Raw genomic sequence first — 57,671 nt, 5'->3', positions numbered from 1 at the left:
TTTTATACATTCACACAATCCACTTCCTATTTACATGTCAAACCCATTACAAATTCATGCTGAATGTAATATAATTGCTAAGTTAGGGATTTTCTTTTTTAGTATTTAGTGCTAATATCAGAAAAGAGCCTTTTGACTTATTTTTACCTAAAATGTGGGATTTTGTTTTTTTCACAATAATGTAGGACATGATACCTACAAAGAGCTATTATTTCATTAAGCGAGGGAAAGACATGGAAAGATTAAAAGAGATATGGTCTCAACCACTCACACAATGGGTTGCAAAGACGGTTTATTACCTTGCAATTTTATTTGCATTACTTTGGTTGTATGGATTCCATGATACAAACACAAGTACATTTATTTACAATGAATTCTAGGGTGGGAACGTTATGAAGTTATTAGAACAAATTGAAAAGTGGGCTGTAGAAACGCCTGATCAAACCGCTTTTGTTTGGCGAGATGCGAAAATTACGTACAAACAATTAAAGGAAGATTCTGATGCGTTAGCACATTGGATTTCTTCTGAGTATCCAGATGATCGTTCACCAATTATGGTTTATGGCCATATGCAGCCTGAAATGATTATTAACTTTTTAGGATGTGTGAAAGCTGGGCATGCTTACATTCCTGTAGATTTATCTATTCCAGCTGATCGTGTACAACGTATTGCTGAAAGTTCTGGTGCGAAATTACTGTTATCAGGGGCTGAAGTAACGGTAACGGACTTACCAGTTCGCATTACAAGTGAAGATAACTTAAAAGATATTTTCTTTACTCATAAAGGGAATACTCCAAATCCTGAACATGCGGTAAAAGACGATGAGAACTTCTACATTATTTATACATCAGGAAGCACAGGTAATCCGAAAGGGGTTCAGATTACTTATAATTGCCTTGTTAGCTTTACAAAATGGGCTGTAGAAGATTTCAACTTACAAACAGGGCAAGTATTCTTAAACCAAGCACCTTTCTCATTCGATTTATCTGTGATGGATATTTACCCATCGTTAGTAACGGGTGGCACACTATGGGCAATCGATAAAGACATGATTGCACGTCCAAAAGACTTGTTTGCTTCTTTAGAGCAATCGGATATACAAGTATGGACTTCGACACCATCTTTCGCAGAAATGTGTTTAATGGAAGCCTCTTTCTCTGAAAGTATGCTACCAAACATGAAAACATTCTTATTCTGCGGTGAAGTGTTACCAAATGAAGTAGCTAGAAAATTAATTGAGCGTTTCCCGAAAGCAGCAATTATGAATACGTACGGTCCAACAGAAGCTACTGTCGCTGTAACAGGTATTCATGTTACAGAAGAAGTGCTTGATCAATACAAATCACTTCCAGTCGGCTACTGTAAATCAGACTGTCGCCTTCTTATTATGAAAGAAGATGGCACGATTGCACCCGATGGTGAAAAAGGTGAAATCGTAATTGTCGGTCCAAGCGTAAGCGTTGGCTATTTAGGAAGCCCTGAATTAACAGAAAAAGTATTTACCATGATTGATGGTGAGCGCGCCTATAAAACAGGCGATGCTGGCTATGTAGAAAATGGTCTTCTATTCTATAATGGTCGTCTTGATTTCCAAATTAAGCTTCATGGTTATCGAATGGAATTAGAAGAAATCGAACATCATCTTCGCGCGTGTTCTTACGTAGAAGGTGCAGTTGTTGTTCCAATTAAAAAAGGTGAAAAATATGATTACTTATTAGCGGTTGTTGTTCCTGGAGAGCATTCGTTTGAAAAAGAATTCAAATTAACATCTGCAATAAAAAAAGAACTCAATGAGCGATTACCAAACTACATGATTCCACGTAAATTCATGTATCAATCTTCTATTCCAATGACACCAAATGGAAAGGTAGATCGCAAAAAATTATTGAGTGAGGTTACAGCATGACCGCATATGGATCATTTTATTTTTTCGCTATAGTGGGCATTTTATTAATACCTACTATCATAGCTGGATTAAAAGGTAAAATGTTGCGTAAATATAATGCCGTTCTAACATTAGTAATGCTCGTTATTATCTTCTCTGATAAACCGAAGCAAGCAATGATGTTAGCAGCATTTATTATTTGGCAATACGCCCTTATTAAAGGCTATTTATTATTAAGAAAACAAAATAATAGTACATTTAGGTTTTATATGGCTGTTATTTTGTCGATTTTACCGCTTGTTTTAGCAAAAATTGCACCGTTTGTACCTGAGCTAAAGTTTGTTGTATTTCTAGGAATGTCCTATGTAACATTTAGAGCAGTACAAATGGTATTTGAAGTTCGTGATAACTTAATTAAAGAACTTTCCTTCTTTAATTTCTGGGAATTCGTTTTATTCTTCCCAGCTATCTCAACGGGACCTATCGATCGTTACCGCAGATTCCAAAAAGATATTCAAAAACCACCTAGTGCAGAAGAATATCAAAATTTACTATATACAGGGCTAAACCGTATTTTCCAAGGGTTCTTGTATAAATTTATTATTGCTTACTTAATAAAGCAATATTTTATGGATCCGGCATTTGCTCAGCAAGATACAATCCTATCAAATATGATTTACATGTATAGCTATAGCTTATATTTATTCTTTGACTTTGCTGGTTATAGCTCATTTGTAATTGGTGTAAGTTATATGATGGGAATTAAAACTCCAGAAAACTTTAATAAACCATTCATTAGTCGTAACATTAAAGACTTCTGGAACCGCTGGCATATGAGTTTATCATTCTGGTTCCGTGACTTTATTTACATGCGTTTCGTCTTTTTCGCAACGAAGAAAAAGCTAATTAAAAACCGTTACACAATTTCGTATATCGGTGCATTTTTAAACTTTTTCATCATGGGAATATGGCATATTACTGGTGAGCATGTGTATCAATACATTATTTATGGTCTTTATCACGCTGCCTTGTTTATCTTGTTCGATATTTTCGAACGAAAAAACAAGAAGCATAAGTTTTGGCCAAACAATAAATTTACGCACGTCCTTGCGATTGTAATTACGTTCCACGTTGTATGTTTCGGTTTCCTAATTTTCTCTGGACACCTTAACAGATACTTTTAATGCACCCTTCTTATACTATTAAGAAGTTGCACATATAATATATTTCGGATATAAAGGAGTTTTTAAAAATGGCAGAATTCAAAGAGCAAGTATTAGATATTTTAGAAGAAGTATGTGAAAACGATATTGTGAAAGAAAACTTAGATGTTCAATTATTTGAAGAAGGTATTCTTGATTCTTTCGCTGTAGTATCTTTATTAGTAGAATTCCAAGAGCGTTTAGAGATTGAAGTTTCTATTTCTGATTTTGACCGCGATGAGTGGGCTACACCAAATATGGTTATTAAAAAGTTAGAAGAAATCCGATGAACAAAGTAAAATTTGGTCCGATGCTTTTAGCATTGGCCCTTTTTGCTGTATTCTTACTTATTCCTACGCGCTTCCTACTCCCACTTTTAAGTGATGAGAAAGTAGAACAAGCTGCGACTTCTTTAAAAGAAGAAAAGATTCAAAGTATGATTTTACAGCAAAAAATGTTAGCAAACCCGAAATATCTTCCGATGTACGGTTCATCGGAATTCGCACGTATGGATGCTTTCCATCCATCGAATTATTTCAAAGTAAAGCCTGAAGGATTCACACCATTCCTACTTGGACGCGGCGGAACACAAGACCTTGTACATGTATTAAACTTCGCATCTACAATGGATCAATTGAAAGATAAGAAAATGATATTCGTTCTTTCTCCGCAATGGTTTGTACCACAAGGTATTGATGAGACACACTTTGCACCTAACTTTTCAAAACAACAAGGTTACCACTTCATTTTCAACGATGATTTAAAACCTGAAATGAAAAAGCAAATTGCAAAACGCTTATTAAACTTTGAGATTGTTAAAAAAGAAACTTTATTAAAAATTTCGCTTGAAGGTATCGCCTACGATGATACAAAGTATAAAGTAAAAGCACTTGCTGCTAAACCTTTCGCTTATATTTATCGTAACATTCTAGATCGTAAAGATTTATTTACAGTTATGTTTAATATTAAGCCGCATAAAGAAACGCTTGATCCATCATTGAAACAAATGAACTGGGAAGAAGCTCGTAAGCATGCTGATCAAACAGGTGCAGTAGAATCAGGATCTAACGAATATGGTATCGAAGATGATTACTTCAATAGCAAAATTAAGAAGAAATTAAAGCAACGTGAAGGTTACTTAAAAAATGATGCTTATGACCAATCACCAGAATATGAAGATTTACAAATTGTACTTGATTTATTAAAACAATCTGGCGCAAAACCTCTCTTCATTTCTGTTCCTGTAAAAGGTCCTTGGTATGATTACGCTGGCTTCCCGAAAGAAAAACGCGAATTATACTACAATAAAGTTCATGAGCAAATTGAGAAAGCTGGTTATCCAATTGCTGATTTCTCAAATCATGAATATGATAAGTACTTCTTAAAAGATCATATGCACTTAGGTTGGAAAGGCTGGGTTTACATCGACGAAGCTATCCAACAATTTTATAAAGCAAACTAACGAAAAGACCGCTTGAATTATTCAAGTGGTCTTTTTCTATATACATCTTGTAATTGTTCAATTACGTTCTCTGCTTCTTTCATGACACGTTTCACTACGTGCTGAGCTGATTCCGTTCGTGCTAATGATGATGCTTGTCCCGCCCAAAGCGACATATACTCTTCCTTATTTTGCTTCGCTGCTTCTTGACGTATTTTTGAAGTTAATACGTTTTGCACTGGATACATCGGTAAATTCTCTTCTCTTCCTTCATGTTTCTCTATAAATTCATTACGAATACCCCGTGCATATTTCCCGGAAAACGCACGGGTTACCGTTGTACTCGTATCTGTACTATGTAAAATCGCCTCTTTATACACGTCATGCGTAATACTTTCTTCACTCGTTAAAAAGGCTGATCCCATTTGAACAGCTTCTGCCCCTAACGCAAATGCCGCAACAAGCCCTTGCCCATTCATTACACCACCTGCTGCAACAATCGGGATATGAGGTACTTCCGCTACTAATTGCGGGATTAATGCAAATGTACCAATCATCGCATCTTGTTCTTTCCCAATAAACGTTCCTCTATGCCCTCCTGCCTCGCTACCTTGCCCGACGATAATATCTACCCCTAACTTAGCAAGTACTTTCGCTTCCGCTACATGGGTAGCTGTTCCAATAACTTTTATCCCTTCCTTTTTCAAATCATCTATTTCTTCTTTTTCTAACGTTTGAAATGCAAAACTAACGACTGGTACCTTTTCCTCTAATAATACTTGTAATTGTTCTTTATAGCTTTTTGGAAGTTTTAAAGTCTTTTCTTCCTCTATACCTAATTCTCTATTCACTCCACTAAGTAATACTTTCGCCTCGTTTACCTTCTCTTCTTCTATCTGTATCTCTTTCGTTAAAAGTAAATTAACACCGAAAGGCTTATTTGTTAGTTCCCTTATTTTATAAATCGCTTCACGGATTTGTTCTGGGCTCATATACCCTGCTCCAAGCGTACCTAATCCTCCGCTATTACTCACAGCTGCAACAAGTTCTGGCGTTGTAATCGCTCCTGCCATACCTGCTTGAATGATCGGATACTTAATTTGTAATATATCTATTACTCGACTTGTAAACATCATTTTCCCTCCTACTTTCCTTATACCTTCTTTAGATGACATGCTTTCCCCTTCTTTTACAAGGATTGAACCATCGCTACGCGAATATATTGAAAGAGAAGGAGGGAATACAATGATTTTTCCAAATGCATTAAAACAAGGTGATACAGTAATGATTATTGCACCGTCTGGCCCACCAACACTTGAGAATGTATTAAAAGGCGTGAAAGTATTAAAAGAGATGGGATTATCCGTAATAATTGGAAAGAGTGTTTATGAAAAATATGGATATTTAGCTGGAAGTGATCAAGTTCGTCTTGATGATGTACATGAAGCATTTACAAATACTGAGGTCAAAGCAGTCTTTTGCGTGAGAGGTGGTTACGGCAGCGCTCGTCTCCTCCCTCACATTCAATATGAAATCATTCAACAGAATCCAAAAATTTTTTGGGGATATAGTGATATTACAGCTTTACATACTGCTTTTTCACGTTATGCAAAGCTTGTAACCTTTCATGGTCCAATGATTGAAGAATTAGGAAAAGGTATAGATTCTCTCTCTTTATCTTCTTTCAATCAACTATTCCATCCGTATTCATCTATCTTATATGCATCAGAATGTATCGTACCTACCTCTCCATGTGCAGTTACGGGCACATTAGTTGGAGGGAATTTAACTGTGTTAACAAGTATAATCGGCTCGCCCTATGAGATAAATACAGCAAACAAACTTTTATTGCTTGAAGATATTGGTGAAGAACCGTACCGCATCGACCGAATGTTAAATCAACTACTTTTATCTGGACAGTTTAATGAATGCAATGGCGTTATTTTTACAAGTTGTCACGACTGCACCCCTTCTAAACCGTCCCAATCATTGCAAACAATATTATATGAATATTTCACGCCATATAATATACCTGTGTTATTCGGTTTACCGATTGGGCATATAAGTCCAAATATCGGTATTCCCCTCGGAGCTACAGCAACAATAAATACAAATAACAAAACTGTTTCTATTTCTTCTGGTATAGCCACTCCATGTTCAAATTAAAAAGGAAAAGCTACTAAGCTTTTCCTTTTACTTATAATAATTAAAGATTCGTCCTGATGCTATATCTGCTATTTCTTCTGGAATAAATGTTTTACTCATATCTGTTCCAACATTTAATACAGCTGTCGCATCTTTCTCGATGCTACCAAATAGTTCTTTTCCACGTATCGTAATAAGGGGCGTCCCTTCCGGCAACACATCTTTTACAAATTCCATTTGTGTAAAGAACGGAACGATCCATCTACCCTCTCCTTGGAAATGACGCAAACGAAGTGTTCCTTCTGTTGCCCCGTCCTCGGCTTCTAGTGAACCAGCAACATAAAACTCCGTTGATAAGAGCAATTCATAAAATTCCTTTTGTTTTTGTTTATCATCTCCTGCTAAAACGAGTACTTCTTCTATTTTCTTTACTGGAATTTGCTCCATATGATGACACCCCTATTTTCAAAATGATTATACTTAGATTATACGAAATATTCTTATTTTTTTCTACATAATTCTGCAATTATTTTATCGAAATAGTTTTTAATATTTCTTTCGTCGTCACAATAGCAGCAAATTCATCATGCAAGTTTACAAGCGTCATATTGTGAATATCCTCTGCACTATACTCTTTGCCATCTGGACCGATGCGGTTAAAAGTAGCTGTTGCGTCACTCACTACATATGTTTGAAATCCTAAATTTCCTGCCATCCTTGTTGTCGTCTCCACACAATGATTTGTCTTTAATCCTACAATCACTACAGTATTACATTTCTTCTCTCCTAATTGTTCCTCTAAATTTGTCCAAATGAACGCGCTATTAACAGATTTCTGAATAATCACCTCATCTGGCAGTGGTTTCACTTCTTCTTTAAAGTTCACCGTTTCCGCATATTGATAAAACATCGACTGAACATTTTCTTTATTTACATGTTGAATATGAAAAACTGGTAGTTTCCTTTTTCTCCATTCTTCTAACAAAATTTTCATATTTTCTTCCGCAAAAAGGTTATTCCTTGTGCCCCAGTACGGTAAGTTAAATGCTTCCTGTACATCAATGATTATAAGTGCTGCGTGATTAAGCATATTATCCTCCTAGTTAATTGGGCTGTAATTGAAACAGAAAACCAAGTTGCTGTGACGCAGTAATAAAACAAATATAGGCACAAAGCTCTACAATTTCTTTTTCAGTCCAATATTGTTTTAATACATGAAACATATTATCATCTATCGCCTTTTGGTCATGAACAAATGCATGTGCAAAAGTAACGGCTATGCTAATTTCTTCTATTTTTTGCACGTCATCTGGTCTTCCCTTTGCCATACAGTACGGACATTCATTCCCAAACGCTAATGTTCTTCTTACTTGCTCCTTTAACTCTTCGGAAAGGGTCCCTGTACTATACAGTGTATTCTCTAACGTACTCCACGAATTTAATATATCCGGATTATGCCCTAATAATTTTTGAAACTTTGTATCTCCTATATTTGATAAAGTAATTCTCTCCATTATTTCCCCTCCTATTCCCTTCTTTTTTATTGTAAAATAAATAAAGTTCACTTTACATTTCATATGAATCTTAATTTATAATTTTTCTTTACAAAAATTATCATTTTACTGGAGGTATATTTACAAATGCAATTAGACCGTGTTGATCGAAAAATTTTAAATGAATTATATAATGATAGTCGCCTTTCGATGCGCGAATTAGCAAAACGAGTAAACTTATCGGCTCCGTCTACTACAGAACGTGTTCGTAAACTTGAAAGTGAAGGAATTATTCAAAAATACACAATCGATATCGATTATAAAAAAGCAGGACTTGTTTTAGATTGTATTTTAGAAATCACTTTAAAAAATGGTGATACAACACGTATGCAACAGTTTATCCAGTCTTATCCATCTGCAAGTTTTTGTTACCGCGTAACAGGAAGCTTATGCTACATTGTAAAAATCTCTGTTCCTTCACTCGTTGAACTTGAAGAATTTATCAATGATGTTTCTTCATATGCAACGACAGTTTCTCATATCGTATTATCAGAAGTAGCTCTTACTCCGGACATTGAACATATCTTCCCAGAATATTAATTTATTTTTATTCACAAAAAGATGAAAAACCTCTTACAAAAAGAATAAAAATAATATATCATGTATTAAAATACATAAAGTTCGAGAAAGGGGCATTACATTGAAAATCTGGTTTTATGAAAAAACGGCACAATTAGATGACTTGCTTGGTATTTGGGACAATGTTCCGACCATCCCTCGAATTGGTGAAAAAGTTGAACTTCTAAAAACAGTTCGGATCGTTACAGATATTAAATACGTGAAAAACGGCAATAACTTCCGTGTAGAAATTATTACAAATTAAAAAGCAGCTCTCCTTTTCATACTGGAGAGCTACTTTTTCACGGCCTATAATCCGCCTTTTTTATAATAATCTTATCTTCTTCTACAGCTATTGTTACATACTCATTTTCTTCTAACTTGAGCTGGTTTACAGCCTCATCTGGCAGTTCCACCGCCATCAATCTATTCGTTAGTATAACTTGGCTATACATTTCATTTTCACGTGATGAATTCATCACTTTTTCTTCATTTATTAAGCGAATCGGTGGCACACCTACTTCTTTTACAGTACACCATTGTTTCCAAGTAAAAGGAATTAACCATAATAAACCGATAATCGCAAGACCAATGCCGATCCATAAATTACTTTGTGCTTGTAATTCAGTAATCGAGATTGCGTCACTTCCATCTCCACCTACAAATTGCATACTAGTTGCAATCAAATTATTTAGAGCATGCACAGCAATATTCGTCCATATATTTTTTGTCTTTATGTATAGAAGGCACATAATAACACCGAACATGAAAGCACCGATAACATCAAAATGTCCTAGTCCAAAAATAAGAGAGGATATAATAACCGCTCGTTTAATCCCCCATTTGTAAGCCATTCGCTGTAAGAAAAACCCTCTAAAAATAACCTCTTCCATTATTGGGGCTAATACACATGCTGAAATGAAAGTAAATATCGTCATGTATATGTTACTCGTATTAATTACATTGCCATCTTCTAACATGGTAACTAAGAAATTAGGTAAAGTATGTGCTAAAATATAAAATTGAATTTGGGATATACCGACTGAAAAAATCATTCCAACTATCGTTGCTAATACAATTAACCCCCAATGTAAACGTCCGGGCTTATCAAAAAAACTTTTAAAAACAACATTATTTTTACTTGTTTTCCAATATAGCCACAATAGTGGAAATACGAAAAATATTGATATTTGTGACAGGAACTCTATCGTATTGTCAGAAGCACCTGATAATCTTAATGGAATCATGGTCAGAAACATCCCTATAATCATCCATCCGAAAAAACTACGTAGCCTTATACGTGAAAATGCATATTGCATATTGAACACCTCCAGAGATGATATAAAGTGAAAATTTATTCAGTGTTTTATGGGTAACCCTTCTCCCACAAATGGCTGAATAACTAAATTATAATATGAATATAGTTGAAAATCTTCCTATTTTTCTCAGATATTTTCAAACAACATATCTCTTAAAATGATTTCATTGATATAATGTATCGCTATAATTGACATGGTATTTTTAAGTTCAGTCACTACAATTCAAGTAGTATAGGATTTAGCTGATCTATTTATCGGTGTTATAGCAGTCTTCAACTTAGTGACCGTTATATCCTTAAATAAATATGTATTCGCTGCATTTTATAAAGCAAAAAGAAGCTGAAAAAAACCCAATATTTTACGCTGACAACATGTTAGGAACGTGAAACGATTGAAGAAAGAACTGGTTAATAAAAATCCCCGTTAACACGGGGATTTTTTCTATTATAATACGTCACGTTTTTGGAATAATACACTTGATGCTACAAGTAATACAGCAAAGTATGCAACTACAAGTAATAATGAAGTTGTAAACGTAAATTCTGTAAATGGTGGTTCCATTTCACCGCTTACTAATTTATTGCTGTCGTAAACACTTAAATTTAAATGGAAAAACACCACAAATTTAGCTACACCTTTTGCAAACATCATTAGTACCATATTAATTGCTCCTTGTAAGAAAAATAGGAACATCGTAATAATTAATGGTAATACAGAATTTCTAAATACGTTTGCTATGAAAAATGCAAGTGTTGCAAAGAAAAATGGTGATAACAGCTGATATAAAATTGTTTTTGAAACAATTCCTAACGTTAATTCGGTTTTACTACCGTCCATTACAATTACGCCAATAATCATGGCAATTAACGTACTAGCAAATACGATAAATAACATCGTTAATAACACCGTAATATATTTAGAAAATAAAACTGTAATTCGTTTTCTTGGACGAATTAATAATTGTTTAATCGTTCCTTTTTGGAATTCATCTGTAATTGTACGGGAGGCTGTTGTAATTCCAAAAATCGTTGCGAATACCATAATTAAGCCCATATCTAAACTTACAAACTCTAAGTAAGATCCACTTAAACTACCAGCGTCACCCCATTTTACCATTACTACTGCTCCTAAAATCTCCAATAAAGCAATTACACCGATTAATATATACATACCTTTTTTCGCATGTAACTTCAAAAATTCGTTTTGAATTAATTTAAACATTACGCTTTCACTCCCCCAGTAATCGCTAAGAACTCATCCTCTAACGTTTTATTTTGAACGGTGACCCCGTACACAAGCACATCATCATGCACAAGTTTTTTTACAAGTTGTGGGATTTCCTCTTTCATTACAGATACTACAATTACATTTCCTTGCGCCTTACCTTTAATGATTTCATTCGCTTTCTGAACTTCATCTACTTCAAACGCTACAACTACTGTCTCATCATGTTTCGCTTGTTCATGTAAGTTGTACTCTTGTACAAACTCACCTTGTTTAATAATAACAACGCGATCACACATTAATTCAATTTCGCTTAATAAGTGACTTGATACGATCACTGCAATATTTTCTTCTTTCGCTAATCGCTGCAAATAATCACGAATTTGACGAATACCAGCTGGATCTAATCCATTTGTCGGTTCATCTAAAATTAAGATTTTCGGCTGATGAAGTAATGCCTGTGCGATTCCTAAACGTTGTTTCATACCAAGTGAATATGTTTTCACCTTTTTATGAATGGCATGCTCTAATTCAACAAGCTTTACAATTTCAGCGATGCGCTCTTTACTAATTGGGGTAATTGCCATGTTTGCAAAATGCTTTAAGTTTTGCATACCAGTCATATAATCATATAGTTCCGGATTTTCTACAATTGCTCCAATTTGCTCTAATGCTTTTTCACGTTCTGTACGAATACTATGACCACAAATTGTAATATCGCCCTCTGTCATTGATATAAGACCTGTCATCATACGAATCGTCGTCGTCTTACCACTACCGTTTGGTCCAAGGAACCCGTATACTTCTCCTTCTTGAACCTCAAATGATAAGCCCCGAATAATTTCTGTCTTACCAATCTTTTTTCGAACATTTTCTAATTTCACTACTACGTTTCCCAATGCTGATTCCTCCTTTAGACTTCTAGTTTTTTATCGATTATGCGACCTGTAACTACTAGTAATATAATTGTTAATAAACAATTAAAACATAGATTTAAAACTGTGATCTCTGTACCAGAATAGAATGATGTATTTAAAAAACCATCTTGATCTATAAATCCAATATTATTTATAGCAAATACGTACTTTTCTATTTGCTGAAAAATATACGTTATTCCCCCATTAAATGCGATAAAAACGACGAATAAAACTACGCAAACAATCTTGTTCATCGATGATTTCACATTGAATAGTTTTACAATTACTATAATTAAATAAATAGAAACTAGCATATTAATAAAATCTAGTCCCCATAAGAAAATAGATAACATATGATGTAATATTCCATAATCATATAAACTGTGGATTGCTTGCTGAACACCTAAATCTGTTTTTCCATTGTAAATATTTAAAGAAAAATAGTATAGAAAAATGATTCCTATTCCTAGCAAAATCATAAAGAGCAGTACACAAAATAAAACATTTGCACATATATACTTTTGTGCTGAAATAGAAGTATAACGTAGCATAGAGTTTTTTAGCATTTTTCGAAAAGACGATATACCTGTTAGAAGAATTGCAAATCCATTTATACTTAGTACGATAAAAAATATAATAATGATTATATCTTGCCTACCTGAAATTCTAACTCCTGAAACTCCTTTCATATTAAATAAAAGAATTAATGAAACTGTAATAAATCCGAAGTAAATAATGGCTATCTTTCTCTTATTACAATTATACAGATAACGAAAAAGCTGACTCATTTCCCATAGGCCTCCTTAAACAGCTCATGTACTGCTTTGCCCTTTTGAAATCGTAGTTCTTCCACATTTTCATGCAATATTATTTCTCCATCTTTCAAAAAGATTACTTCATCAAATATATTTTCGATTTCTCTTATTAAATGAGTCGATATAAGCAGCGTACAATCTTCACGATAAAATTTAAGGATTAGCTCAAGTACGTGTTCTCTAGAAACAAGATCAATCCCGCCAAGTGGTTCATCTAATACATATAACTTCGCTTTTCGAGAAAACGTTAAAATAATTTGCAGCTTTTCAACCATACCTTTTGATAATGCTGTAATTTTTTCTTCTAATGGTATTTTAAATTCCGCAATCGTATCTACTGCTTTTTGAATATCAAAGTCTTTATAAAAATCTCTATAAAAGAATAATGCATCTTTTACAGTCATCCAATCATCAAAGACTGGCTTATCAGACATAAATGAAACGATTTCTTTCGTCTCTAACCCTATTTTTTTACCGTTAATTGATATGCTACCTTCTGAAGGATGTTGCAAGCCTGCGATCATTTTCAATAACGTCGTTTTTCCGCTCCCATTATCTCCAACAAGCCCAACGATTTTTCCTTCTGTAATCTCTATGTTTAATTCCCGGATTACTGCTTTCAATCCGTATCGCTTCCATAGATTTTCTATTTTTAATAGCTCTGTCATTCGTTCTCCTCCCTTTTCTTATTTAATGAAGAACGAAGAATTGAAAGAATTTCTTCTTCTGAAAAACCTAAATTGTCCATTCCATCTATAAAAGAATGAAGTAATTCTTTCGCCATATCTTTTCGCAACTCCATAATTTTCTCCCCTTCATTCGTTACATATCGCCCCATTCCTCTACGTGTTACAACAACTCCATCCCGTTCTAGCTCTTGAAATGTACGTTGAATCGTATTTGGATTTACTTGCAATTCACTCGCTAATTCACGTACGGAGGGAATTTTATCACCAGACAATAAATGTCCTGTTACAATTTCCTTTTTTATGTATTCCATTACTTGAATGTAAATTGGTGTGTTTGGAGAAAATTCGATTTTCATTTCTCCCCTCCTGTCTTAGTGTGTTAGTTAAATAGTACACTAAGACAAATTATATGTAAATACTTAAAACAAAAATGTAATAAAAAGGCAGTGTAACTTTTCGTTACACTGCCTTCCTGTAATAAAATACAAGTAAATCTATTCTAATTATAGTCTCAATCGTTTGAACTCACATATAACCTTATGCGAAATTTATTTTACTTTTACTTGAGTTAGCACAGATTTAAACGTATTAATAACTGTATCTACTTCTTCATAACTAATTGTAAGGGATGGTTCAATACGAATTGTTTTTGAGTTAATTAATGTTCCCGCAACAAGAATACCTTGATCAAACATCGCCTTTGACACTTCATAACCAATCTCATCTTTATGGAATTCAATCCCAATCATTAAACCTTGACCACGAATTTCAAAGATTTTATCTTCTTGCCCTTCTGCTGCTTGTTTCAATCCATTTAAGAAATACTCCCCAACTTCCATAGCTCGTTCCGGTAATTTCTCTTCCAATAATACATGGATTGTTGCAATTGCAGCAGCACATGCAAGAGGATTTCCTCCAAATGTTGTTGTATGCATAAATGGATTTTCAAACCAACTTTTGAATACTGTTTCTTTCGCAACAATAGCGCCCGCTGGCATTACACCTCCACCAAACGCCTTCGCAAGACAAATAATATCCGGTACTACATCATATAATTCTGCAGCAAACATTTTTCCTGTACGGCCCATTCCAGTTTGTACTTCATCAAAAATAAGGAGTGATCCAAACTCATCACAAAGCTCTCGTACTTGTTTCAAATAATTTTCTGGAGGTAAAATAATACCGCCCTCTCCTTGAATTGGTTCTAAAATAACTGCTGCAACATCTTCTCCTACTAATGCACATGTCTCAAATGTTTTTCTCATCATCTCAATATCGCCAAATGGAACGTGGCGAAAACCCGGAATCAATGGTAAGAATGGCTTACGGAACATTCCTTTTGCCGTTCCGGATAAGGAACCAAGACTCTTACCATGGAAGGCACGAGTTGTAGCAATGAAAGTTGTTCGTTCACTATACATTTTTGCTAGTTTTAATGCTGCCTCAACGCTTTCTGTTCCACTATTTGTAAAGAAGGAGTATTTCAAATCACCAGGTGTAATATCCGCTAAAATCTTTGCAAGAATCGCTCGAAGTGGATCAAGTAAATCCTGACTGTGCAATGCTTGACGCTTTAATTGATCTGTCACAGCTTTTACTACTTTCGGATTACGGTGACCAACATTGTAAATTCCGAATCCACCTAAACAGTCAATGTATTTCTTACCATTAATATCCATAAAACAAGATCCTTCATCTGACCATTCTACTGCTGCAAATTGTCCATCTTTTGTTACTGTTTTTCTATAAGCAAGAAAACCAGGGTTTACATGCTCTCTAAATCCATCTACTGTTTCTTTTTGAATCCAGTTCGCCTCTTCTTCAGTAACCTTTTCTTTTTCAATTAACTGTAGTACTTTCGTAATATACTCATTTACATTTGAATCTTTCTCATTCAATTTATTTTTCACGTTCGTTTCCATCTAATTCACCTCTACATTTTTTTTATTTGCAAACCACCCAATAGGTTCTACTTCTAGATTTATATTAATCTGCTTAGTTTCTTGAAATTCTTCTAAACCAAACGTTCCTAGGCTACGTCCAATACCACTTTGCTTATATCCGCCCCAAGGCGCCTCATTGTATGTTGGATGATAACTATTAATCCACGTAATTCCTGCACGAAGTTTACGAATCACACGCATTGCTTTTGCACCATCAACTGTAAATACCCCTCCAGCCAAGCCATAGTCTGTACCGTTTGCCAACTCAATTGCTTCCTGTTCGTCTTTAAACTTTTGAATTACTACAACAGGACCGAATATTTCTTCCTGGACAATGCGCATATCAGGTTTTACATTGACAAAGACTGTTGGTTCAATAAAGAAACCATCACCTTTTCCATCCTCCATTATTCGTCTACCTCCGCAAGCAACATTTGCACCTTCGTCTTTCCCAATTTCAATATAACGTAATACTTTTTCCATATGTTCTTGACTTACAAGTGGCCCCATTTCGGATTCTGGATTATCACCAGGCCCAACGTTAATTTGCTGTGCTCGCTCTACAAAACTATTAATAAATTTATCATAAATATTTTCTTCTACAAGGATTCTTGATCCTGCTGAACATACTTGTCCGCTACCTGCATAAATACCAAATAGGGCATAATCAATAGCGGTCTCAAAATCTGCATCTGCAAAAATAATATTTGGAGATTTCCCTCCAAGTTCTAACGAAATCTTTTTCATATTATCTGCCGCTGTTCTCATAATGTGCTTACCTGTTTTTGTTCCACCTGTAAAGGAAATCATATCCACTTTATTACTCGCTGCAATTTCATTTCCTACTATTGGACCGGCCCCCATTACCATATTGGCAACACCTTTTGGTAGCCCTACTTTTTCAAGGATTTCGAATAGCTTTGTTGCAGTGATTGGTGTCACTTCAGAAGGTTTAAACACAATTGTATTTCCAGCTGCTAAAGCAGGCGCAATTTTCCATACACTCATCAATAGCGGATAATTCCATGGAACAATTAATCCACAAACACCAACTGGCTCTCTTACAACCATCGCTTGCATCGGATCGGCTACATGATATGTTTGACCATCTGGCTTTGTAATCAATCCGGCATAATAGCGAAAACAAGCCGCTGCATCTCCAATATCTCCTTCTGCCTCACGGTACGTTTTTCCATTATCCATTGTTTCAAGGTATACTAATTCTTCCATATTTTTATCAATTTCATCTGCTATTTTAAATAAATATGATGCCCTTTCAGCAGTGGATGTTTCTGACCAAATTCCACTATCGAAAGCCGATTTTGCCACTTCTATCGCGTATTTTGCATCCTCAATCGTTCCCTCAGGTGCATATGCTATACCCTTGCCGTTCGCAGGGTTAATAATCGTTCTTTTCTCTTGATTACTAGACTCTATCCATTCACCGTTTATATGCATTTTTAAATCTAGCACTATATTGAAACCCCCTTTATCGATCGTTTATATATTTATAAGCAAATTTCGTGCCAATATTTAAAATTCAAAGGAATCATACATAAAGTGAAACTTTAATCAGTGGGGGTTTTGTTCATCCCCCACTGATTATCAGCCCTCACCAATCGGGCGTTTACGGACAGCCCGACTCCCACCTAACTTCTTTGCTCCACCTGAATTTTGAGGTGGGAGTTTTACTGCCCACAAATAGCGGGATAAACTGACTATTTTCTTAAAAACAACAAACAATTTATGCATTTTCGCATACACTATTCCATTTTGCATAAAGTGAAACTTTAATCAGTGGGGGTTTTGTTCATCCCCCACTGATTATCAGCCCTCACCAATCGGGCGTTTACGGGCAGCCCGACTCCCACCTAACTTCTTTGCTCCACCTGAATTTTGAGGTGGGAGTTTTACTGCCCACAAATAGCGGAATAAAACGGAACGTTAATCATTTCCTCTACCGTCTTCACGACTTGGGACTTGAACCCTAGGGAATATGTACATGCTGGGCGCACACAAAAAAGAGAAGTCTATGTGACCTTCTCCTTTTTTAGGAATAAGAGATGATATCAGCCGCTATCCCTTTTTCACTAACAATTTTTTGATATTTACGACTCACTGAAGATTGGCTGATTCCAAGAGCTTTTGCAGCCTTAGTCGTTGTTTTATACTGCTTCATTGCAAGTAAAATCAATTGTTCTTCTACAGAATGTAATGCTTCTTGTAATGGTAATACTCTTGTAATAACTGGTTTTGATTTTTTAAAGTCATAACCAGGTGTTAAAAACTTACTAACAAACTCCGCTTCAATTACTGGATCGTCTGCTGATACTACTAAACGTTCAATCATATTTTGTAATTCACGTACATTTCCTGGCCATGAGTAAAACTCTAGTAAGCTAAGCGCATCTGGAGTTAAATGATAATTTTTATTATATTTTTCATTTAACTGTTGCAAAAAATGAAAGGCAAGTACCGGAACATCTTCCATTCGCTCTCGTAGAGGAGGAACTCGCAACGGAATTACATTTAGGCGATAAAACAAATCTTCACGGAACGTTCCAGATTCCACCATCTTTTCAAGACTCTTATTTGTAGCAGCAATAATTTGTACATTTATTTTCGTAGGTATTGTACTTCCAATAGGAATTACTTCTTGTTCCTGCAGGACTCTAAGCAATTTCACTTGCAAATGTAAAGGCATTTCTCCAATTTCATCTAAAAATAAAATACCTTGATCAGCTCGCTTAAAATATCCTTCTTTTCCATTTTTATCGGCTCCTGTAAAAGCACCTTTCGTATAACCAAATAGTTCACTTTCTAACAAAGTTTCTGGAATTGCACCACAATTTAATTTTAAAAACGGCTTTGAAGATCGGTTTCCAAGTTGATGAATTGCCTGAGCAATTACTTCTTTTCCGACGCCAGATTCTCCAGAAATAAGAACATTGGAAGAAAAATCTGCTATTTTTTTAGCTTGGTTAATAATTTGCTCCATTTTCGGACTACAGTAAATAAGCTTCTTAAGAAAACGATCTTTATTTTTAAAGTCATCTAACTCCTTCTTATATTGCTTTGATATCTTCTTTATTTCATGTAATTCCGTCTTCAATCTCGTTGCTTCGGTAATATCCCTTGAGGCAATAATAATACGATGAAGCTCTCCGTTTTCATTAAATACAGGGTTTCCAACTGCTAATATTTTTCTTCCGCTTTTTGTTTCTTGCACAACTGATACCTTTTTTTGTTTTTCCAACACTAATCGCGTAACAGATGGACTAAATAATCCTTTCTTTTCTAAGTCTAAAAGATTTTTTCCTAAAAGGTCTTTCAAATTACTCCCCCAAAAATCATTGATAACAGTTTCACTATAACGAATTAATTCCCCTTTATGATTAACAACTAATATTTCATCATAAATACTAGACAAGATTGCATGTAAATCTTTATTTAAATCCTTTATATATTCAATTTCCATCGCCATGTCCTCGACCATCGGCAAATCTTGCACAATAATAACCATTCCTTCAATATTTTGATCAAAGTTTGGAATCGGACTATAGTCAACTAATACACCCATCTCATTTGTGATTTGTAATTGATTCAAGATCGTTTTTCCCGTTGTAAATACGTTATTAATGTGCTCTTCATTAAAAATCAGTTCTGCTGGTACATTCATAATTTTTTCAGGAGTCGATTTAATCATCTTCAAACCAGACTCATTGCAATTTACAATTTTCTTTTCACGATCTACTACAAAAATCCCCATTGGAATAGACGTTAAAATAATTTTCAATATATCAACACTCTGATTTTCTTGTTTAAATAGTTCTGCAAAAACATCCTCTCTTCTTATATATCCTGTTAGCTCATCCATTTCATTTTTTACTATCGCAATCGGCGCTCCAATAATTTGAAAAAGAGCTGTTAAAGAAATATCTTTACTAAGATGACATATTGTATCTAGTGAAACAGCATTTGAAAGTAATAGCTTAGAAGTTAATTCCTTACTATTTGATAGCAGATCCTTCACATGAACGTATGCAAATAAGTTCTCTCCTCTTTTTAAAAATAGAAAAGATTCTTTTATATTTTTAACATCTATATTCCATTCCTTGTCAGATTGATCGATAGGTAGAGAAACTATGGGTCTAATTTTTGTATGAGCAATGGAAAACATTCTGCTATTCCTCCTTTGAACTATATAATTTGTATTGTATCATTAAATACAGATTTTTTTAATTAATCTGAAAATAAAACATTTCTTTCTTTATTTAATAAAAAAAGGAAGATGAGTGCCTCCATCTTCCTCATAGTTCTATCATTAATCACTACCACTAACGAAAAGATCTTCTTGAATATAAGCTAATACCATACCTGGAATTACTTTATCTCCCGCTTCTACTTCTAAAGATTGAACTTCTCCACTACATCCCCTCTTAATTACTTCCAGTTTACCATTCATATCTTTAATAGAGAATAATGGCTCCCATTCATAAATTCGAGAATCCTTATTAATAGACACTTTTTCAATTATTCCATAACACGGACTCGTAATAATATCATAATACACAATCAATCATCCCTTTCTTTTATTCTATTAATATTGTTCTTCTAACCTTTGTGACTGAAGAATCATATAGAAAAAGCTTTGAAGCTCTTCTATATCTTCTACCTCAATTCCTAGCCTTGGTGCCCAATATTGTTCCTCTCCAATATCTTCTTGACTTAATAAAACCATTCTCCCATTTTGAATTGAGGTAACCATTGCTTTTCCAAGAAACTGTTGCGAATACGTAACAGCTATATCGTAACGATGACTATTCGACACAATACAGTAATAACCGATTTGTTGTCTCTCCACTTCTTCTAATAAAATATCCAGTTTCATTTTAGCCCTCCCTTTAGGTTAAAAATGCAACCAACCTCTTAGGCGCGATGCTTCTACAATCTTGCGAACCCCTTCAATATAAGCAGCAATTTTCATATTTACTCCAAAGCGTTTAGAAGTATCAAGTACGTTAGAAAAACTAGATGTAATTTTCTCCTTTAAACATTGATCAACATATTGCTCCGTCCAGTAATATCCTTGGTTATTTTGACACCATTCAAAATATGAAACAATCACGCCACCAGAGTTTGCTAAAATATCTGGAACAACCAAAATTCCCTTTTCTTCTAACATGGTTATCGCCTCTTTTGTTGTTGGTCCATTTGCAGCCTCAATGATAATCTTACATCCAAGCTTTCCTGCATTATGTTTTGTAATGACTCCTCCAATTGCCGCCGGAATGAGTACATCACATTCTTTTTCTAACAACTCCTGATTAGAAATTGTTTTACTAAAGAGATTCGATACTACACCGAAAGAATCTCTGTTTTCTAGTAAATAAGGAACATCTAGACCGTCTGGATTATAAATTCCTCCTATAGCATCTGATACCCCGACTACTTTCACACCAATATCATATAAATATTTCGCCAAATAACCTCCAACATTCCCAAACCCTTGAATAATAACTCGCATATTTTGTAGCGGAATTTGTTTTAACTCACTTACTAACTGAAGTGTATACAATACACCTTTAGAAGTTGCTGTTTCCCGCCCTTGTGATCCTCCTAGCATTAATGGCTTCCCGGTTATAAAGCCTGGAGAGTCAAACTCCCTGATATGGTCATATTCATCTAGCATCCAAGCCATAATTTGCACATTTGTATACATATCAGGTGCTGGAATATCTTTCGTCGGTCCCACAATTTGACTTACTGCTCTTACATACCCACGACTCAGTAACTCTAGTTCTCTAAAACTCAACTCCTGTGGATTACAAATAATCCCGCCCTTTGCGCCTCCATATGGCAGTCCTGTCACTCCACATTTCAAGCTCATCCAGCCAGCAAGTGCTTTTACTTCTTCTGCCGTAACATCTGGATGAAATCTAATACCACCTTTTGTTGGCCCTGCTGCGTCGTTATGCTGAGCACGATATCCTTGAAATACCTTTGTTGTTCCATCATCCATGCGAACAGGAATGCTTACTTCTAAAAAACGCATCGGTTTTTTCAGAAATTCGAATACTTCGTCTGGATAACTTAAAAAATGAAGCGCCTCTTTTAATATAGCTTGAAATTCCTCTAAAGGATTTTCAACTTCAACTGTATTTGTATGTTTTTCTGATTGAATCGGCACGATAACACCCCTCTTTATATTTTTACTAATTGTACAAAGCAATAATCGTGCCAAGTGAAAATACTATGTTAATCTTATCTTGTTATCCTCCTACTTATGAATCTATGAATGACTTATGCAATACTGCATGATTACCAAATATAAAACACAAAAGACATCGAAATTTATCCGATGTCTTTTGTGTTTTACACTTCCTGTACTTCTTCAAAATGCATTTGCGGAGGAGCTGAACGGAACATATTTGTAATATATAGAAGGTAACCAATTCCAATAGTAGCCCAGCAAAGCCCCAGAATAAGTGAATGAATATTGAGGTTAAACCATAGTACTGCTACAGTACCAGCACCTAAAATAGGCATAACTAAGAAATTTAAACAGTCTTTTATCGTTTTATATCTTTTTTTCTTAATTACATAGTAGGAAATTACAGATAAATTAACAAATGTAAATGCAATAAGCGCTCCAAAATTAATAAGAGATGTTGCCGTTTCTAAATCAATGAATATAGCGGAGAGCGAAATAATTCCTACAATAACAATGTTATATACTGGAGTTCTCCAGCGGGGATGAATGTATCCGAATATTTTCTTCGGAATTACATTATCTCGCCCCATAACGTACAATAATCTGGATACACTTGTATGAGAAGCTAAACCAGACGCAAGTGTCCCCATAAGCGTTCCTACTAAAAAGAAAGCTTGAAATAGTTTTCCTCCAACATATAGCGCAATTTCTGGAGACGCTGATTCTTTATCTTTAAATACAGATGTATCTGGAAAGAAAGATTGTGTAAAATACGTAGTTGTAATGAATAAAACTCCACCAATTAAAGCAGTAAGAAAAATAGCTCGAGGAATTGTCTTCTTCGCGTTTGGTGTCTCTTCAGAAAATGTAGTTACTGCATCAAAACCTAAAAATGAAAAACAAAGAATTGTCGCACCTGCAACTAACGGTGATATTTGTATATCCGATTGAAAAAACGGCTGAATGGAAAAAACTTCTCCTGTTCCCTCTCCCGCTAATAAACCTTTTATAACTAGAAAAACAAACAAGGCCATTACTAGCACTTGAAATATTACTAAAAAAGTATTGAAGTTAGCAGTAACATTCACGCTAATAATATTTATAAGTGTAATCAGTAGAATAAAACCGATGACCCATATCCAACTAGGAACACTTGGAAAAAATGCTGACAAATAAATTCTCGTTAATAGTGCGTTCACCATCGGTAGAAACAAATAATCCAATAACGCGGACCATCCAACAAGAAATCCAAGCCTTGCACTAATTGTCTTCTGTGTATACGTATAAGCTGATCCTGCGGTAGGAAAAACCTTTACCATTTTGCCGTAGCTTGCAGCGGTAAACAACATCCCTGCTAATGCAATCAAATAAGCTCCTGGAACATGCCCACCCGTTTTTTCCGAAACAATTCCAAACGTATCAAATCCAACCATCGGTGTCATGTACCCGACCCCTAGCATAACAATTGACCACAGCCCTAATGAGCGTTTTAAACCAACTACTTTTCCCACCTATCATTCCCCCTACTTTTCCTATCTAATTTCCATTTAAAAATCGACGGCAAAAAGGAAACGCTTTCAAATAACTGTATATACCACACAATCTATTACAATTTCCTTTTGTTTTTAAATATCCATGCAATTTTCGAGCCAATATTTCTGTAGTCAAAAAAAGCACTCCGAAAAAGAACATATAGGTGGAATTAGGCCTCATTTCTTATCATTTTTTATTCATTTTGACATAAGTTATTCAATCTCTCATACTGCTAAATATAAAAAAAACAGAACTTTAATCCGTTTTTTATTTTCACTTCCTCATAAATTATACTTTTACGGGATAAAAATATTTCCATGAAATATTAACATTATGTAAACTATTCATAGCAAAAAAGCTGTCTTTTCTATAAAGACAGCTTTTTCTATAATACTATATTAAAAATTGAATACGAAGTCATCGTCTGCTAACTTTTCAACATTCGTTGCTTTTACGTAACCATTTCCTTTTACAGAGAAGAAATCATGGTTTTTTGTATCTGTACGTAAACCATTTAAAACGATTGGGTTAATTTCTTCTTCCTCAAACTTCGGCTCAAGTCCTAAGTTCATAAGTCCTTTATTCGCATTGTAACGAACGAAACGATTTACATCCTCTACAAGACCGATAGAAGTATAAATTTCTTCTGTATATGCCAATTCAATTTCATACAGTTCCATTAATAACTCTTGCGTTTCCGTTTGTACTTCTTGTTGCTCTTCTGCAGAAAGTTCTGTGAAGATTTGTTGTGCTAAAATACCAACGAATACGCCGTGAATTGACTCGTCACGAATTATTAAGTTAATAATTTCACCACTTGCCGTCAATTTGCCTTGACCTGCTAAGTAAAGTGGATAGAAGAACCCACTATAGAATAAGTAACTTTCTAAGAACACACTTGCTACCATTGCCATGTATAACTCTTTTTTCGTTACTTCAGGCTTTAATAAACGACGATAGTAACTAGTAACAATACCAGCTTTTTTCTCAAGTAATGGATGGTTATCTACCCATTCAAAAATATCATCAATTTCTTCTTCAGTAGCTAACGTTGTAAAAATATGACTGTAACTCTTCGCATGTACTTCTTCCATAGCGCCCATGAAAGCTAATACACTTTTCGCTTGTAAATTTTCAAGATGAACAAGTACAAGAGGCATCCCTTCGCCGCCTTGTTTCGTATCTAAAAGTGTTAAACCACCTAATACACGCTTATAAGCAATTTGCTCTTCTTTTGATAATTGTGCCCAAGTATTTTTGTCAGAAGACACTGCGATTTCTTCTTCTGTCCAAAACTGAGCGATGTTTTGCTTCCAAAACATTAAACTAAAATCATCTTCTTTTTTGTTCCAGTTTACCGCACGCATTAAATCGCCCCTTCTCTAAATAAACATAAAAAATTGATAACTAAGCATGAGCAGGGTTCAGAAAAACCCTGCTCATAATGTCTCACTTTTTATATTAAACGGTACAAGCCACGCACTCTTCCACGCTTAATTTACGTGTTCTCGTATAATAAAGACTCTTCAAGCCTTTTTTATGTGCATAAATGTAGTAACGTGCTAACTCACGTGTTGAAATATCACTATTAACATAAAGAATGGTACTAATTCCTTGGTCAATATGTTCTTGAACTTCTGCGATTAAATCAATTAATTTAAACTGATTCATATCGTAAGAAGATTTGTAGTACCAGAACGTATCTTTTGATAAATACGGCATTGGATAATATGTTGTCGCATTCGCATACGTTCTTGATTCAATTTGACTTACGATTGGCATTACGCTTGAAGTTGCATTTTGAACGTAACTGATCGATTGTGTCGGAGCGATTGCAAGACGATATGAGTTGTATAAACCATTCTTCTGTACTTGCTCTTTTAAACTTGTCCAATCTTCTTTTGTTGGAATATGAATTCCTTCAAATAATTGCTGAACTGTTTCAGTTACTGGGCTGTAATCTGTCGTTTCATACTTTTCAAAGTATGTGCCGTTTGCATAATCAGACTTATCGAAGTCTTTAAATGTTTCGCCTTTTTCTTTAGCAATCTCCATACTTTTTTCAATCGAGTAGTAATTTAACATCATAAAGAATGTACGAGCGAATTCTTTCGCTTCAGCACTTTCATAAGCGATTTTATTTTTTGCTAAATATCCGTGTAAGTTCATTGCTCCAAGTCCAACTGAATGAAGCTCATCATTTGCTTTTTTCACAGTTGGGGCATTCGGAATGATCGTCATATCAGAAACAGCTGTTAAAGCTTCCATTCCCGCATGAACTGCTTCACGAATTTCTTTATTTTCCATTACGTTTACGATATTTAACGATCCTAAGTTACAGTTAATATCACGACGGATAATGTCTTCTGTACCGTAATCATTTATTTCAGAAGTTTCTTGAAGCTGGAAGATTTCTGTCTCGAATGTTCAACCGAGTTCGCTACTCCTCAGTCCGTTGCTCATGCAACTGCTGTATGTCACCATACAGGACAGACTATATCATCACCTACAGCATTACCTGGTTAGGTGCTCCGCTTTTCGAGCGCCAATCGCTTGCGCTCTACTCCCAAATGGGATAGTCGTTAGGCTTTTACTTATCTTAATCTTTCAGAAAGTCTCTTATTACTTTATGTTGTTCAATAACTCTGCTATACAAAATAATAAGATACATTCTGAACTTTTATATTTTCATTCTAAGATAAGATTTAGCACGGTAGGTTACCTCAAACTTGAGGCTTTCCCCGTTTAACGGAGTTTTCGACTAGCATTTCTACTAGAAGGTGCTACATATTTAACACAAGTTCGACATCTTCACAGTTCCAATATCCTTCAGTGGATGTTGGTTATTTGCATTTGATTTAAACATTAAGTATGGGTAACCAGACTCAAGCTGAATCATAGCAATTTTAATAAGCATATCACGCGCACTAATATCTAGTGGCTTCTTCTTCACTTTCGGATTGCTCATTAATTCATCGTACATTTCGTCGATATCTATATCATCTAAATGTTTTCCGTACTCTTTAAATACTGTATAAGGCGCGAAAACATGGAAAGGTTCGTTTTTCTCAGCAAGCTCAAAGAACTTACTTGGAACGATAATTCCGATTGATAGAGACTGAATACGGCTCTTCTCATCGGCATTTATTTTTTTTGTATCAAGGAATTCAATAATATCCCAATGGAAAATGTTTAAGTATACAGCGCCGGCACCTTTTCGTTGGCCAAGCTGATTCGCATATGAAAACGAATCTTCAAGTAATTTCATAACAGGTACTACACCACTTGCGGCGTTATCAATACCTTTAATTTGCTCACCACGTGCGCGTAGCTTAGATAAGTTTAAAGCTACTCCACCACCGATTTTCGATAATTGCATTGCAGTATTAATGTTAAAGCCGATTGAATTTAAGCTATCATCCATCTCTAACAAGAAACAAGACACCATTTCTCCTCTTCTGCTTCTTCCCGCATTTAAAAAGGTTGGTGTCGCTGGTTGGTAGTTTTGTTTTACAATCATGCTTGCGAAGTGTTTTGCCTTCGCAACATCACCGCGTCCTAAGTATAATGAAACAATTGCTACACGATCTTCATAGCTTTCTAAGTATTGTTTTTGATCATTCGTTTTTAACGCATAATCTTTATAGAACTTAGATGCTGCCATATAAGATTGGAACTCGAAGTTTTCACCATAAGCGATGTTATAAACTCCTTCTACTTCCTCCAAGCTATACTCGTCCAGAACGTTGTAATAGTAATCATGTTCTTTCATATACTCCATTCGCTCTGCCACGCTATTAAAATGAACGGTATTCTCTCTAGCTTCTTCCATAAAGACTTCTAATGCCTCTTTATCTTTATGAAGCTGATAAAAACCGTCCTGCATTTGCGTGATTTCATTATTCAGTTCAATGTGTCGCAATCTCCCGCACCCTTTCTTTAAAATATTCTACATCATTATTTGTTCCAGATAACTCAAATTTTGATACAATAGGCACTTCATATTTAGTAGAAATTTTGTCAGCACTTGCACCAAACATGTCTCCCCAATTACGATTGCCACTTGCAGATACACCTTTTAATTTTTCATTATTGCGTTCTAAAAAGTCTAAAACACGTTCCGGTACATTGCCAAAACCTGTTGTATACGTAATAAGAATAAAGTCTTCATCTAATACTAGAGCTTCTTCAATTTGAACGGCCGGCATATTTAATTTGTGGATGAAACGCTTCACGTTTCCTGTCATAGAATCATATGCAACTAACATTTCCGACCCTCCCTCTCCAATCTATATTCTCTGTATGTCGTTTCTTGATTTCTCTATATATTGTATTACGTTTCAAAATAAGACACAAGATATATGTATAAATTCTTTCTTTTTTTAACTTTTACTTTTCGACATGACCGTCGATTTTTTTCAATACAAAGACTATGAAACAACATTCTAAAACTCATGTCAATAAAGTGCTTTTCAAAAAAGTTGTCAACGAATTTAACCTTATTTTTTAAAAAGTTAACAATATTTTTTGTCATAAAACAGTAAATGCTGGAGTAATATATTTCTCCAGCATCACGCAAAAAAGAACAGACCTTAAACGATAATCTGTTCCAAAAAACGATTACATTTATCAATTTTACTTTATTAAATATTATACATACTCTTTCATTCCTCGTTACATACTAAAAGATAACTATTATAGAAAAAGATTATTATTATTATTATTATGGAACTTCAATTTATTTATGAAAAAAATTATTCAGGGTGCTCAATACGCAAAATATCTTTTACAAATATATGATGTGGATTCTCATCTTTATCGAGCATTGTACATACAGGAGCTTCTTCATCAAAGTATACGATCATTCCTTCTACGTACTGATATGTATGTTGAACTTGTACAGTTACTTTAATTTCTACTGCTTGCTCATATGCTCTTTTTATTTTCCGAAGCATTTTTGCTGAACATTTTCGTTTCTCTGGATACATAACCATTCCCATAAACCTATTCCCAGCTCTATCTTTCCACATATAATCCCAATGTGGCAATATGCCTTGTTTAAAATCTCCCATAATTCTCCTCTCCTTTATCTTCTATTTATGAACGTGGTGTTTCTGAATATGTATAAATTACCTGTCCACCGTGCTGTGCGTTCCCGATAATATGTTTAAAATCTTCTCGATTTACAACAACTTCCCTGAACGTATAAAATACATCGTTCGTCGCAACATACTCCTTTATTTCACCATTTTTCAGCTGATCCAAAATTGCATTTGCTAATTGTTTATCCATGTATTTCACCTCTCTGCAATAGTTTATTTTATCGCATCTTCTATAGGTCGACAACGGTAAAATTATCCCGTTACTATTATGTAATTCACTTTTATTATTTTTATAGCTATATCACTTTATTATATTCGCACTAAATATCATATACTAACATAGCTACTTCTCTATATCAAACTTTTTGACGCTCTGTATAACAAAGTTCCAAGCCACTGTTTGTTATTTTATTTTGTGCTACAATATATACATAGAACTAGGAGGGATACTATGATTCGGAAAGCAAAAAAGACAGATGCGGCAGGAGTAGCACCTTTACTGTATGACGCTCTGCACGAAATTGCTGAAAAAATCACAGGTAGCACAATTGAAGCAAAAGTAATACTAGGACTTGAAACATGGTTCGCAAAAGAAAATAATCGATTGAGCTATGAAAACTGTTTAGTGGCTGAACAAGATGGAAAAGTAGTTGGAGTTATTGTCGTTTATTACGGTAGTGATGCTGAACAACTTGATGCACCAATCGTACACCACTTAAGAGAACTACATGAAGACGAATCCATTACGTTAGAAAAAGAAGCTGAACTTGATGAGTATTATATTGACACGTTGTCAGTTTCAAATATGTACAGTGGACGTGGCATTGGCTCTAAATTAATCGATGCAGCTGAACTTCATGCAACTGAAAAAGGGTATGAAAAAATCGCCTTACTTGTTAATTTAGAAAACAAACGCGCTTTTTCACTATATGAAAAACTTGGTTACAAAGAAGATAAAACTGTTATGCTCGTTGGTGAACCGTATGCACATCTAATAAAACCATTACGGTCATTGGTTTCTATATCTTAAAAGGACAATTCTTTTTTACTTGTTATGTAGAGAAAGAGGCTGCCAAAGACAGCCTCTTTTAAGTTAATTTTGTATTTAATACATTTCCATCCATCGCCTCATGAAATGTATACGTTGTACATCCCCATGGCTTCCTATGGAAAATAGGCGAACCAGACCACCCTATTGCCCTCAGTTCAGTCCCAATCATCGCATTAAAATAACTATGACCTACAAGGGCAATACGTCCATGTACGAGCGCATAGCGGTGCAACATATTAGCAGCTTGCCTTGCTCTTTCTCGTACTTCCTTATAAGACTCAACATCTTTACTATAACCAACTATCCATCGTGTACGTCCAATAAACATCCATACATTAGGTTTACACTTCAACCATTTTGGAGCATAAAAACTCGTTGGAACTTCAGCTTCCCTAAAAAGAGGATTTTGCACAAAAGATAAAGAATCCGTTAATTCGGCTGTTGATTGCGCAGCACGCCTCTGATCACTCGTTACGACCAATTTCGCTGATTTAATCGTCTCAATTGTTTCAATTGGTATCGGAGTTTCTTTTACTGTAGTCCCTAAATCATATTGCTTCATCCATTCACGAAATGAAATAATTGTCATTGGCTCTATAGTACTGTCCAAACGACCATGACGAATAAAAGAAATTCGCATTCTTTCCACTCCCCATTCATCACTTACGAACTATATTACGTACTATTTCTTATTGCCATCATACCATGCATAAAAAGAAAGTTATATATCCCCACCACTAGTATGTGTTATCGAAGTATGCACACCATCCAGTCCATCAAAATATGTAGTTGTTTCATGATGACGCACTTTCTTCAACTGTATATAAGAAAATAAAAATAATAAAATCGCTATAAAACTCCCCACAATTTCAAACATCATTTTATCGCCCCTAATTTCTCCCACTTTAGTAGGTCATTGTATCTTTTATTATACTCTTATATAAAGATGTATGCATTTTCATCATTCCTCTTCTAAACAATATTTTTTACATATTTCCTTACAAAAAGTGAATATTTTTCGAATTTTTACTTTGGAAACATTTACAAAGTAGTAAATATAGTTCAAAATAAGAGGAAATAAAAAAGCCCAAATTATTCTTTTTTTGGGAAAACTGGAACAAGGAGAGTTGCTTATGCAGATCGCAGAAACTGGAGATATCATTGAATTTAAAGGTGGAATGCAAGGCCGTGTTCAAAAGGTAAATCAAAACTCCGTTATTGTTGATATAACAATTATGGAGAATTTTAGAGAACTAGATATGGAACCCCTTACAGTTGTAAGCCATAAAAACTATACTGTCATTAATCAACATGCATAATATAATAGAAAGAAAGGATCTGTATGTCATACAGATCCTTTCTTTCTATATTAACGATTATCGATCTTTTCTGGATACAAATCGTGGTTCATCATGCGGTAGTCTGCCATTTTCTCATACTTAGTTCCTGGACGGCCGTAGTTACAGTAAGGATCGATTGAAATACCACCACGTGGTGTAAATTTCCCCCATACCTCAATATAGCGTGGATCCATTAATTTAATTAAATCATTCATAATAACGTTCATGCAATCTTCGTGGAAGTCACCATGATTTCGGAAGCTAAATAAATATAGCTTTAAAGATTTACTCTCTACCATTCTTTGTTCTGGAATGTAGCTAATATAAATTGTTGCAAAATCTGGTTGTCCTGTTTTCGGACATAAACTTGTAAATTCAGGACAATTGAATTTTACAAAGTAATCCCGATTTGGATGGTTATTATCAAATACCTCTAAAATTTCCGGGCTATATTCAAATAAATATTTTGTATTTTGATTTCCTAATAATGTTACATCTTTTAAATCTTCATCTAATCTTCCTGCCATTTTAAACACCCCTTCTCATTATACCCCTCGTTTATTTCCCCATACTAACGCATGAAGCTGAGGCAGTACTTTCGCATCATTCATTTCTTTGCAATTCACAGCTTTTTCAATAAGCCACTCATATTTTTCTAATAGTTTTTTTATAAGCACCGCATCATCCACTGTTTTCGTATCATCATTCCCTACTTGTAAGAAAAATGGTACATTCGGATAACGCTCGTACATCTTAACTGCATATTCAAAATCTTGATCATCGAATACTACTACTTTTAAACTAAAATCTTTCCCTGCTAGTTTATGAATAACAGAATCTAACATCTGAAAATCTGTTTTCATAGTTGAACTTGGTGGTTTTGGAGAAATCGTTACCTCATCAATTTGAAGCAACCAATCTTGCCATTTACTCCCTTGCGTTTCTACCGCTGTTCGCATTCCATTCTCCTTTAATATAGAAAGAAGAAATTGCATATTTTTCAGTAAAACAGGATTTCCACCTGAAATCGTAACATGAGAAAAATTTTCTCCACCAATTTCTACAAGCTCATTCCAAATGTCTTCCGATGTCATTTGTTTAATTTGATCTTTGGCCGATCCATCCCATGTAAAAGCAGAATCACACCAAGCACAGCTATAATCACAGCCCGCTGTACGGATAAACATTGTCTTTTGTCCTACAACCATCCCTTCTCCTTGAATGGTCGGACCAAATATTTCTAAGACGGGGATTTTACTCATCGAGCATCCACTCCCGTCTTACTTCCGCATAACTAGTCGGCGTCTCAAAAAGACGAACAAATTCAACACGAGCTCCCTTGTATTCGTTCGCACGATTATCTTTCGTTAATGCTTCTGCCATCTTTTCATAAATCCAAACGACCATATTTTCAGCAGTCGTATTCATTTCTGGCAATGTTTCGTTTAAATAACGATGATCTAAATAAATTTCTATTTCATTTTTCCAAATCTCTTTTATATCTCCAAAGTCAATTGCAAGGCCTATTTCATTTACATATCCGCTAATTCCAAATACGACTTTATATGTGTGACCATGTAAATTTTTACATTTCCCTTCATAGCAGTGTAAATGGTGCGCTGCGTCAAATGTAAATTCCTTGCTGACCATTACTCTTTTATTATGATATTTGAGTTGTTCACGCTGAATATCCTTGTCCATTTTTTGCAAATTTTCTACGATGCGAAATCCAAAAAAGTTGTCCATTAGTTGCTCGCTCCTTCGCGTTCTTGTAGATACGTATCTAATCCTGCTTTACGAAGTTGACATGCTGGACATTCACCGCAACCATCACCAATGATTCCGTTATAACATGTTAATGTTTTTTCTCTAACAAACTCAAATGCTCCAAGTTCATCAGATAATTTCCATGTCTCTGCTTTATCAATCCACATAAGTGGTGTATGAATAACAAACGGATAATCCATAGATAAATTTAATGTAACGTTTAATGATTTCACAAACACGTCACGACAATCTGGATAACCACTGAAATCAGTTTCACATACACCCGTTACAATATGACGTGCTCCAACTTGTTTTGCTAATACAGCCGCAAATGATAGAAATAGTAAATTTCGTCCATCTACAAATGTTGATGGCAATTCACCTTCTTCATGTGTAATCTCCATATCCGTTCTCGTTAACGCATTTGGAGCAAGTTGATTTAATAAACTCATATCTAGTACCGTATGTTTAATTCCTAACTCTTTCGCGATTTCCGCTGCACAATCAATTTCTAACTTATGACGTTGATTGTAATTAAACGTTACAGCTTCCACTTCTGCAAACTGTTGTATTGCCCAAAATAAACATGTTGTACTATCTTGTCCACCACTAAAAACAACAAATGCTTTTTCTTTTTTCATTTCACTCATTCTCCTTCTCTACTACGAATAAGAAGAAAGAACGTTCTTGAACTGTCACAATAAAAAAACAAAACAATACCTAAGGATATTGTTGTTTCCATAGTTTTTTATAGAGGGAGTTCGCGAACCTCTCCCATGCAACGCACGGAATTTCTTCTTTCATTGACAAAGATTATTGTAACATATTGTATACTACCAGAAAAAATTTCTGATTTTTTCCGCTATTTCATATTTCATTTCTTTCATTTTATAGTATGATTAATTTAATGTAAGAAGAGAGGAGGCATCCCACTGAAACTCTTTATTATTTATCTCTTTTTAAATATATTATCCATCCTTGTTACAATGCTTGTATATCATTTGTTTTGGAATCAAAAAGGGAAACGCTCTCCTAAATTAAATTCAGCTATATTTATTGTATTATGTTGCCTCGCTACCATACTATGTATCACTTTCTCAGCAAAAACAAATTATGGATTTCAATTTGATATGCGTCATATCGTATTAATTATCGGTACATTAACAGGAGGTCCTATTGCCGGTGCTTCCATCTTAGCTGTATTAAACATATACCGCTTTTTATTAGGAGGAATAGGTGTTTTCCCATCCTTTATCGCTTCGGTTCTACTATTCATTGTTCTACTATTAACATACAAACTGTTTAACCGAAGTTCTAATCGTATAAAAATAGCACTTGCTATCTTTTACAGTCTCATATTCGGATTTGGCTGGATACCATTTTTCCTTTCAGAGGTTACAAATACGGCAGATTATATACCACATATTATCGTATACGAACTATGTACGATGCTTGGTACAATCCTTATTTTATATTTGCTACACATATTACAAACGCAAGTTCGTCTCCAAAATGAACTGATGAATGCTGAAAAATTTCATTTAATCGGTGAAATGGCAGCTTCTATCTCTCATGAAATTCGCAACCCTTTAACTTCAACGAAAGGATTTTTGCAACTTTTACAGTCAGATACATGTTCTGAGAAGGAACGAAAATTATATATCGACATAGCCATTAATGGTATCGAACAAGCAAATCATGTTCTTACGGACTACTTAACTTTTGCAAAACCGAGTATTGAAAAAGAACAACAATTACAAGTAGAGGACGAATTACTTCATGCGTTATCTTTAATTACACCCCTCGCCAATTTAACAAATGTTCGCATACATTACATAAAACAAAGTACATCTTTCTTTATAGCTGGTGAAAAGCAAAAGCTGAACCAATGCTTATTAAATATTTTAAAAAACTGTATTGAGGCTATGCCTAACGGTGGTGACCTTATTCTTACATTAGTTCCAGACCATAAACATATACAATTATATATAAAAGATACAGGTATTGGTATGGATCAAGAACAAGTAAAACGCCTCGGGTCACCTTTCTACTCGACGAAAGAAAAAGGGACCGGACTCGGGATGATGGTCGTCTTCAGTGTTATTCAAGCAATGAATGGAAAGGTTGATATTATTAGTGAAAAAGGAACAGGTACAACATTTTTATTAACTTTCCCAATCATACAAAAAACGTGATGAAGTTCATCACGTTTTTTCTGTTCCTTCAACTAATTCTGCAAAAGCTTTCACCTTTCCATGTGGCTTTTGATTTTCTTTCCGAGCTTTCCAAGCGCGCTCTTCTTCTCTCTTTTTCTTTGACATACTTTTCAACTCCTTTTTCTCTTCCTCATGTAGTATTCCAAAATAAGAAATAAAACTATGCATGAGTAAAAAAGGAAAAGAAGCGGTTCGCCGCTTCTTTTCCTTTTTCTCGTTATTTGATAGCAGCCCGATTGTTGCGGACTAATAATCAGTGATATGACTCCTGATCAAAGTTTCACTTTACCGCTGTAAAATTGCATGTTTCGCTTCTTTTAGCTGTGTAAGATGTCTTTGTTCGTGTAAATCCAGAAATTGAACCCATTGATATAAATTCAAATCATTAAAAATAGGATGTTTTAATCCATTTTCAAATAATTCTTTTTCATCTATCACACTATGAAGTACATGTAATAATTCTTGTCGTGAATGTTCTAGTAATTGAATTCCTTGCAGTTTTTTCATTAATGTTTCTGTTGGTTTCATTTGTTGAGGAGCTTCCCGTTTATGTGTGCGATCAAGCGTAAGTTGGAGGTCTTTAAATGGAGCAAGTTTTCTTTCTTTTTTTTGCAAAGCATATACAAGGGCAGATGTGACAGACTGTTCAACTAAATGTAAATGATGCAAAATTTGAATAATACTCCATTTATCACGGCGTGGCTTTACATTCACCTCCGTATCATTTAACATTTCAATTTCAGATAACAGCGTGCTTCGTGTAGACTGTAATGAGTGGACTAAAGTTTCTAAACTAACATCCATATTAGATTGAAGCATAGTGCTTTCCCCCTTTTGTTGGTGAAAAGGGGTGCTCCCCATTAGAAACACCCCTAAAATAATTCTGAATTTTCTTTCATTATCTCATCATTTTTCCATTATGTCGATGTTAAACATGTGAAAAAAGTGCATGTTTTTTACAATTTTGTGTCGTCAACAGCACGTAACCACTCTTCAATTTCTGTAATTACACTTTTTACACACCCTTCAGCAAATGGTGATGTTAAATTTGCAACTTCTACTAATTCTAAGAATGATTTACTTCCACCTTGTTGACAAAGATTCACATAATCTTCCCAAGCCTCTTGTCTAGTATCTCTTGCACGTTTCCAAAATTGCAGTGCACAAATTTGAGCTAACGTGTAGTCAATATAATAGAACGGTGAGCTATAAATATGGCCTTGACGTTGCCAGAAACCACCACTCTCTAAATAATCATTATCTTCATAATCACGATGTGGTAAATACTTCTTCTCTATGTTACGCCATGCTGACTTACGTTCTGCTGGCGATGCTTCTGGATTTTCATATACATAATGTTGATATTCATCTACAGATACACCGTACGGTAAAAATAGAAGTGCTGAACTTAAGTGTGAGAAATAATATTTATCCGCATCTTCTTCAAAGAATAACTTCATCCATGGCCATGTAAAGAATTCCATACTCATTGAATGGATTTCACACGCTTCATATGTTGGCCAATTATATTCTGGAATTTCATACTTACGACTTTCATATACTTGGAAAGCATGACCAGCTTCATGTGTTAATACATCAATGTCACCAGACGTTCCATTAAAGTTTGAGAAGATGAATGGCGCTTTATAATTCTCGATATATGTACAATATCCACCACCAGCTTTTCCTTTTTTCGCAACTAAATCTAATAAATCATTATCTAGCATGAAATTAAAAAATTCATCTGTTTCAGCTGATAATTCTTTATACATCGTTTTCCCGTGATTAATAATCCAATCGGCATCGCCTTTTGGTGTTGGATTACCCGTAGCAAACTCAAAGTTTTCATCATAATAAGCGAGCTTTTCTACACCAATGCGTGCTTTTTGTCTATTTCTTAACTCGGTTGCAACCGGAACGATATAATCTAATACTTGCTGACGATAGTTCGCTACCATTTCAGCATTATAATCTGTACGATACATTCTTGCATATCCTAATTCAACAAAGTTTTTAAAACCAAGTGTTTTTGCGATTTTCGTTCTCACTTTAACAAGCTCATCATAAATACGATCTAACTCTTCCTCATTCTCAGCTAAAAATCCGTAGTATGCTTCACTTGCTGCTTTACGTTCGCTTCTTTCTTTTCCTTGCATAAACGGAATAAGTTGCGATAATGTTCTTTCTTCTCCTGCAAAGTCAATTTTTGCAGATGCTAATAACTGTGTATATTGTGAAGACAATTTATTCTCTAATTGTAAATCTTTCACTACTTCATCTGAATATGTTTTTAAATCACATTCAGCTAGAGCAAATAATTGCTTTCCGTAATACGCTTCTAATTCTTCACGGAATGGAGAATGAATTAACGCTTTATAATACTTTGTTCCATAACCTTGTACAATTGGTGAATATTCATCAAAGAAATCTTGCTCTTCTTTATAAAAAGTATCTGTTGTATCAACAGAATGACGAATGTAACAAAGATTCCCCATTGTACCAAAATCATTGCGAATTTCATTAATTGAATTGATTACTTGTTTTTGTTCATCAATTGTTTTTGCATGATCAAATTTTTCTAAAGCAACAGTAAATTTTTCTTTTAATTCTTCAATATTTGGCCGTTTATATTCATAGTCTTTAAATGACATGAACGAGCCTCCTCTCCATTACATGTATCTTTACTATAATTCAATGCCTACTTACAAATCTCCTCTTATTCTTCAACAAAATGCGGCAGATGCTGTCATAATTACACGCAAACAAAAAAGCCTTGGATTTCTTTATCCAAAGCTCCTTTGGAACATATCATCATTTTTCATACTTCCCAATTTTTTTCAATAGATCAAGTAATTCATTCTTCTCGTCCTTTGTTAACATTTCAAAAGACTGATGTATAACTTGCTCGTGCCCTGGAAAAATAGAAGCAATAAAGGCCTCTCCAGACTCCGTTAATTGCGCATAAATAACACGCCTGTCATTTGGGCATGGAATTCGTTTGACAAGCCCTTTTTTCTCTAGCTTATCTACAACGTATGTAATGCTGCCACTAGCTATTAAAATACGCTCACCGATTTGCTGAAGTGGTTGGCCTCCTTTATGATATAGTAATTCTAATACAGCAAACTCAGTTGGATTTAATCCGTTACTTTGTATGGATTTATTTGTAGTATCCATAACAGAACGATGTACACGGGATAATGCAATAAATACTTTTAAAGATTGAGAAATGTCTTCTCGCTCATTATTTGATGTCATACCATTTCAACCCTTCACTTAAATTCTCCGCAACAAAAAGAAAAGCAACGTAGCACTTCATTACGACTTCCGAATGAATATTCACTCATCCCTTTTCCTTTCCCTAATGTAATGCAAATGATTCTTGAATAAAAACATGACAATTTTAACATAGTTTATATATAATGATAATAAAAAAAGAAGGAGTACCAAATTTGAAAGTCAAATTACAAAGCATAGTTTTTTACATACTGCTTGTTATACTGCCAACGATAGGGATTGGTGCCACATTTTTTTCGTATCACACTTATCAAATGAAACAGGCAAACAAACTATCTGCTCACACTGTTCTCTTTTTATATAGAGACTATTTAGACCATCACCTTGGTGAAGCTATATCTGCCTTAGAAATGCTCGCAAAAGTCGTAGGGACCGAAACTGGAAACATCAATGGGATTAAACAGATTGTATATGATACCGATGGAAATGATGATCGTTTTTCCGGTCTATATTACGCTACGACAGATGGGATGATTACAATCGCATCCCAAGGCGATTCGCCGCCTATTGACGTTTCTGACCGCCAATACATCCAAGATGCATTGCAATCTAAGAAAACAACTGTATCATCAGTTATTACAGATCGCGTTCTTGGACATCAAGCTATTATGATTGCCTCTCCAATATTTAATAGACAAAAGGAACTCTCAGGCTTATTATTAGCAAGTTTACGCTTTGACTACATTTCAGCCTCTTTAAATGCTATTAAACCACAATATCATTTCGAAGTGACTGATAAACATGATGTAGTTTTTCTAACCGATGATAATAACGAAATAAGCGATGGGCATTCTAACATGCTTACTACCCCACTCCAAAGATTAAATTGGAAGGTCTCTGTTTCTCCGTTACCTATTCATCAACAAACTTTATACCAGTTAGTTGCAATAGAGTGTATCGCTACTTTATTTTTAATGTCTATTTTATTTTTACTTGCTCAATATATGTTATTAAAACGTCAAACAAAACTAGAAAGACAACAAAATGAACTGCAAAAAATTGAATTGGTTGGAACTTTTGCAGCTAGTACAGCCCACGAAATCCGTAATCCTCTTACTGGAATTAAGGGACTCGTTGCTCTATTAAAAGAGAAATATAAAGATGAACAGGATCAGTTCTACTTTTCAGTGATTGAACAAGAAATAGAACGTATTAATGAAATTGTAAGCGAATTTCTTATTCTTGGAAAGCCAACTGCCATCATTGAACAAACATATGATGTAAGAACGATTCTTAATGAGGTCGCATTAATTATCCAATCTGAAGCGAATCTGCATAACATTGTATTTCATTTACATTTGCCAGACCACCCTGTTCATATACGTTGCTCAAAAGACCATATGAAACAAGTGGTTTTAAACATTACAAAAAATGCAATTGAAGCTATGGCTTCTGGTGATACATTAACCATTGTAGTAACAAACAACGAAAAACACGCACAATTGCAAATTATCGATACTGGAAAAGGGATTCCAAAACATATTCAAAAACACCTCTTTCATCCGTTCTTTACTAATAAAGATACTGGAACAGGTCTTGGGCTTGTTATATGTAAACGAATTGTAGAGATGTACAATGGGCATATATTTATTGATAGTAAAGAAAACAAAGGAACGACAGTTCATATAGAGATTCCATTACACATAGTATAATTATCCTTATCCTAAAAGGGTAATTATACTTATTTCATAAAACCAGCCACAAACATTCTCCAAAAATTGCTCGATTTCCCTTCATACCCAATTTGAAAAATAGGAACCTTTATAATTGAAAACCATTTCGGTGTTTGTTTTTCTTTGTAACGCTGATACTGTACGATAAGCTTGTCCAATTCTTGACTAACTTGAATTGTCTCCATACTATTTAACCCACTTGTTAATCCTAAATGAATCATTTCTTCACGTTTCATATGAATATCATGCGAAAGCTTTTCTAATGTGTACTTCCTTTTTACAGTAAACATCCATATCCCCCTTATTTTTCTTCCATACTCTCAATGTCTCTTCTACTTCAGCCCTTTAAACACTTAATCCTATTTGAATTTGAAGAATCAGAAAATTTAACATTTTCCCCCTGTAATTTACAAATCTTTACCCTCACTTTGAGAATTATTACAAATTATTCTATCTTTGTAAATACATTCGCAATAATAGACATTTTTTTCATCTTCTTTTTTGTAAATACTCAGTAAACAGTGGGTTCTCTATTTTCAATGTACTTTTCTTCGACATTTTTTGTTTAATTTATATAAAAACGCAAAACATAATGATGATTGATAAAGTGAAACTTTAATCAGTCGGGGTTTTGTTCATCCCCACTGATTATTAGCCTTCACCAATCAGGCGTTTACGGGCCGTGGATCTCCCACCTAACTTCTTTGCTCCAGCCGAATTTTGAGGTGGGAGTCTTACTACCCGCAAATAGCGGGATAAAATAGAAAGGAAATATTTATATGCGCAAATATACTATTACATTACTCGTCTTCACCCTGTTCATACCCTTCTTCTTATTTCCTATTCAAGCAAATGCTCATACGAATAAGGTTGCTATTGTCATCGATGATTTCGGTAATAATATGAAAGGCACAGATAAGATGTTATCACTTCCAATTCCACTCACTGTTGCTGTTATGCCATTTCTTCCTTCTACTAAACAAGATGCAATAGCTGCCCATAAAAAAGGGCATGAAGTTATTATACATATGCCAATGGAACCAATTAGAGGAAAAAAAGAGTGGCTTGGACCAAAAGCGATTACAACAGATTTAAGCGATGAAGAAATAAACAACCGACTCGAACAAGCAATTCAAGAAATACCTCATGCAATAGGAATGAACAATCATATGGGATCAAAAGTAACCGCTGATGAAAGGATTGTACGTCTTATACTTTCTGCCTGTAAAAAACACGGTTTATTTTATTTAGATAGTAAAACAAACCCTAATAGTGTTGTCCCAAAAATCGGTAAAGAATTAGGCGTGCCTATTATTGAAAACCAATTATTTTTTGATGATGTATATACGGTAAGTCACATTTCAAAACAAGCACAATTACTCATAAAAAAAATCCAAGACAAACCCATTATGGTAGCTATCGGACACGTTGGGGCTCCAGGTGAAATTACATCACGTGTTATAGAAACTTCTATTCCTAAAATTCGTGAGCATGCAGACTTTATTTTTTTATCTGATTTAGCATTGTCTCCACCTTCTGTTTCAAAATAAGATTCATTTCTTGCACTAAAAAAGGTACCTATCTACACATAGCAGATAGGTACCTTTCCTTTTTAACTTAAATATAATCTACATGACTTACCCTGAATCCCTTTTTCTCTATCTTTTCAATTAATTGTTTTAATTTTTTTTCATTTAACTCATCCGATATATTTACGATAACACGGCGAATATATTGATCACCGTTATCAAGCGTAAACAGTCCGCCGATATTATATGCTTTTAATAATGTCCCAAGCTCTTTAATTGTTCCCTTACAATCTTGTGTTGCAATTGTTAATATATAACCACCCGTCCGCATACCGAACGAATCCTCAATAACATCAAATACATTAGAATGTGTTAAAATGCCGACAAATTCATTATACTCATTTAAAACCGCTAAAAACGGGAGACGACGAATAACGTAAAAAGCTCTAAAAAAAGAATCCTTTTCAAAAATAAACGAATTTGGATTTTCCAGTACATCTTCTGTACTTACATCCTCTAATCTGCTATTACACTTCTTTTCTAAAAGATCTACTTTATAAACAATCCCCGTGAATTCCTTCTCATTTTCTGCTAATACAGGGATTGCGCGAAATCCCGTTTCATTCATAATTTGTAACGCCTTTTCACCAGAATCATTCGTTTTACAAAATGTCACCTGTTGTTTTGGCAGAAAATGATATTTAACTCGCAAAATATGTTCCTCCTTACATGTCAACATGTAATCTATATATAATAAGGAGACCTATATTTTATGAGTGAAATTTATTTTTAAAACGCTTTCATTTTTATAGAATGGTAATCTCTGTGAATACATCTTTATATAACAGAACTTTTTGCCCCTTTTATCATTAAAAGCTTTACGTGATAGTTCATTAAATACTCTATACCTTCCAACCATTTTTTCGCTTCTTCTGGGGTTTTCCCCCACACAATCATTCCGTAATTATGAACAAGGACTACTCCTCCACCTTCAATAAAATTTGGAACATTATTTTCTAATAAATTAGCGAATTTTTTTTCATCTTCTACAATTGGAATTGTCATTTCTGTAATACCATCTTTTCCAAAAACACGTTCCACACTGCGTTTTTCGAATGTTACTTCTCCTTCTTTCCCATATAGCTCTGACATTAAATGACTATCTACAGTCTGTACTTGTAAAATGCATTCTGCACTACTTTTTTTATAAATATCCGCATGCATAAATGACTCTGTAGCTGGTTTTTCTTCGTTTTCAAATACTGGCTCACACATGTAATTTACGACAATAAAATCCTCTTCAGAAAATACCCCTTTATCTCTTCCCTCTACATTCACTAAAAATGTTAATGGCTCTTTTGACGTACACATCGATAAACTAATTTTTGTACCATAAAACCAATCGCGAAGTGCCAATTCTGCTTTCACATCTTTTAATTCGTTCCATTTCTTCAGAAAAAATAACATTTCGTCACCCCCGGCGTAATATTAATATAATGTTCAAATCCTTTCTATGTAAAAGGATTGTTTTTTGATTATTCTAAAAATTTAATTGAATTATCACACGAGAATTCCTTTTTGTCAATATGGTTTCAGCACCTATCGGAAAAATAGGCCTATCACATGTAAGCACTCCTGCCTATTTAGTACTTGATTTTGTACATATAAAAAATACGTTATTCTTCTTATTAAAGAATAACGTATTTTTCTCATTTATTATTTTTTGATTGCCTTATACAGAAATTGAGCATATTGCTCACGTGTTACGAAATCATCCCCTAAAAAGTTCCCATTCCCGTCACCTTTTGATATATTATTATCCACTAAAGCTTTCACATATCCTTCTGCCCAATGACCTGTTGGTACATCTGTAAAGTTCTCCAAATTATTTTCATTTTCCTTTAACTGAAATACTTTTTGTAATACTACTGACATCTCGTACCTAGTTAATACTCCTTCAGGACGAAACTTCCCTGTACCATCTCCTTGCATAATTCCAGCTTGTGCAACTGCAGCAATATCTCGCTCAAACATATGCCCTTTCGTATCAGTAAACAGCTCTTTCTGCTCTACTTTATTTTCTAATTTCAAGTACCTTTGTACTAAAGACGCAACTTGTCCACGAGTAATATTATCCCCAAATCCAAATTGTCCATTTCCATATCCTTTAAAAATATTTTCATTCGCTAAATAATTAATTGCCTCTTCTGACCAATGTCCTTTCGGCACATCTTTAAATTCTGTTACTGCTTCTATTTCCTCGTCTTCTTTAGAAGTATTGTCCTCTTTACCTTCTACTACATTTTGAATAATAGAACCTGTGAAAAAGATTCCTGTATCTGCAAATGGGTCTTTCACACCAAATTCATATACTTTCTCACCTGGTGTACTCCACTTAACTACATCGTTACTATACGTCCCACCTTCACTCTTCAAACGAATTTTTGTAGAGATTTTACCATCTTTTTCGTATACAGGTACTTTCACTTCTTTATTTACTTCTGTTTCCGCTAAAAATATTTTTTGATTTTGAACATTAATGTAAGCTGTCTTACTTAACTCCACAACTGGTCTAACATCACGAATTTCATTTGCAATAAAACTTAGAAATACTAACTTTTTCAGATTGCTAACTGCTGTTAAGTCTGAAATATAATTTGCTTCTAAATCAAGTTTTTGTAAGTTTACTAGACTTGATAATGGAGTAATATCCTTTATCTCATTGTTAGGTAAGTTTAAAACTTTCAACTGTGTCATCTTACTTAGAGGAGTGACATCTTTTATTTCATTTTTCCCAATCCATAACTCTTGTAATTGATTCAATTGATTAATTCCTGATAAATCTTTAACTTTATTACGCGTTAATACTAAATCTTTTAACGGTAACGTATAAAGCGGTGTAATATCTTCAATTTGATTTCCTGCTAAAGATAAGTATGTTACATTTTTCAACTTACTTAACGGAGCAACGTTTGAAATTTTATTGTTTGCCACATTCAAGTAATCTACTTGTTCCATTTTCGCTAATGGTGTTACATCCTCAATTTGATTTCCTGCTAAAAATAAACTTGTTACATTTTTCATTTCCGTTAGTGGTGCAACGTTCGTAATTTTATTATTACTTAAATCAAGAGAATCTAAATTATCCATCTTAATAAGTGGTGTTACATCTTCAATTTCATTAGCGCGTAAAGCCAAATGTTTCAATTGTTTTAAGTTCGTAAAGAACGACGGATCTTTTATCTTCGCATTTGCAACTGTTAAAGATTTTAAATTCGGCATATATTTCAATGCACTATAATCAAGAATCTCATTCGTATTTAAAAACAAGTCATTTACTTGTAATAGCTCTTCTTTCGTAATTGGTGTAGTTAAATCTTTTCTATTAAATACTTTTTTATTAACAAGTTCTCTTAGTTTCTTATCTGTTATCATGTTTTGACTATCAACCGGAGTATCCGTTTCCGTATTGCCTGAATTAGAGTTATCATCTGGTTTCTCTGTTTCTTTCTCGCCTACAGTTGGATCTTTAATTTCAAATTGAACTTGATATTTGTGATCATATCCAATAGCCGGAATAAGTATATGCATTTGCATATTATGCTTCTTCTCAAATTCACCAATTTCAAATTGAACTACTTTCGTCCCATTTTTCCTCTTATCTTCTGACAAAACTTTCACATCATGAAATACACCTGGTTGGTTTCTATCTTCTATTCTAAGATATTGAAAATAATCGCTATCTTGTACTGTTACAGTAACAACCTTTTTATTGTTTTCAATCGTCACTTTAGGATCTTTTATGTATTGAGAAACCATAGATGGCTCATCTTTTTGATCTTTATATATTTTAATTTCAGTATCATACGTGCGATCACTTACTGCTGCTACCGATTGATTTGCTTCAGCTTTTATTGCTGCTAATGCTGAAGTAGAGTATGTAGCAAATGGAATTGCTAATGTTGTTGCTACTACTAGCGCCTTAATATAATTTTTTTTCAAAATAATATCCCCTTATCTTATATATATTTCAATTGATAACTTTTATCAATTACTCACACAATAAATGATAATGAATCTCATTATCATTGTCAATGATAATATTACATTAAATTTATATTTTCAAAGATAAAAAATAAAAAACCCTTTATTCAAAGGGCTTTTTTACCTATCGTATGAAGAATTTCACTTTTTTCTTTTTCATTAATAACACCGATCTTCTGCAAAATATTCGTGTAAACTACAAGCTTATTATATATTCGTTCCGACATTCCCGTCCCCTCTTTCCTTCAGCCAACTTTTTTTCTATTGGTAAATTATATGAAGGAAACGAGAAAATGTGTCCACTTTTTTTGCACGAACGCAAACCTTTATTACTCATTATTCATGAGCATCTCAAAATTCACGTTAAACATTACTAATAATTAAAGAGAGATGGAATCTCCCACTGATTGTTAGCAAACTGTCCATTGAATATTATTCTTTTTAACTTCTTCTTCAAAACTATATGGCATTTTCTTATCACAAATAACATGTTGAATACGAGAGAATCCTGCTATTCGGTAGTTCCCTTTTACGCCTACCTTTGTATGATCACATAAAATATATGTTTTCTCAGCTAATTTCATCATCGCTTCTGACAGTTTCGCCTTTTCTAATTCAAAGCTAGAAACCCCAAAACCTGGCAACAATCCATCAATCGAAACGAATGCTTTATGAAAATGAAATTGATGAATTACTTGCTGTGAAATAGACCCCGACACACGTGAATGTTTTGGAGATACTTTCCCGCCTATAAATAAAACCTCACCGTGAAACATCTTTTTATTAATAGAAGAAATTAATTGTGTCGCTACTGGAAAAGAGCTCGTAACAATCGTCAAATTTTTACGATGAACAAGATATGGCACCATTTGAAGTGGTGTACTTCCATCATCAATCGCAATAACATCTCCATCTTCCACAAACGTTGCTGCTTTATACCCAATTCTTTTCTTCTCTTCTATATGCTGCATCTCTCGTTCTAACATCGGTGCCTCTATCCCAGCTCCCGGAAGTTGAACGGCTCCACCGTACACTTTCTTCAATTTTTTTTCACGATCTAATTCTTCTAAATACCGACGAATCGTCTCTGTTGATACTGCGAACTCTCTCGCTAATTCTGAAACTTTTACTTTCCCTTTAAACTCTACCTTTTCAAGAATTGTCCTCTTTCTTTCTTCACCTACTACAGACATAGCCTCACCCCATTTATATCTACCTCATAAACTGCCTTACTTATACAAAGTTATAATTTTCTTTTTTAGTGAAAATCTCTTCATTAATATAAATACCGCGCTTTTCTAGTTCGTCAAAAATAATTTGTGGATTTTCGAAAGCTTCTTCAGGAGTAATAACACCGGACTTATTAACTACTCCTTTTGCAATTAACTCTGTAGCGATTCCAAATGGGATACCAACATTTCTTGTATAGGCTCTTAATTTCTCCCAACCTACTACAGAACCGTCAGATAGCGGATGTGTATGGTATAAAACATGCCTTTGTTCTTGATTATTTTTCATACCTACTACTTCTACATGAAGTGCATAACCATAAAGCTCTGTTGCTTGCCCTTCTTTCGATTTTAATAGATACTTCGAAATACAATCCATAATACCAATTTCTTTACCGTTTATTTCAATTTGATCATTACGCAATATACCATAATCATATAAAGCACGAATGAGCTGCATATTTTGCTCTGGCCAAGTTCCTCTTGTTTCAATAAGCTGTACACCTTTATCCTCCAGTGCCTTCGCTAACGTAATCGTTTCTGAATGCGGGATTATATACTGCATTGTTTTTCCGTAAGGCGCTGGTAATTCAATTTCTCTCGGGCGCGCAAATGGAGGTACTTGCTTAAATTCACCTTCCTCATACACTGTACGCGTCGGCAAATATGGATCATATTCATATGTCGTTGTCTCTGTAATTGATGCAGAAAAAGCAATTGGACGATACGAGCCATGACTTACTCGAACTGACTCTACAGTATCTAGCTGATTTGCTGCATGCATGGCCATCATTTGTGTTACACCTGGTGTCATACCAAACCCAGGTAAACATGTTGTTCCATGTTGAACAAATTTAGAGTGGGATTCATTTTCTTCACCAAATCCATTTAAGTTCACACCGTGACAGCCGGCATCTGCGATACAGCGAGTAGACAATCCATTTAACTTTATCGTCGTACCATCCATTACAATGTCATAGCCTTTCATTTTTGCGACCGTATCCTCATGGTTTGTCACATCGACTTTCACAAAATCAACACGAGGATCATTTAACCACTCTACTACTTTTCGGCCTTCCTCTTCATTAAAATCGGCTACCGTAATCGTCTCAAAAGATGAAAATTGAACTAAATCTAAAATTGCTTCACGACAAATTTTACCTGCTCCACCTAAGCAAAATACTTTCACCCTATAACAACCCCTTTAGCAATACTATCAACTAAACGATTAATATCGTCTTCATGTACATCACCAATATTGCCAATGCGGAACGTATCTACTTTCGAAATTTTACCTGGATAAATAACAAATCCATATCGCTTTAATTCATTATACAACTGCTGAAATTCAAATCCTTCACCTGGGTAGATGAAAGATGTAATAATAGGAGATTGATATTTTTCATCTACTAATGGCTTGAATCCAATTTCTTTCATTTTGTTCACTAGTAGTTTTTGATTGCTATAATATCGATTGTAACGGGCTCTTACCCCGCCTTCTTCTTCTAATTCCAACAATGCTTGATAGAAGGCGCGTACAATATGAGTTGGTGAAGTAAAGCGCCATTTCCCATTTTGCTCTTCCATCGTTTCCCACTGATCATATAAATCTAATGATAAAGAACGAGCTTGCCCTTTACATTTCAATAGTTCATCACGATTTGCGATAACAAAACCGAATCCGGGAACACCTTGAATACATTTATTCGCACTACTAATTAGAAAGTCAATTTGCAACTCAGCGATATCTATTTCAATACCACCGAAACTACTCATTGCGTCAACCAGTGTAACTTTTCCGTATTGTTTTCCCAATTTACATACGTCTACAATTGGATTAATAATACCTGTCGTTGTTTCACAATGAACAACGACAATATGCGTAATCTCTTTATCTTGTTGCAATAACTTTTCTACTTCTGCAATATTAGTAGGCTCCCACTCTTCTGTTTGACTGACCACCACATCTATATGTAACATTTCTGCCATTTGTACAATCCGCTTACCATACGCACCATTTGTACAAACTAGCAGCTTTCCATTTTTAGGAATAACAGAACCAATTACTGCTTCAACCGAAAACGTACCGCTTCCCTGCATTAAAACTGTTGTATACTTTTCTTCTTCCTTTGTCGCTAACGTTACAAGCCTATTTCTTACATCTTGCACCATCGTGTTATATGCAACATCCCACGTACACCAATCGTATAACATAACTTCTTTTACAGTTTTTGTTGTCGTTAATGGTCCTGGCGTTAATAATAAATAGTGATTTTCATTCATGACCCTATGCCTCCTTTATGAAATAATAAGTTCTTGTTTCTCGATATGTTCAATTACGTTTTCGAGCTCCTGCATCGTTTCAATTGTAAAATGAGCCCCATTTTCAACAAAACAATTACGAACTACTTCTATTTTTTCACGAAGCTCTAACGGATCCATATTCTCAACTTCCTCTTCCGTTAAACCGAGCTCACTACTACCGAGGATTACACCAACTGTCCACATTCCAGCATTTCTGCCCTCTTTCATATCCGACACGGTGTCTCCAACTTTTATCATATGATTCATTGGGTATACACAGAGTTCCATCGCATTTTTATAACACATCCACGGATATGGACGACCTGCTAGAACATCATTTGGTGTAACAAGAAAATCGGGTTTATACCCTTGTAGTGCTGCTTCTTTTGCTACAATATCCATCATTTCTCTCGTATATCCAGTTGTTGAACCAATTTTAATGTCTCTTTCACGTAATGAAGCAATCACTTCTTTTACGCCATTAATCGGTTCTGCATAGCGTGGTAAAATAGCGAAGAGAATTTCTTCAAACTCTTCATACATCTCATGAATGTTTTCTTCTGTTGGTAACTCTCCAAAAATCCGCTTCCATTCATTAGCAATTCGAGGCATTTCCGTTAACGCCCTAACATGATCAATCTTTAATAATCCCATTGGTTTGCGAGCTTCTTCTGCTGTAATTTCAACACCGCGCTTATGGAAGATTTCCATAAATACTTCCAGTGGTGCAAAACAACCGTAATCAACTGTCGTACCTGCCCAATCAAAAATAACTGCTTCAATTTTCATTCTATCCATCACCCTTCTTACTTATCTTTTTTGCCATTGTGACGTTCGGTTACGAAGTGCTTTCGTTCCCCATTCATATACAACTCTCACTACAATATTTGTAACAACAATAAGTACACTCATTGCAGCTGCTGGTGCTACATTTCCTGCATCATCCATATTTACAATTGATACAGCAGCTAGTTTAAAATCAGCCGCATATAAGAACACTACTGCCGATACAGTTACCATTGAATTTACGAAATAGTACATAACCATTTCTAAAATAGCTGGTAAACACATCGGTACTGTTACTCGAAAGAAAGTTTTATAAAATGGTACGCTCATCGACTGTGAAACAAGTTCAAACTCTCGATCCAGTTTCTTTAAAGCAGTCGTTGCGGTAACAAACGTTACAGAGTAAAAATGAATGATATTTACTAATACTAAAACAGCAATTGTGCCATATAAGGAATGAAACGGATTTGTTACTGAAAGCCCTAGAATTTGAATTGTTGGTTGACTGAAGAAAAAGACATACCCTAATCCAAGTACTAATCCAGGAATCGCTAACGGTACAATAGAGAAAAAGTAGCCTACTTTTCTGAAAAACTGTAGCTGTTCTATTTTTTCAATCGCATAAGCGAACACAAATGTTAAAATCGCCCCGATAACTGCCGTAATAGCTGAGACAATTACACTATTTTTAAATGCTTCAATTCCGTCTCCTGTCAAACTTGAAAAATTAAAATGATCAAGTGTAAAACTCATATTATATGGCCATACTTTCACACTTGCAGCAATACCAACTGCCACAAATAAAAGAATGATCATAAGCGTTACTACGCTACAATATACAAATGAAATAACATCTCTTTTCTTATTATGTATTATTCTGTAAGGTACTGCTTTTGAAGATAAAACATTCGCCTGTTTCCTTTGCGTAATACGATCAACTGCAAATGCAAAAATAGCTGGGATTAATAGGATCATCCCGACAGTTGCCCCCATCGACATATTTTGCTGTCCAATTACTTGCTTATATACGTCAGTAGCAAGTACGTTATATTGTCCTCCAACAATTTTCGGTGCCCCAAAATCAGTAAAACTAAGTGTAAATACAACGAACATCGCACTAATTAATCCATATTTCACACTAGGTAAAGTAACCGTAAGAAACTGTTTTACTTTACTTGCCCCTAACATATTAGAAGCTTCATATAAACGATAATCAGAACCTTGAAAAGCAATTAACAAAATAAGGAATGCTTGCGGAAATGTATACATAACTTCAGCCATTACAATTCCTACTGGTCCATATAACGGTATCTGTATTCCTTCAAATAAACCAAACATCCCTTTCGTTACTAACCCTTGATTACCAAATAAATAGGTAAGCGCAATACCATGCATCATCGTCGGTGCAAATAATGGCAATAATGCTACGTATTGAAATACGCGCTTTCCAAAAACATTTGTACGAGCGATTGCATATGCGTAAGCGAACGCGAGTGTAACCGAAATAATTGTTGTAGCGCCCGAAATCCATATCGTATTTTGTAATGATTGAACTAGCGTTGGTGTTGTGAAATATTTACTGAAATTCGCAACACCAACGAAAGCTCCATCTTTATCATAAAAGGCTTGTGTAAACAGTTGTAATAAAGGCAATACAAGCATGATAAAAAATGAAAGAAGCATACCAATAATTAATAGTCTTTGTATCCACTCTTCTTTACCGATACGTCTCTTAATCTTTTTTTTCGTACTTTCTACCTTAAAGTTTTCTAACATCTCCATCTATACAATGACCTTCTTTCCATATGACAACATATGATTTTCCGAGAAAGAGATTTGAATTGGCTGTCCTTTTCTAATAGCAGTTTCCTCTACTTCTGATGCCAATATATCCACTACAATTTTCTCGTTATAAAGGTGTGTTTTCTCTTCTATGACCCGTACTTCCGTCCGGTATACAGATCCGCGAAATTCCATGCTTTCTACAACTGTTTTAATACCATTATTTTGTACAACTGTTACATGTTCAGGACGAATTGCATGTTCTTCGTTATTTTTCGAAAAGAAATTAATAGAACCAATAAAATCTGCCACAAACGGATTGGCTGGTCTTTGATAAATCTCCTCTGGTGTTCCAATCTGCATAATTTCCGCATGATTCATTACAACAATTTTATCAGCCATCGTTAATGCCTCTTCTTGATCATGCGTTACCATAATAGTTGTTACTCCCACTTTTTCTTGCAAATCACGCATTTCTCTACGCAACTTTTCACGCACTTTTGCATCTAAAGCAGATAACGGCTCATCAAGTAACAAAATATCGGGAGACAGAGCGAGCGCACGTGCAAGTGCTACTCGCTGCTGTTGTCCACCAGACATTTGAGCAGGATATTTATCTTTTACATTCAGCAAATCAACAAGTTCTAACGCCAATAGCGCTTTCTCTTTTACTTCTGCTTTTCCATATTTTTTTGTCTTTAAGCCGTATTCAATGTTTTCAAGTGCAGTTAAATTCGGAAATAATGCATACGATTGAAAAACCATTCCGAAGTTCCTCTTTCCAGGTGGTAATGCTGTAATATCTTTTCCATTCACGGCAATACTACCTGTTGTTGCCTCTTCTAGCCCTGCCAAAATTCGGAGCAACGTTGTTTTCCCACAACCACTTGGGCCTAATAAACAAACAAACTCATTTTTTTTCACAGTAAAAGAAATATCTTTTAACGCTGTAAATGCATCAAACTGTTTTTGAATGTGTTGAATTGATAAATATTCGCTCATTTTTCTCTCTCCCACTCACTTACTTTTTCGGTTCTGCTTTTTGGCCAAACTCTTTTTCCCATTTTTCTAAAATTTTGTCACGATTTTCTGCTGCCCATTTAAAGTCATTCTTTTTATATAACTTTTCTGTCACATCTTTAGGGAATCCATCTGGAAGTTTATAATCATTTTTAATTGTCGCAAATCCATTTTTCTCAAAGTATAACTTCATTACATCATCTGTAATTGCCCAATCTAAAAATGCTTGCGCTAATTTATCATTTTTAGCATTATCTTTCTTAATAAGTGCGTTCGCTTCTACTTCCCAGCCTAATCCTTCTTTCGGCAGTACAACTTCAACTGGTGCACCTTTTTGTTTCTCTTTCAAAGCACTATAAACCATTGACACACCAACTGGATATTCACCTGCGCCTGCTAGTTTCGCTGGTTTTGAACCTGAATGAGTATAAGTTGCCATATTATCATGAAGTTTCTTCATGTAATCCCAGCCCTTATCTTCTCCCATAATTTGTAGCCATGCAGAAACTGTTAAAAATCCTGTTCCAGAAGAAGCCGGATGCGGCATAACTAGCGTTCCTTTATATTCTGGCTTTGTTAAATCTTCATATGATTCTGGCATCGGTAAATTTTTCTTCTTCAATTCTTCTTTATTTACAGCAATCCCCGTCATAAATGCAGTATTTCCAACCCATTTTTCTGGTTTCTTATCATCTTTAAATTGCGGAAGGACACGATCTGCTCCTTTTGGAGAGTATCCTTTTAACATATCTTTTTTCTCTAAAGCTAATAGACTAGACGCTGCAGTTCCCCATACAACATCTGCTTGTGTATTTTTTCCTTCAGCTAGCAATTTCGCTGTAATAACTCCTGTTGAATCACGAACAATGTTCAACTTCACGTCTGGGTACTTCTGTTTAAAAGAATCAAGATAAATCGGTACAAGCTCTTCTTCAATCGCTGTGTAAACAGTTAATGATCCAGATAATTTATCATCTTTCACTTTTGCCCCAGCACTTTCTTCTTTCTTTGCACCACACCCCATTAATAACGAAAATACCATTCCAGTTGCTACAGCTTTAAAGATTGTTTTTTTCACTGTTTCTCTCTCCTTTTACAAATCTTATGTACAACTCAAATATAAACAACTAGTGTAAAAGCAGTATTAAATCAACATTAATCTTTTGTTTGTTGTTTGTTTTTGTGTAATACGTTGCTACTTCTATGTTTTTTCGCATTTTTCTGCTAATAATAAACGCGAAATTTACAAATAATTAAAAAAACCTTTATAATCCCACAAAAAAATGAGGCGTTTGTAAAAAACGCCTCATTTTTGTTTACCTTTTTTCGAATTACGATTTGCATACTTCGCATTATTTTCTCCTTCATACTCTAATGCAAATTCTGCATCTGGTAAGCTTTCTTTCGGAGTTTTATTATTATTAATTGCTGCATTTTGTTTTACTTTTCTTTTTACCAACATACTCACCTGCTCTCACGAAATAACTTTCTATTCTAGTTTGAGACAACTTAAAATAATTATTACTGGCAAGTGTTAACAAGTACATAAGAGCCTATAGATGGAAATACTACATACGAACAAGCCATTACAAAAAGGAGCGATTACTTTGAAAGAAAAAGAAACGATCCAATCGCCAATTTTAGACGAGACGCTCCCGCATCAAATGAATTTCCCATCATTTAAAGGAACAGGAAAACAAATGCAACAACCTTTTATTAATCAATACGATGTTGTAGTTGGAGACAGTAAATATGATTCCGAGAACAGTCCCCTTAATAATTGGAGTGATGAAATAGATCCTGCCGTTATGGCTGGAGAAGAATGGATCCATCCTACAAATGATATCGGATGGATTGCAGAAGAAAATCAAGAATTACTTAAAAACGAAGTTGATAACAAAAATGATGCTTTTATGCACCCACAATTTGGAATTAACGATTAAAAAAACCATTCTACCTAATGTAGGTAGAATGGTTTCGTGCTATCCAATAATAATTCTCTCTTTCGGATATTTATAGCGAGGTGGTTGTTCTCTTCCACCACTAGCTAATATAAATGTTAAAATACCGACGCGTCCGATAAACATAAGTACAATTAGTACAAGTTTACCAACAGTTGTTAACTCTGGAGTAATACCTGTTGATAGTCCAGTCGTCCCGAAAGCAGAACAAACTTCAATTATTAAACTCATAAGTGGTACATTTTCCGTAACGGATAAAATAAATAGCGCTGAGGCACATAATAAAATCCCCATTGTCATAACGACAGATGCTTTCAATACATCCTCTTCATGTAGTTGACGTTTGAAAACACGGACTGTTCTCCCGCCCCTTGCAAATGTATATAACGATAATATACTAACAGCAAATGTTGTTGTACGTATCCCGCCCCCAACTGAACTTGGAGATGCTCCAATGAACATTAATATACTCATAAATAAAAGCGTTGGTTGTGATAATTCACGTATGTCCATGGTAGCCAGTCCACCACTTCGCGTCGTCACAGATTGGAATAATGTATAAAATACAGTTTCATGCCATGACTTTCCTACTAAAAAATGATTTCGTTCTAATAGAAAAATCATAATTGTTCCAACAATAACGAGTGTAAAAAATGTCGTTGTCGTCAATTTTGTAAATAATGAAAAGCGAAATAGTTGTTGTCGCCTTTTACTAAAGAATTGCTTTACTTCCATTAACACTGGGAAACCGATAGCTCCTAAAATAATAAGCAACATATGAATCATTTGAACAATATAATCTTTTTTGTACGGAATAAGTGATTGTCCTGTTAAATCAAATCCTCCGTTCGTTGTTGCACTCACAGCGGCAAAGAAACCGTGAAAATAAGCTTCTTGCCAAGTCGGGAAATATAGTAAAAATCTTGTACCTAACAGTATTGCTCCAATGAGTTCTATCGAAATAATTACAATTAAAATAGAACGCATCAATTCTACAAGGCCCGATAAATTTCCTTGGTTATGGTCTGCCATAATTAACCTTCTTCGCTGCAAACCAATCTTTTTACCCGTTATAATCCAAACGAATGTACCAAGTGCCATAATTCCTAATCCGCCTAATTGTAAAATCAGGGCTAAAACAATAATTCCTGCTGTTGTAAACGTATCTGAAATCGTAACAACAGACAGTCCTGTAACGCTTACCGCACTAACAGATGTAAACAGAGCATCTATAAATGTCCATTTCACGCCAGGCTTCGTAACAAATGGTAAACTAAGTAAAATTACCGATACAACTACCGCTAGTAAATAAAATACAACGATAAGTTGCACGGGACGTAACTTTTGTAAAAACTTTTTTATATCTCTCATTCCATCACTTCGCTACCTTTTTTCTATCGATTAAATAAAGAAAAATCATCACTTTCTTCATTTGTAAATAACTGCTGAAATAGTTTTGCAAATACCATTCCGTATACAGTTCCATTTCCCCCATACGGCAGTGCGTAATATAAATTATGTATTTTTTTATCTTCTTTTAAAATAGGAAGACCGTCATGACTGCCACCAAATGCTGCTGCCCAATAGTACTCTGCCTGTATATTTTTATACTGCGGGAACATTTCTTTTACAATGTTAATAAGGAGATCACGCTTATGCAATAATTTCGTATCGCCGATCTTTTGAATTTTCAGCGCCTCATCTAATCCGCCTACAACGATACGATTTTGATACGTTCGACAATACAAATACGGACGTGCTGTTTCCCAAATTAATGATTGCTCATGCCAGCCTTCAAAATGATCTATCTTATTTGTCACAACGGCATAAGACGTTTCTACTGTTGTATTTTTTTCTTTCTTTCCAAAAATTGCTTCATAACCTGTCGCCATAATAATATTTTTTGCTATGATTTTATTTCCTGTATTCGTGTAACAAATTAAATCATTTTGGATTTGTTTAATATGTAATGCCTCTGTATGTTCATATATAGTAGCGCTCATTTGTTTCGCTTTATGCAAAAGACTATGCGCTAATAAATACGGATTCACTTCTGCATCACCGCTTGTATATAACGCTGCTTGTTTTGCAAATGAATAACGTTTCTTAATATCAAACTCTGTAAAATATTCAACCGGAAATCCATAATGGCGTAACGTATTATATTCTTCCTGTAAAAATGAAATATCCTCATCTCTACTTGCATAATACAAACTATTTCGCGGAATAAAATGGGGATCAATATCGAGAGTTGGCACAACCTTCTCCATTGTTTGCAGCGCTTCATAACACAGTCTATATGCTCGTACCCCTTTCTCTTCACCAAATGTATGAATAAGAGAGGTCAACGATTTATCATGAACAAATTGTAATAATCCTGTATTTGCAGCTGTGCTACCACATGCAATTGCTCTTTTTTCAATGAGCATAACACGCATTCCAATTTTAGCTAACGAATACGCTATATGAGCACCTGCTTCTCCACTTCCAATTACTAGCACATCACATATCATATCATTTTCTAACGTTGGATAACAAGGTACAGAAACTCCAGCACTCCAAAACAACTTACCAGTCATAAGCTTCATAATTATACTCCTACAATGTATTTTTCTCCTTCCTATGTTTCGTCATTTTCCATAAAAAAATCCAACTAACATACGCTAGTTGGATTTCTTCTCTTTAATTAGAACGCTCTTCAAGCCAATTCCCAACCGTCGGATATGTTTGCTTTACAGCCGTTCCACCATACACGATAGACATATGTCCTGTTGGCAAACATACATACTGTTTATCTGTGCTAGAAATATGATCAAGTAAAGCTTCTACTTGACATGGCAGAGCAATGTGATCACGTTTCGCAGAAATATTTAAGACATTCGCCTTAATATTTGCAAGGTCTACCTTTTGTCCGCGAATAACGAGTTCACCCTTCACTAATTTATTATTTTGATAAAAATCACGAATCCATTGTCTATAAGATTCACCTGGGAACGGAATACCATCGCCTACCCATTTTTGAACTAATTTCCAACTTTCGACGAAGCGCTCATTTTCTGAACGATCGACTAAAGCAACATATGGACCGACAAAGTTTGTAATTGGTTTTAACATCTTATTTCCGAAATCAA

The 57,671-nt window shown here is 34.7% G+C and carries 61 protein-coding genes, 1 pseudogene and 1 riboswitch (1 of these 63 cut by a window edge); of the genes and pseudogenes, 14 read left to right on the top strand and 48 right to left on the bottom strand.

The window, feature by feature from the left end; genetic code table 11:
• The first annotated feature begins 233 nt into the window (after nt 1-233).
• The 5 genes from FT637_RS07735 to dltD all read left to right on the top strand — a co-directional run bounded on the left by FT637_RS07735 (nt 234) and on the right by dltD (nt 4,550).
• On the top strand, nt 234-380 hold the full coding sequence (locus FT637_RS07735; RefSeq protein ID WP_002011626.1) for a teichoic acid D-Ala incorporation-associated protein DltX: 147 nt from the start codon (nt 234-236) through the stop codon (nt 378-380).
• A gap of 12 nt (nt 381-392) precedes the next feature.
• Nucleotides 393-1,907, top strand: a complete 1,515-nt coding sequence (gene dltA / locus FT637_RS07730; RefSeq protein WP_193645792.1) for a D-alanine--poly(phosphoribitol) ligase subunit DltA — start codon at nt 393-395, stop codon at nt 1,905-1,907.
• Nucleotides 1,904-3,070, top strand: a complete 1,167-nt coding sequence (gene dltB / locus FT637_RS07725) for a D-alanyl-lipoteichoic acid biosynthesis protein DltB (RefSeq protein ID WP_193645791.1) — start codon at nt 1,904-1,906, stop codon at nt 3,068-3,070. Before dltA ends, dltB begins: the two co-directional genes overlap by 4 nt.
• A 68-nt stretch (nt 3,071-3,138) precedes the next feature.
• Nucleotides 3,139-3,378, top strand: coding sequence for a D-alanine--poly(phosphoribitol) ligase subunit DltC (gene dltC / locus FT637_RS07720; protein WP_002011622.1), 240 nt, complete (start codon nt 3,139-3,141; stop codon nt 3,376-3,378).
• Entirely contained in the window at nt 3,375-4,550 is a 1,176-nt protein-coding gene (gene dltD / locus FT637_RS07715; RefSeq protein WP_193645790.1) for a D-alanyl-lipoteichoic acid biosynthesis protein DltD, read from the top strand. Before dltC ends, dltD begins: the two co-directional genes overlap by 4 nt.
• 17 nt (nt 4,551-4,567) lie before the next feature.
• Here dltD and FT637_RS07710 read toward each other — a convergent pair whose 3' ends face one another.
• Entirely contained in the window at nt 4,568-5,704 is a 1,137-nt protein-coding gene (locus FT637_RS07710) for an NAD(P)H-dependent flavin oxidoreductase (RefSeq protein ID WP_193645789.1), read from the bottom strand.
• Between the two features lie 70 nt (nt 5,705-5,774).
• On the opposite strand from FT637_RS07710, the gene FT637_RS07705 reads away from it, so the two are divergent.
• Nucleotides 5,775-6,695, top strand: a complete 921-nt coding sequence (locus FT637_RS07705) for a S66 peptidase family protein (protein ID WP_193645788.1) — start codon at nt 5,775-5,777, stop codon at nt 6,693-6,695.
• A 27-nt stretch (nt 6,696-6,722) separates the two neighbouring features.
• On the opposite strand, the gene FT637_RS07700 is transcribed toward FT637_RS07705, so the two are convergent.
• The 3 genes from FT637_RS07700 to FT637_RS07690 all read right to left on the bottom strand — a co-directional run bounded on the left by FT637_RS07700 (nt 6,723) and on the right by FT637_RS07690 (nt 8,251).
• Nucleotides 6,723-7,121, bottom strand: coding sequence for an SseB family protein (locus FT637_RS07700; RefSeq protein WP_193645787.1), 399 nt, complete (start codon nt 7,119-7,121; stop codon nt 6,723-6,725).
• Between the two features lie 79 nt (nt 7,122-7,200).
• Complete coding sequence (locus FT637_RS07695; RefSeq protein ID WP_193645786.1) at nt 7,201-7,764, bottom strand: cysteine hydrolase family protein; 564 nt, start codon at nt 7,762-7,764, stop codon at nt 7,201-7,203.
• A 13-nt stretch (nt 7,765-7,777) separates the two neighbouring features.
• The gene (locus tag FT637_RS07690) at nt 7,778-8,251 is read right to left on the bottom strand and encodes a carboxymuconolactone decarboxylase family protein (RefSeq protein ID WP_193645785.1); all 474 of its coding nucleotides are present in this window, start codon (nt 8,249-8,251) and stop codon (nt 7,778-7,780) included.
• Nucleotides 8,252-8,314: 63 nt separating this feature from the next.
• Here FT637_RS07690 and FT637_RS07685 point away from each other — a divergent pair, with 63 nt between their 5' ends.
• Complete coding sequence (locus FT637_RS07685; RefSeq protein WP_193645784.1) at nt 8,315-8,767, top strand: Lrp/AsnC family transcriptional regulator; 453 nt, start codon at nt 8,315-8,317, stop codon at nt 8,765-8,767.
• 100 nt (nt 8,768-8,867) lie between these two features.
• Nucleotides 8,868-9,050: a DUF3913 family protein gene (locus FT637_RS07680; RefSeq protein ID WP_000707108.1), complete on the top strand. Its 183-nt coding sequence runs from the start codon at nt 8,868-8,870 to the stop codon at nt 9,048-9,050.
• Nucleotides 9,051-9,087: 37 nt separating this feature from the next.
• Here FT637_RS07680 and FT637_RS07675 read toward each other — a convergent pair whose 3' ends face one another.
• The 19 genes and pseudogenes from FT637_RS07675 to FT637_RS07585 all read right to left on the bottom strand — a co-directional run bounded on the left by FT637_RS07675 (nt 9,088) and on the right by FT637_RS07585 (nt 28,731).
• Entirely contained in the window at nt 9,088-10,104 is a 1,017-nt protein-coding gene (locus tag FT637_RS07675; RefSeq protein WP_193645783.1) for a type II CAAX prenyl endopeptidase Rce1 family protein, read from the bottom strand.
• A 444-nt stretch (nt 10,105-10,548) separates the two neighbouring features.
• Nucleotides 10,549-11,325 carry an ABC transporter permease gene (locus FT637_RS07670; RefSeq protein WP_193645782.1) on the bottom strand — a complete coding sequence of 259 codons (777 nt, stop codon included), beginning with the start codon at nt 11,323-11,325 and terminating at the stop codon, nt 10,549-10,551.
• The gene (locus FT637_RS07665) at nt 11,325-12,227 is read right to left on the bottom strand and encodes an ABC transporter ATP-binding protein (RefSeq protein WP_193645781.1); all 903 of its coding nucleotides are present in this window, start codon (nt 12,225-12,227) and stop codon (nt 11,325-11,327) included. The genes FT637_RS07670 and FT637_RS07665 overlap by 1 nt, the downstream gene beginning before the upstream one ends.
• 14 nt (nt 12,228-12,241) lie before the next feature.
• Entirely contained in the window at nt 12,242-13,033 is a 792-nt protein-coding gene (locus FT637_RS07660) for an ABC transporter permease (protein ID WP_193645780.1), read from the bottom strand.
• The gene (locus FT637_RS07655) at nt 13,030-13,728 is read right to left on the bottom strand and encodes an ABC transporter ATP-binding protein (RefSeq protein ID WP_193645779.1); all 699 of its coding nucleotides are present in this window, start codon (nt 13,726-13,728) and stop codon (nt 13,030-13,032) included. The genes FT637_RS07660 and FT637_RS07655 overlap by 4 nt, the downstream gene beginning before the upstream one ends.
• Nucleotides 13,725-14,105, bottom strand: coding sequence for a GntR family transcriptional regulator (locus FT637_RS07650; RefSeq protein WP_193645778.1), 381 nt, complete (start codon nt 14,103-14,105; stop codon nt 13,725-13,727). Before FT637_RS07650 ends, FT637_RS07655 begins: the two co-directional genes overlap by 4 nt.
• 192 nt (nt 14,106-14,297) lie before the next feature.
• The gene (locus FT637_RS07645; RefSeq protein ID WP_193645777.1) at nt 14,298-15,671 is read right to left on the bottom strand and encodes a putrescine aminotransferase; all 1,374 of its coding nucleotides are present in this window, start codon (nt 15,669-15,671) and stop codon (nt 14,298-14,300) included.
• Nucleotides 15,672-17,165: an aldehyde dehydrogenase family protein gene (locus tag FT637_RS07640; protein ID WP_193645776.1), complete on the bottom strand. Its 1,494-nt coding sequence runs from the start codon at nt 17,163-17,165 to the stop codon at nt 15,672-15,674.
• 577 nt (nt 17,166-17,742) lie between these two features.
• On the bottom strand, nt 17,743-19,872 hold the full coding sequence (locus tag FT637_RS07635) for a sigma 54-interacting transcriptional regulator (protein ID WP_193645775.1): 2,130 nt from the start codon (nt 19,870-19,872) through the stop codon (nt 17,743-17,745).
• A 144-nt stretch (nt 19,873-20,016) separates the two neighbouring features.
• Nucleotides 20,017-20,265, bottom strand: coding sequence for a hypothetical protein (locus FT637_RS07630; RefSeq protein WP_193646238.1), 249 nt, complete (start codon nt 20,263-20,265; stop codon nt 20,017-20,019).
• Nucleotides 20,266-20,292: 27 nt separating this feature from the next.
• Complete coding sequence (locus tag FT637_RS07625) at nt 20,293-20,583, bottom strand: SAV0927 family protein (protein WP_193645774.1); 291 nt, start codon at nt 20,581-20,583, stop codon at nt 20,293-20,295.
• A gap of 18 nt (nt 20,584-20,601) precedes the next feature.
• A complete protein-coding gene (locus FT637_RS07620) occupies nt 20,602-21,882 on the bottom strand; it encodes a Glu/Leu/Phe/Val family dehydrogenase (protein ID WP_193646237.1) in 1,281 nt (426 codons plus the stop codon).
• Between the two features lie 185 nt (nt 21,883-22,067).
• Nucleotides 22,068-23,417, bottom strand: a complete 1,350-nt coding sequence (locus FT637_RS07615) for an APC family permease (protein WP_193645773.1) — start codon at nt 23,415-23,417, stop codon at nt 22,068-22,070.
• A 420-nt stretch (nt 23,418-23,837) separates the two neighbouring features.
• Nucleotides 23,838-24,806 carry a class 1b ribonucleoside-diphosphate reductase subunit beta gene (nrdF, locus tag FT637_RS07610; RefSeq protein WP_002011508.1) on the bottom strand — a complete coding sequence of 323 codons (969 nt, stop codon included), beginning with the start codon at nt 24,804-24,806 and terminating at the stop codon, nt 23,838-23,840.
• Between the two features lie 94 nt (nt 24,807-24,900).
• Entirely contained in the window at nt 24,901-25,851 is a 951-nt protein-coding gene (locus FT637_RS07605; RefSeq protein WP_306292130.1) for a ribonucleotide reductase, read from the bottom strand.
• A 382-nt stretch (nt 25,852-26,233) separates the two neighbouring features.
• Nucleotides 26,234-27,361, bottom strand: a pseudogene (locus FT637_RS07600) (ribonucleotide reductase N-terminal alpha domain-containing protein); the annotation flags it as partial.
• Nucleotides 27,348-27,707, bottom strand: coding sequence for a class Ib ribonucleoside-diphosphate reductase assembly flavoprotein NrdI (gene nrdI / locus FT637_RS07595; RefSeq protein ID WP_105584136.1), 360 nt, complete (start codon nt 27,705-27,707; stop codon nt 27,348-27,350). The gene nrdI and the pseudogene FT637_RS07600, both read right to left, overlap by 14 nt.
• 486 nt (nt 27,708-28,193) lie before the next feature.
• The gene (locus tag FT637_RS07590; protein WP_002064389.1) at nt 28,194-28,511 is read right to left on the bottom strand and encodes a hypothetical protein; all 318 of its coding nucleotides are present in this window, start codon (nt 28,509-28,511) and stop codon (nt 28,194-28,196) included.
• A 25-nt stretch (nt 28,512-28,536) separates the two neighbouring features.
• Nucleotides 28,537-28,731, bottom strand: coding sequence for an abortive phage infection protein (locus FT637_RS07585; protein WP_193645772.1), 195 nt, complete (start codon nt 28,729-28,731; stop codon nt 28,537-28,539).
• Nucleotides 28,732-28,992: 261 nt separating this feature from the next.
• Between FT637_RS07585 and FT637_RS07580 the strand changes: the two genes are divergently transcribed.
• A complete protein-coding gene (locus FT637_RS07580) occupies nt 28,993-29,571 on the top strand; it encodes a GNAT family N-acetyltransferase (protein ID WP_193645771.1) in 579 nt (192 codons plus the stop codon).
• A 58-nt stretch (nt 29,572-29,629) separates the two neighbouring features.
• On the opposite strand, the gene FT637_RS07575 is transcribed toward FT637_RS07580, so the two are convergent.
• Nucleotides 29,630-30,232, bottom strand: coding sequence for a histidine phosphatase family protein (locus tag FT637_RS07575; protein WP_193645770.1), 603 nt, complete (start codon nt 30,230-30,232; stop codon nt 29,630-29,632).
• 81 nt (nt 30,233-30,313) lie between these two features.
• Nucleotides 30,314-30,469, bottom strand: coding sequence for a hypothetical protein (locus FT637_RS07570; RefSeq protein ID WP_193646259.1), 156 nt, complete (start codon nt 30,467-30,469; stop codon nt 30,314-30,316).
• 256 nt (nt 30,470-30,725) lie between these two features.
• Here FT637_RS07570 and FT637_RS07565 point away from each other — a divergent pair, with 256 nt between their 5' ends.
• The gene (locus FT637_RS07565; RefSeq protein WP_002064385.1) at nt 30,726-30,911 is read left to right on the top strand and encodes a YkvS family protein; all 186 of its coding nucleotides are present in this window, start codon (nt 30,726-30,728) and stop codon (nt 30,909-30,911) included.
• A gap of 50 nt (nt 30,912-30,961) precedes the next feature.
• Here FT637_RS07565 and queF read toward each other — a convergent pair whose 3' ends face one another.
• From queF to queC, 4 genes are read right to left on the bottom strand one after another with little or no spacing between them, the layout of a single operon-like run.
• Nucleotides 30,962-31,459: a preQ(1) synthase gene (gene queF / locus FT637_RS07560; protein ID WP_002086808.1), complete on the bottom strand. Its 498-nt coding sequence runs from the start codon at nt 31,457-31,459 to the stop codon at nt 30,962-30,964.
• 18 nt (nt 31,460-31,477) lie between these two features.
• The gene (queE, locus tag FT637_RS07555; RefSeq protein ID WP_193645769.1) at nt 31,478-32,194 is read right to left on the bottom strand and encodes a 7-carboxy-7-deazaguanine synthase QueE; all 717 of its coding nucleotides are present in this window, start codon (nt 32,192-32,194) and stop codon (nt 31,478-31,480) included.
• A complete protein-coding gene (queD, locus tag FT637_RS07550) occupies nt 32,187-32,678 on the bottom strand; it encodes a 6-carboxytetrahydropterin synthase QueD (protein WP_002011526.1) in 492 nt (163 codons plus the stop codon). The genes queE and queD overlap by 8 nt, the downstream gene beginning before the upstream one ends.
• A complete protein-coding gene (queC, locus tag FT637_RS07545; protein ID WP_193645768.1) occupies nt 32,678-33,340 on the bottom strand; it encodes a 7-cyano-7-deazaguanine synthase QueC in 663 nt (220 codons plus the stop codon). Before queC ends, queD begins: the two co-directional genes overlap by 1 nt.
• Before the next feature lie 93 nt (nt 33,341-33,433).
• A riboswitch (PreQ1 riboswitch) is annotated at nt 33,434-33,477 on the bottom strand.
• 208 nt (nt 33,478-33,685) lie between these two features.
• Between queC and FT637_RS07540 the strand changes: the two genes are divergently transcribed.
• Complete coding sequence (locus FT637_RS07540) at nt 33,686-34,894, top strand: ATP-binding protein (RefSeq protein WP_193645767.1); 1,209 nt, start codon at nt 33,686-33,688, stop codon at nt 34,892-34,894.
• Nucleotides 34,895-34,903: 9 nt separating this feature from the next.
• Here the strand turns inward: FT637_RS07540 and FT637_RS29830 are convergent, their stop codons facing one another.
• The 4 genes from FT637_RS29830 to FT637_RS07525 all read right to left on the bottom strand — a co-directional run bounded on the left by FT637_RS29830 (nt 34,904) and on the right by FT637_RS07525 (nt 38,173).
• Nucleotides 34,904-35,020 carry a DUF6254 family protein gene (locus FT637_RS29830; protein WP_000038354.1) on the bottom strand — a complete coding sequence of 39 codons (117 nt, stop codon included), beginning with the start codon at nt 35,018-35,020 and terminating at the stop codon, nt 34,904-34,906.
• 180 nt (nt 35,021-35,200) lie between these two features.
• Nucleotides 35,201-35,734: a DinB family protein gene (locus FT637_RS07535; protein ID WP_193645766.1), complete on the bottom strand. Its 534-nt coding sequence runs from the start codon at nt 35,732-35,734 to the stop codon at nt 35,201-35,203.
• Between the two features lie 137 nt (nt 35,735-35,871).
• Nucleotides 35,872-37,566, bottom strand: coding sequence for a M3 family oligoendopeptidase (locus FT637_RS07530; protein ID WP_193645765.1), 1,695 nt, complete (start codon nt 37,564-37,566; stop codon nt 35,872-35,874).
• 160 nt (nt 37,567-37,726) lie between these two features.
• Nucleotides 37,727-38,173 (bottom strand): MarR family winged helix-turn-helix transcriptional regulator, encoded by a 447-nt coding sequence (locus FT637_RS07525; RefSeq protein WP_193645764.1) that lies wholly within the window; start codon nt 38,171-38,173, stop codon nt 37,727-37,729.
• A gap of 194 nt (nt 38,174-38,367) precedes the next feature.
• On the opposite strand from FT637_RS07525, the gene FT637_RS07520 reads away from it, so the two are divergent.
• Nucleotides 38,368-39,864 (top strand): DUF3149 domain-containing protein, encoded by a 1,497-nt coding sequence (locus FT637_RS07520; protein ID WP_193645763.1) that lies wholly within the window; start codon nt 38,368-38,370, stop codon nt 39,862-39,864.
• 29 nt (nt 39,865-39,893) lie between these two features.
• On the opposite strand, the gene FT637_RS07515 is transcribed toward FT637_RS07520, so the two are convergent.
• A complete protein-coding gene (locus tag FT637_RS07515) occupies nt 39,894-40,175 on the bottom strand; it encodes an aspartyl-phosphate phosphatase Spo0E family protein (RefSeq protein WP_002149628.1) in 282 nt (93 codons plus the stop codon).
• Between the two features lie 489 nt (nt 40,176-40,664).
• On the opposite strand from FT637_RS07515, the gene FT637_RS07510 reads away from it, so the two are divergent.
• The gene (locus FT637_RS07510) at nt 40,665-41,435 is read left to right on the top strand and encodes a divergent polysaccharide deacetylase family protein (protein ID WP_193645762.1); all 771 of its coding nucleotides are present in this window, start codon (nt 40,665-40,667) and stop codon (nt 41,433-41,435) included.
• A 67-nt stretch (nt 41,436-41,502) separates the two neighbouring features.
• On the opposite strand, the gene cbpA is transcribed toward FT637_RS07510, so the two are convergent.
• From cbpA to FT637_RS07455, 11 genes are all read right to left on the bottom strand, one after another.
• Nucleotides 41,503-42,126 carry a cyclic di-AMP binding protein CbpA gene (gene cbpA / locus FT637_RS07505; protein WP_193645761.1) on the bottom strand — a complete coding sequence of 208 codons (624 nt, stop codon included), beginning with the start codon at nt 42,124-42,126 and terminating at the stop codon, nt 41,503-41,505.
• A gap of 125 nt (nt 42,127-42,251) precedes the next feature.
• Complete coding sequence (locus FT637_RS07500; protein WP_193645760.1) at nt 42,252-42,881, bottom strand: class II aldolase/adducin family protein; 630 nt, start codon at nt 42,879-42,881, stop codon at nt 42,252-42,254.
• Between the two features lie 249 nt (nt 42,882-43,130).
• Complete coding sequence (locus tag FT637_RS07495; protein ID WP_193645759.1) at nt 43,131-45,416, bottom strand: NEAT domain-containing leucine-rich repeat protein; 2,286 nt, start codon at nt 45,414-45,416, stop codon at nt 43,131-43,133.
• Nucleotides 45,417-45,868: 452 nt separating this feature from the next.
• Nucleotides 45,869-46,651, bottom strand: coding sequence for a DeoR/GlpR family DNA-binding transcription regulator (locus FT637_RS07490; RefSeq protein WP_193645758.1), 783 nt, complete (start codon nt 46,649-46,651; stop codon nt 45,869-45,871).
• 40 nt (nt 46,652-46,691) lie between these two features.
• On the bottom strand, nt 46,692-47,876 hold the full coding sequence (locus FT637_RS07485) for a saccharopine dehydrogenase family protein (RefSeq protein WP_193645757.1): 1,185 nt from the start codon (nt 47,874-47,876) through the stop codon (nt 46,692-46,694).
• Complete coding sequence (gene phnW, locus FT637_RS07480) at nt 47,873-48,970, bottom strand: 2-aminoethylphosphonate--pyruvate transaminase (protein WP_193645756.1); 1,098 nt, start codon at nt 48,968-48,970, stop codon at nt 47,873-47,875. The genes FT637_RS07485 and phnW overlap by 4 nt, the downstream gene beginning before the upstream one ends.
• A 15-nt stretch (nt 48,971-48,985) precedes the next feature.
• Nucleotides 48,986-49,780: a phosphonoacetaldehyde hydrolase gene (phnX, locus tag FT637_RS07475; RefSeq protein WP_193646236.1), complete on the bottom strand. Its 795-nt coding sequence runs from the start codon at nt 49,778-49,780 to the stop codon at nt 48,986-48,988.
• A gap of 21 nt (nt 49,781-49,801) precedes the next feature.
• Nucleotides 49,802-51,559 carry a putative 2-aminoethylphosphonate ABC transporter permease subunit gene (locus FT637_RS07470; protein WP_193645755.1) on the bottom strand — a complete coding sequence of 586 codons (1,758 nt, stop codon included), beginning with the start codon at nt 51,557-51,559 and terminating at the stop codon, nt 49,802-49,804.
• Entirely contained in the window at nt 51,560-52,561 is a 1,002-nt protein-coding gene (locus FT637_RS07465; protein WP_193645754.1) for a putative 2-aminoethylphosphonate ABC transporter ATP-binding protein, read from the bottom strand. It abuts the gene before it with no gap.
• A 19-nt stretch (nt 52,562-52,580) separates the two neighbouring features.
• A complete protein-coding gene (locus FT637_RS07460; protein WP_113936972.1) occupies nt 52,581-53,657 on the bottom strand; it encodes a putative 2-aminoethylphosphonate ABC transporter substrate-binding protein in 1,077 nt (358 codons plus the stop codon).
• Nucleotides 53,658-53,885: 228 nt separating this feature from the next.
• Complete coding sequence (locus tag FT637_RS07455) at nt 53,886-54,041, bottom strand: hypothetical protein (RefSeq protein WP_193646258.1); 156 nt, start codon at nt 54,039-54,041, stop codon at nt 53,886-53,888.
• 97 nt (nt 54,042-54,138) lie between these two features.
• Between FT637_RS07455 and FT637_RS07450 the strand changes: the two genes are divergently transcribed.
• Nucleotides 54,139-54,522, top strand: coding sequence for a DUF3905 domain-containing protein (locus tag FT637_RS07450; protein ID WP_193645753.1), 384 nt, complete (start codon nt 54,139-54,141; stop codon nt 54,520-54,522).
• Between the two features lie 39 nt (nt 54,523-54,561).
• Here FT637_RS07450 and FT637_RS07445 read toward each other — a convergent pair whose 3' ends face one another.
• The 3 genes from FT637_RS07445 to phaC form a co-directional block, all read right to left on the bottom strand.
• Complete coding sequence (locus FT637_RS07445) at nt 54,562-55,911, bottom strand: TrkH family potassium uptake protein (protein WP_193645752.1); 1,350 nt, start codon at nt 55,909-55,911, stop codon at nt 54,562-54,564.
• Nucleotides 55,912-55,934: 23 nt separating this feature from the next.
• Entirely contained in the window at nt 55,935-57,128 is a 1,194-nt protein-coding gene (locus FT637_RS07440) for an NAD(P)/FAD-dependent oxidoreductase (RefSeq protein ID WP_193645751.1), read from the bottom strand.
• 94 nt (nt 57,129-57,222) lie between these two features.
• Nucleotides 57,223-57,671: the 3' end of a class III poly(R)-hydroxyalkanoic acid synthase subunit PhaC gene (phaC, locus tag FT637_RS07435; RefSeq protein ID WP_000206840.1), read on the bottom strand. It continues 637 nt past the right edge of the window; the window shows 449 of its 1,086 coding nt (coding positions 638-1,086); its start codon lies beyond the right edge, outside the window — the gene reads right to left on this strand; the stop codon is at nt 57,223-57,225.

Source organism: Bacillus cereus, from assembly GCF_015071065.1.
GTDB classification, from domain to species: domain Bacteria; phylum Bacillota; class Bacilli; order Bacillales; family Bacillaceae_G; genus Bacillus_A; species Bacillus_A cereus_BA.
This window is presented reverse-complemented; position numbering and strand designations above follow the sequence as displayed.

What these genes read in the sequence shown, in the direction of transcription:
- FT637_RS07735 (WP_002011626.1), top strand. Translation starts at nt 234, where the DNA reads ATGGAAAGATTAAAAGAGATATGGTCTCAACCACTCACACAATGGGTT.
- dltA (WP_193645792.1), top strand. Translation starts at nt 393, where the DNA reads ATGAAGTTATTAGAACAAATTGAAAAGTGGGCTGTAGAAACGCCTGAT.
- dltB (WP_193645791.1), top strand. Translation starts at nt 1,904, where the DNA reads ATGACCGCATATGGATCATTTTATTTTTTCGCTATAGTGGGCATTTTA.
- dltC (WP_002011622.1), top strand. Translation starts at nt 3,139, where the DNA reads ATGGCAGAATTCAAAGAGCAAGTATTAGATATTTTAGAAGAAGTATGT.
- dltD (WP_193645790.1), top strand. Translation starts at nt 3,375, where the DNA reads ATGAACAAAGTAAAATTTGGTCCGATGCTTTTAGCATTGGCCCTTTTT.
- FT637_RS07710 (WP_193645789.1), bottom strand. Translation starts at nt 5,704, where the DNA reads ATGTCATCTAAAGAAGGTATAAGGAAAGTAGGAGGGAAAATGATGTTT.
- FT637_RS07705 (WP_193645788.1), top strand. Translation starts at nt 5,775, where the DNA reads ATGATTTTTCCAAATGCATTAAAACAAGGTGATACAGTAATGATTATT.
- FT637_RS07700 (WP_193645787.1), bottom strand. Translation starts at nt 7,121, where the DNA reads ATGGAGCAAATTCCAGTAAAGAAAATAGAAGAAGTACTCGTTTTAGCA.
- FT637_RS07695 (WP_193645786.1), bottom strand. Translation starts at nt 7,764, where the DNA reads ATGCTTAATCACGCAGCACTTATAATCATTGATGTACAGGAAGCATTT.
- FT637_RS07690 (WP_193645785.1), bottom strand. Translation starts at nt 8,251, where the DNA reads ATGAAATGTAAAGTGAACTTTATTTATTTTACAATAAAAAAGAAGGGA.
- FT637_RS07685 (WP_193645784.1), top strand. Translation starts at nt 8,315, where the DNA reads ATGCAATTAGACCGTGTTGATCGAAAAATTTTAAATGAATTATATAAT.
- FT637_RS07675 (WP_193645783.1), bottom strand. Translation starts at nt 10,104, where the DNA reads ATGCAATATGCATTTTCACGTATAAGGCTACGTAGTTTTTTCGGATGG.
- FT637_RS07670 (WP_193645782.1), bottom strand. Translation starts at nt 11,325, where the DNA reads ATGTTTAAATTAATTCAAAACGAATTTTTGAAGTTACATGCGAAAAAA.
- FT637_RS07660 (WP_193645780.1), bottom strand. Translation starts at nt 13,033, where the DNA reads ATGAGTCAGCTTTTTCGTTATCTGTATAATTGTAATAAGAGAAAGATA.
- FT637_RS07655 (WP_193645779.1), bottom strand. Translation starts at nt 13,728, where the DNA reads ATGACAGAGCTATTAAAAATAGAAAATCTATGGAAGCGATACGGATTG.
- FT637_RS07650 (WP_193645778.1), bottom strand. Translation starts at nt 14,105, where the DNA reads ATGAAAATCGAATTTTCTCCAAACACACCAATTTACATTCAAGTAATG.
- FT637_RS07645 (WP_193645777.1), bottom strand. Translation starts at nt 15,671, where the DNA reads ATGGAAACGAACGTGAAAAATAAATTGAATGAGAAAGATTCAAATGTA.
- FT637_RS07635 (WP_193645775.1), bottom strand. Translation starts at nt 19,872, where the DNA reads ATGTTTTCCATTGCTCATACAAAAATTAGACCCATAGTTTCTCTACCT.
- FT637_RS07625 (WP_193645774.1), bottom strand. Translation starts at nt 20,583, where the DNA reads ATGAAACTGGATATTTTATTAGAAGAAGTGGAGAGACAACAAATCGGT.
- nrdF (WP_002011508.1), bottom strand. Translation starts at nt 24,806, where the DNA reads ATGCGTGCGGTAAACTGGAACAAAAAAGAAGATGATTTTAGTTTAATG.
- nrdI (WP_105584136.1), bottom strand. Translation starts at nt 27,707, where the DNA reads ATGTTAGTTGCATATGATTCTATGACAGGAAACGTGAAGCGTTTCATC.
- FT637_RS07590 (WP_002064389.1), bottom strand. Translation starts at nt 28,511, where the DNA reads ATGGGAGATTTTAAACAAGGCATATTGCCACATTGGGATTATATGTGG.
- FT637_RS07585 (WP_193645772.1), bottom strand. Translation starts at nt 28,731, where the DNA reads ATGGATAAACAATTAGCAAATGCAATTTTGGATCAGCTGAAAAATGGT.
- FT637_RS07580 (WP_193645771.1), top strand. Translation starts at nt 28,993, where the DNA reads ATGATTCGGAAAGCAAAAAAGACAGATGCGGCAGGAGTAGCACCTTTA.
- FT637_RS07575 (WP_193645770.1), bottom strand. Translation starts at nt 30,232, where the DNA reads ATGCGAATTTCTTTTATTCGTCATGGTCGTTTGGACAGTACTATAGAG.
- FT637_RS07570 (WP_193646259.1), bottom strand. Translation starts at nt 30,469, where the DNA reads ATGTTTGAAATTGTGGGGAGTTTTATAGCGATTTTATTATTTTTATTT.
- FT637_RS07565 (WP_002064385.1), top strand. Translation starts at nt 30,726, where the DNA reads ATGCAGATCGCAGAAACTGGAGATATCATTGAATTTAAAGGTGGAATG.
- queF (WP_002086808.1), bottom strand. Translation starts at nt 31,459, where the DNA reads ATGGCAGGAAGATTAGATGAAGATTTAAAAGATGTAACATTATTAGGA.
- queE (WP_193645769.1), bottom strand. Translation starts at nt 32,194, where the DNA reads ATGAGTAAAATCCCCGTCTTAGAAATATTTGGTCCGACCATTCAAGGA.
- queD (WP_002011526.1), bottom strand. Translation starts at nt 32,678, where the DNA reads ATGGACAACTTTTTTGGATTTCGCATCGTAGAAAATTTGCAAAAAATG.
- queC (WP_193645768.1), bottom strand. Translation starts at nt 33,340, where the DNA reads ATGAAAAAAGAAAAAGCATTTGTTGTTTTTAGTGGTGGACAAGATAGT.
- FT637_RS07540 (WP_193645767.1), top strand. Translation starts at nt 33,686, where the DNA reads ATGCTTGTATATCATTTGTTTTGGAATCAAAAAGGGAAACGCTCTCCT.
- FT637_RS29830 (WP_000038354.1), bottom strand. Translation starts at nt 35,020, where the DNA reads ATGTCAAAGAAAAAGAGAGAAGAAGAGCGCGCTTGGAAAGCTCGGAAA.
- FT637_RS07535 (WP_193645766.1), bottom strand. Translation starts at nt 35,734, where the DNA reads ATGCTTCAATCTAATATGGATGTTAGTTTAGAAACTTTAGTCCACTCA.
- FT637_RS07530 (WP_193645765.1), bottom strand. Translation starts at nt 37,566, where the DNA reads ATGTCATTTAAAGACTATGAATATAAACGGCCAAATATTGAAGAATTA.
- FT637_RS07525 (WP_193645764.1), bottom strand. Translation starts at nt 38,173, where the DNA reads ATGACATCAAATAATGAGCGAGAAGACATTTCTCAATCTTTAAAAGTA.
- FT637_RS07515 (WP_002149628.1), bottom strand. Translation starts at nt 40,175, where the DNA reads ATGTTTACTGTAAAAAGGAAGTACACATTAGAAAAGCTTTCGCATGAT.
- FT637_RS07510 (WP_193645762.1), top strand. Translation starts at nt 40,665, where the DNA reads ATGCGCAAATATACTATTACATTACTCGTCTTCACCCTGTTCATACCC.
- FT637_RS07500 (WP_193645760.1), bottom strand. Translation starts at nt 42,881, where the DNA reads ATGTTATTTTTTCTGAAGAAATGGAACGAATTAAAAGATGTGAAAGCA.
- FT637_RS07490 (WP_193645758.1), bottom strand. Translation starts at nt 46,651, where the DNA reads ATGTCTGTAGTAGGTGAAGAAAGAAAGAGGACAATTCTTGAAAAGGTA.
- phnW (WP_193645756.1), bottom strand. Translation starts at nt 48,970, where the DNA reads ATGAATGAAAATCACTATTTATTATTAACGCCAGGACCATTAACGACA.
- phnX (WP_193646236.1), bottom strand. Translation starts at nt 49,780, where the DNA reads ATGAAAATTGAAGCAGTTATTTTTGATTGGGCAGGTACGACAGTTGAT.
- FT637_RS07470 (WP_193645755.1), bottom strand. Translation starts at nt 51,559, where the DNA reads ATGGAGATGTTAGAAAACTTTAAGGTAGAAAGTACGAAAAAAAAGATT.
- FT637_RS07465 (WP_193645754.1), bottom strand. Translation starts at nt 52,561, where the DNA reads ATGAGCGAATATTTATCAATTCAACACATTCAAAAACAGTTTGATGCA.
- FT637_RS07455 (WP_193646258.1), bottom strand. Translation starts at nt 54,041, where the DNA reads ATGTTGGTAAAAAGAAAAGTAAAACAAAATGCAGCAATTAATAATAAT.
- FT637_RS07450 (WP_193645753.1), top strand. Translation starts at nt 54,139, where the DNA reads ATGGAAATACTACATACGAACAAGCCATTACAAAAAGGAGCGATTACT.
- FT637_RS07445 (WP_193645752.1), bottom strand. Translation starts at nt 55,911, where the DNA reads ATGAGAGATATAAAAAAGTTTTTACAAAAGTTACGTCCCGTGCAACTT.
- FT637_RS07440 (WP_193645751.1), bottom strand. Translation starts at nt 57,128, where the DNA reads ATGAAGCTTATGACTGGTAAGTTGTTTTGGAGTGCTGGAGTTTCTGTA.